The organism is Demequina sp. (assembly GCF_049841215.1).
In the GTDB taxonomy this organism is placed as follows: Bacteria; Actinomycetota; Actinomycetes; order Actinomycetales; family Demequinaceae; genus Demequina.
This window is the reverse complement of the sequence record NZ_JASGEO010000019.1, coordinates 1-41,476: the sequence shown is the minus strand read 5'-3', so window position 1 is coordinate 41,476 and position 41,476 is coordinate 1. Positions and strand designations below refer to the sequence as shown.

The 41,476-nt window shown below is 64.6% G+C and carries 35 protein-coding genes; 7 read left to right on the top strand and 28 right to left on the bottom strand.

Going from position 1 to position 41,476, the window contains the following annotated elements; all coding sequences use genetic code 11:
- Positions 1-204: 204 nt before the first annotated feature.
- The 19 genes from QM618_RS10095 to QM618_RS10005 all read right to left on the bottom strand — a co-directional run bounded on the left by QM618_RS10095 (position 205) and on the right by QM618_RS10005 (position 20,005).
- Positions 205-489, bottom strand: a complete 285-nt coding sequence (locus QM618_RS10095) for a hypothetical protein (RefSeq protein WP_428098150.1) — start codon at positions 487-489, stop codon at positions 205-207.
- 120 nt (positions 490-609) lie between these two features.
- Positions 610-1,608, bottom strand: coding sequence for a hypothetical protein (locus QM618_RS10090; RefSeq protein ID WP_428098145.1), 999 nt, complete (start codon positions 1,606-1,608; stop codon positions 610-612).
- A 109-nt stretch (positions 1,609-1,717) separates the two neighbouring features.
- Positions 1,718-3,514 carry a hypothetical protein gene (locus tag QM618_RS10085; RefSeq protein WP_428098141.1) on the bottom strand — a complete coding sequence of 599 codons (1,797 nt, stop codon included), beginning with the start codon at positions 3,512-3,514 and terminating at the stop codon, positions 1,718-1,720.
- 141 nt (positions 3,515-3,655) lie between these two features.
- Entirely contained in the window at positions 3,656-4,666 is a 1,011-nt protein-coding gene (locus QM618_RS10080; protein WP_428098138.1) for a hypothetical protein, read from the bottom strand.
- Between the two features lie 84 nt (positions 4,667-4,750).
- On the bottom strand, positions 4,751-5,704 hold the full coding sequence (locus QM618_RS10075; protein ID WP_428098133.1) for a hypothetical protein: 954 nt from the start codon (positions 5,702-5,704) through the stop codon (positions 4,751-4,753).
- Positions 5,705-5,903: 199 nt separating this feature from the next.
- Entirely contained in the window at positions 5,904-6,185 is a 282-nt protein-coding gene (locus QM618_RS10070; RefSeq protein ID WP_428098130.1) for a PqqD family peptide modification chaperone, read from the bottom strand.
- A complete protein-coding gene (locus tag QM618_RS10065) occupies positions 6,182-7,612 on the bottom strand; it encodes a hypothetical protein (protein WP_428098127.1) in 1,431 nt (476 codons plus the stop codon). Before QM618_RS10065 ends, QM618_RS10070 begins: the two co-directional genes overlap by 4 nt.
- A 3-nt stretch (positions 7,613-7,615) precedes the next feature.
- A complete protein-coding gene (locus tag QM618_RS10060; RefSeq protein WP_428098123.1) occupies positions 7,616-9,013 on the bottom strand; it encodes a polysaccharide biosynthesis tyrosine autokinase in 1,398 nt (465 codons plus the stop codon).
- A gap of 169 nt (positions 9,014-9,182) precedes the next feature.
- Complete coding sequence (locus tag QM618_RS10055; protein ID WP_428098120.1) at positions 9,183-9,749, bottom strand: PIN domain-containing protein; 567 nt, start codon at positions 9,747-9,749, stop codon at positions 9,183-9,185.
- 30 nt (positions 9,750-9,779) lie between these two features.
- Positions 9,780-10,214 (bottom strand): helix-turn-helix domain-containing protein, encoded by a 435-nt coding sequence (locus QM618_RS10050; protein WP_428098117.1) that lies wholly within the window; start codon positions 10,212-10,214, stop codon positions 9,780-9,782.
- 88 nt (positions 10,215-10,302) lie between these two features.
- Entirely contained in the window at positions 10,303-10,815 is a 513-nt protein-coding gene (locus tag QM618_RS10045) for a hypothetical protein (RefSeq protein ID WP_428098114.1), read from the bottom strand.
- 45 nt (positions 10,816-10,860) lie between these two features.
- A complete protein-coding gene (locus QM618_RS10040; RefSeq protein WP_428098112.1) occupies positions 10,861-11,142 on the bottom strand; it encodes a PqqD family protein in 282 nt (93 codons plus the stop codon).
- A gap of 967 nt (positions 11,143-12,109) precedes the next feature.
- The gene (locus QM618_RS10035; RefSeq protein WP_428098109.1) at positions 12,110-13,570 is read right to left on the bottom strand and encodes a hypothetical protein; all 1,461 of its coding nucleotides are present in this window, start codon (positions 13,568-13,570) and stop codon (positions 12,110-12,112) included.
- A 331-nt stretch (positions 13,571-13,901) separates the two neighbouring features.
- A complete protein-coding gene (locus tag QM618_RS10030; RefSeq protein WP_428098106.1) occupies positions 13,902-15,080 on the bottom strand; it encodes an oligosaccharide flippase family protein in 1,179 nt (392 codons plus the stop codon).
- A 125-nt stretch (positions 15,081-15,205) separates the two neighbouring features.
- Positions 15,206-15,859, bottom strand: coding sequence for a glycosyltransferase family 4 protein (locus QM618_RS10025; protein WP_428098103.1), 654 nt, complete (start codon positions 15,857-15,859; stop codon positions 15,206-15,208).
- Between the two features lie 574 nt (positions 15,860-16,433).
- Complete coding sequence (locus QM618_RS10020) at positions 16,434-17,327, bottom strand: glycosyltransferase family 4 protein (protein ID WP_428098100.1); 894 nt, start codon at positions 17,325-17,327, stop codon at positions 16,434-16,436.
- Positions 17,328-17,590: 263 nt separating this feature from the next.
- The gene (locus QM618_RS10015) at positions 17,591-18,376 is read right to left on the bottom strand and encodes a WecB/TagA/CpsF family glycosyltransferase (RefSeq protein ID WP_428098095.1); all 786 of its coding nucleotides are present in this window, start codon (positions 18,374-18,376) and stop codon (positions 17,591-17,593) included.
- Positions 18,377-18,606: 230 nt separating this feature from the next.
- Entirely contained in the window at positions 18,607-18,768 is a 162-nt protein-coding gene (locus QM618_RS10010) for a DapH/DapD/GlmU-related protein (RefSeq protein WP_428098153.1), read from the bottom strand.
- A 361-nt stretch (positions 18,769-19,129) separates the two neighbouring features.
- Complete coding sequence (locus tag QM618_RS10005) at positions 19,130-20,005, bottom strand: glycosyltransferase family 2 protein (protein ID WP_428098093.1); 876 nt, start codon at positions 20,003-20,005, stop codon at positions 19,130-19,132.
- Between the two features lie 196 nt (positions 20,006-20,201).
- Between QM618_RS10005 and gmd the strand changes: the two genes are divergently transcribed.
- Both gmd and QM618_RS09995 read left to right on the top strand, forming a co-directional pair.
- A complete protein-coding gene (gmd, locus tag QM618_RS10000) occupies positions 20,202-21,233 on the top strand; it encodes a GDP-mannose 4,6-dehydratase (protein ID WP_428098090.1) in 1,032 nt (343 codons plus the stop codon).
- On the top strand, positions 21,230-22,213 hold the full coding sequence (locus QM618_RS09995; protein WP_428098087.1) for a GDP-L-fucose synthase family protein: 984 nt from the start codon (positions 21,230-21,232) through the stop codon (positions 22,211-22,213). The genes gmd and QM618_RS09995 overlap by 4 nt, the downstream gene beginning before the upstream one ends.
- Here the strand turns inward: QM618_RS09995 and QM618_RS09990 are convergent.
- Positions 22,210-23,592 carry a sugar transferase gene (locus QM618_RS09990; protein WP_428098083.1) on the bottom strand — a complete coding sequence of 461 codons (1,383 nt, stop codon included), beginning with the start codon at positions 23,590-23,592 and terminating at the stop codon, positions 22,210-22,212. The two genes, QM618_RS09995 and QM618_RS09990, sit on opposite strands and share 4 nt — an antisense overlap.
- Before the next feature lie 146 nt (positions 23,593-23,738).
- On the opposite strand from QM618_RS09990, the gene QM618_RS09985 reads away from it, so the two are divergent.
- The gene (locus tag QM618_RS09985; RefSeq protein ID WP_428098080.1) at positions 23,739-25,151 is read left to right on the top strand and encodes a polysaccharide biosynthesis tyrosine autokinase; all 1,413 of its coding nucleotides are present in this window, start codon (positions 23,739-23,741) and stop codon (positions 25,149-25,151) included.
- A 132-nt stretch (positions 25,152-25,283) separates the two neighbouring features.
- Here QM618_RS09985 and QM618_RS09980 read toward each other — a convergent pair whose 3' ends face one another.
- From QM618_RS09980 to QM618_RS09970, 3 genes are all read right to left on the bottom strand, one after another.
- Positions 25,284-25,772, bottom strand: a complete 489-nt coding sequence (locus QM618_RS09980) for a hypothetical protein (protein WP_428098076.1) — start codon at positions 25,770-25,772, stop codon at positions 25,284-25,286.
- 65 nt (positions 25,773-25,837) lie between these two features.
- Complete coding sequence (locus QM618_RS09975; RefSeq protein ID WP_428098070.1) at positions 25,838-27,601, bottom strand: DUF4012 domain-containing protein; 1,764 nt, start codon at positions 27,599-27,601, stop codon at positions 25,838-25,840.
- Between the two features lie 19 nt (positions 27,602-27,620).
- Positions 27,621-28,553, bottom strand: a complete 933-nt coding sequence (locus tag QM618_RS09970; RefSeq protein ID WP_428098066.1) for a sulfite exporter TauE/SafE family protein — start codon at positions 28,551-28,553, stop codon at positions 27,621-27,623.
- 98 nt (positions 28,554-28,651) lie between these two features.
- Between QM618_RS09970 and QM618_RS09965 the strand changes: the two genes are divergently transcribed.
- Positions 28,652-29,182, top strand: coding sequence for a low molecular weight phosphatase family protein (locus QM618_RS09965; RefSeq protein ID WP_428098064.1), 531 nt, complete (start codon positions 28,652-28,654; stop codon positions 29,180-29,182).
- 6 nt (positions 29,183-29,188) lie between these two features.
- Here the strand turns inward: QM618_RS09965 and QM618_RS09960 are convergent, their stop codons facing one another.
- Both QM618_RS09960 and QM618_RS09955 read right to left on the bottom strand, forming a co-directional pair.
- Positions 29,189-29,647 (bottom strand): CAP domain-containing protein, encoded by a 459-nt coding sequence (locus tag QM618_RS09960; protein WP_428098061.1) that lies wholly within the window; start codon positions 29,645-29,647, stop codon positions 29,189-29,191.
- Between the two features lie 4 nt (positions 29,648-29,651).
- Positions 29,652-32,507 carry an FAD-binding and (Fe-S)-binding domain-containing protein gene (locus tag QM618_RS09955; protein WP_428098058.1) on the bottom strand — a complete coding sequence of 952 codons (2,856 nt, stop codon included), beginning with the start codon at positions 32,505-32,507 and terminating at the stop codon, positions 29,652-29,654.
- 349 nt (positions 32,508-32,856) lie between these two features.
- Here QM618_RS09955 and QM618_RS09950 point away from each other — a divergent pair, with 349 nt between their 5' ends.
- The 3 genes from QM618_RS09950 (at position 32,857) to QM618_RS09940 (ending at position 37,013) form a co-directional block, all read left to right on the top strand.
- Complete coding sequence (locus tag QM618_RS09950) at positions 32,857-35,139, top strand: hypothetical protein (RefSeq protein ID WP_428098055.1); 2,283 nt, start codon at positions 32,857-32,859, stop codon at positions 35,137-35,139.
- A gap of 69 nt (positions 35,140-35,208) precedes the next feature.
- Positions 35,209-36,207, top strand: a complete 999-nt coding sequence (locus tag QM618_RS09945) for a serine hydrolase domain-containing protein (protein WP_428098052.1) — start codon at positions 35,209-35,211, stop codon at positions 36,205-36,207.
- Between the two features lie 5 nt (positions 36,208-36,212).
- Positions 36,213-37,013: a hypothetical protein gene (locus tag QM618_RS09940; RefSeq protein WP_428098047.1), complete on the top strand. Its 801-nt coding sequence runs from the start codon at positions 36,213-36,215 to the stop codon at positions 37,011-37,013.
- A gap of 514 nt (positions 37,014-37,527) precedes the next feature.
- Here QM618_RS09940 and QM618_RS09935 read toward each other — a convergent pair.
- The 3 genes from QM618_RS09935 to QM618_RS09925 are packed head-to-tail and all read right to left on the bottom strand — an operon-like array spanning position 37,528 to position 41,331.
- Positions 37,528-39,492 carry a glycoside hydrolase family 127 protein gene (locus QM618_RS09935; RefSeq protein ID WP_428098039.1) on the bottom strand — a complete coding sequence of 655 codons (1,965 nt, stop codon included), beginning with the start codon at positions 39,490-39,492 and terminating at the stop codon, positions 37,528-37,530.
- A 3-nt stretch (positions 39,493-39,495) separates the two neighbouring features.
- A complete protein-coding gene (locus QM618_RS09930; RefSeq protein WP_428098035.1) occupies positions 39,496-40,410 on the bottom strand; it encodes a carbohydrate ABC transporter permease in 915 nt (304 codons plus the stop codon).
- Between the two features lie 3 nt (positions 40,411-40,413).
- The gene (locus QM618_RS09925; RefSeq protein WP_428098030.1) at positions 40,414-41,331 is read right to left on the bottom strand and encodes a carbohydrate ABC transporter permease; all 918 of its coding nucleotides are present in this window, start codon (positions 41,329-41,331) and stop codon (positions 40,414-40,416) included.
- Between the last annotated feature and the right edge of the window lie 145 nt (positions 41,332-41,476).

Here is a 41,476-nt window from a genome sequence, read left to right as displayed (position 1 = left end):
TCAGCCACGCGGAGGGGGCAACAGGCGGTCAGCCACGCGGAGGGGGCGGCAGGCGGTCAGCCACGCGGAGGGGGCGGCAGGCGGTCAGCCACGCGGAGGGGGCGGCAGGCGGTCAGCCACGCGGAGGGGGCGGCAGATGGTCAGGAGAGCGACCGGGCGACAAGGATTCGCACCGCGCGAAATGGGGCCGAGATCGCGTTGCCGCTAAGAGTCTTCGCCCATGACACGGCGAGTGAGCGCGTCGACGTCGCGGTCGAGCCCGTCGAGCCTGCGCTCCACGGACGCGAACCGGACGTTCATCTCCTTCCGAAGCAAGTCGATCTCGCCACGCACCGTCCCGATCTCGCCACGCACCGTCCCGATCTCGCCACGCACCGTCCCGAGTTCCGCGCGCAACACCCGCGTGAACGACGTCGAGACGATCGTGAGCATGCCGATAACAATCGTCGTGAAGACGCCTATGAGCGTCCACACCTGGGGCTCTGTCAAGTGGACCACCTCCTCATCATGGAGGAAGCGTGCTTTGTGTTGTCAAGCCCCGAAAGAACCACCCCGGACGCTCAAGAACAACTGACACCAGCGTCGGGCCTGGGGACGCAAGTGCACCAACTAAACCGTCGGCCCCGCTTGCGAAACGGACACCGGGAATTGCTCCGAGGTACCGGCACCCACCAAAGTCGAGTGCCCAAGCGCCTTCGCGGAGGCGGCTCGCATGACAAAGTCCAGCACCGTGGAGTTGCTGGCCGCATTGATGGCGCCCGAGTACGTATACGTCAACCGCCACACACCAGAACTCAACGTGGGCCCAGACGTAAGAGTCCACCCGGCACCCACGCTCCCGGCTGAATAGTCGTACCTGGCGCCAGTGGTGTACGCGGCCGGGATGGCGATTTCCACCTTGAGAGACGAGATCGGCGCGGCCACAGGACGAGAGCCAGTGCCGGCCGCGCCAGTGTTGCGCAGGGTTCCGCGGAACCGGTACACGGGGATGGCGCCCACGCCGGCGACATTTCGGCTGGCAACGTACGTGATGCGGTTCGCTGCGCTTTGCACAAAGCTCAAGGTCCCCACGCGCGTGGTGGCAACGGTCTGCGTCACCTGCACAGGCACAGCCAGCGACACCCCCCGCGCCACCACAGAAACATTGAGGTTCGCCACACTGGAAGGCTTCGCAAACGTCACCACAAGCTGCGGCGTGATCAGGTTGTTGTGCCGAAGCGGCGTGCCGCTGGTCCACGAAAACGTATACGTCAGGGTGGCAGAGTTCCCGCTCCCCGTCACCAGGGGCGGCCCCACATAGGCCCACCCAGAACCACTGACCACCGGCGCGGTCGCCTCAGTCACGCGGTTGCGCAAGACAGTAATTTGCATCCGCACCGTGTCCACGGGCGCGTCCGGCGAGGGGCTCACCGCGCCCGCATACGCCACTTGCCCGCGCACGTAGAGATTGGTGGCCGTCATGGTGGACGTCAGCGAAGTCAGCGCCACCGCACCAGGAGTGGTGGACGCCGCGGCCGCCGGAACGGCTGTGGCCACCAGCACTACAGGCGCCGCCCATGCTGCGCCAACAAGCAGCCGCCGCCGCGAAAGTACCGCCGTGTCCGCCATGACACTTCCCTCAGTTGGGCGCGCCCGCTACGCGCCATACGCCCAGTGTGATGCCGGAAATGTCCGAGTTCAAACACCGAGTGACGCGAATCACTCGCGCCGCACGGCCTTACGTGTACTCGAGGGCCCCGATGCTGTCCGTGGCGGTTGGACTCGTCACCGTGGGCCCCGCGGCGCTCACAGACTTGCCCTCGAATGCCACGCTGACGTTGACCGACTGCAAGAAAATGCTGGGGATCATCGGAATCGTAAACGTCACTGCCTGCGTGGTCGCCGCCGCAAGGGTTCCCGCGTTGTAGCCAAACGTAAACACCGTAGAACTGCCCGACGCTGCCCTACTTTGGTACGTCCATCCAGTGGGATTGGCAGGGTTGGGCACGGTTCCGCTCGGAAGGGCTGAGTTGGGAACGGTCACCCTGGCGATAAGCGCCACCACGGGGGCTCCGCCGCTCGACGAGTTGTTGCGCACCGCCGTGACGAGCGTCATCACACGCGCATTGCCGGTGTAGGAGCCGCGCGTCGCGGCGAGCCCGTTGGGCACGGTCAGCGTGGCGAGGGCAGCAACCGCAATGCTCACAGCAGTAGAGACCACCGCCAGGCCGTTGGACGTTCCGCCAGCCTGCATCGTGACATTGAACGCCGTGACCGTGGTGCTCTTGGGCAACACCGCAACAAGAGGCGTGGTGGCCGTGTTGGTCTCGCTCAGCTGAGCGCCCGTCCACGTGAACGTGAAGATCGCGTCGCCGTTGCCCGCGGTGGTGCGAGACGTGTAGGTCCAGTTGGCGCTCGTCGTGGATCCAGCGCCGGATGCCACGCGCCCGCTGGGCACCGTGATCGCCATCGTGACCGCCGTCACCGGGTTGTCCGCAGGCGCCGCGCCGTCGCTTTGGTAGCCAACAGAACCGGTGGCGGTGAGGGTGCTCACAGCCTGCACGGCGGACGCACTCTGCACGGCAAGCCCGCCAAACGTGCCCACCTGCACGGTGGTCACGGCAGACTGCCGAGCCACGCCAGCGGACGTACCGAACGCCTGCACCGTCAAGGTGAATGCCACGTTGGAAGACGTGTTGCGCGGCAACGTCGCCACAAGCGGCGTCGCCGCGGTGTTCGTCTCCGTCAGCACCGCGCCACTGTACGTGAACGTAAAGGTGGTGTAGCCGCCGGACGTCGCCCTACCCGAGTACGTCCACACCGGGTTGGACGTAGTGGCCCCACCCGTGGAAGCCACCCGGCCCGCGGGCACCACAATCTGCACGCTGTTCACAGTGACGGGGTTGTCCGCGGGTGCGACGCCGTCGTTGACAAACGTTGGCGTGCTGTTCACCGTGATCGTGGTCGCGTTCTGCGCCGCGGAGGCCGCAGCAATGGTGAGGCCACCGAACGCGCCAAGCGCAATGTTCGCGATCGTGGACTGCACAGGCAGCAAGTTCGAGGTCCCAAGCGCCTGCATCGTCACGCTGAACGCCGTGTTGGTGGACGCATTGCGCGGCAGTACGGCTACGAGCATCGAGGTGGTGGGGTTGGCCTCGCTGAGGTTGGCGCCCGTCCACGAGTACGTGAACACCGCGTTCCCGCCCGTGTCCGCACGGCTGACGAACGACCATCCCGCACTCGCGGTGCTGCCGTTGCCCGTGCCCGCGCGCGCAACAGGCACCGAAATCTTGGCCGTGATTCCGCTCACCGGGTGGTCGGCTGGACCTTGACCGTCGCCAAGGTAATTGACGACGCCGCTCACTGTGAGCGTGGTCGCGGCCTGCGAGCCGGAGGTGGAAGCGAGCACTAGCGCGCCCGGCACTGGCGCCGACGCCGCCGCAGCCGGAACAGCCGTGGCAAGCACCAGCGCGGGCGTTGCCCAGGCAGCGCCCTGCAGGATGCGCCTGCGGTCAATTGCGGTATCTGTACCCATGTCGGGGAACCCCTCAGTTCCTCCCCCGCGCGCAATTCTGCCTTGTGCGCGGGCGCGCGCTCAACACATCGTGAGGTGTGTCACATGCCCGACGCTGTGGGCACCAGTCTGGAGCCTCGCCTTTGGCGGTGGTTGCCCTGGTTAGCCCGGGTAACCCGGTCCGTATGGCGTGAGGGGCGGTGGGGGCGCATCGTTGGCACTGAGTGCAGTGGGGCCAGAGTACTCGGCGAACACCAAGGCCCCTTCGGAGGTGGTGCCCTCGGTGCGGATAAAGCCCACATTGAGCACCGGCGGAGTCTGCGCGGCGATGAGGGCGAACCGCAGTTCTGGCGTGGTCTGGTTACTGTTACCGATAGTTCCGGACCACTCGTGAAGCACCGTCCAGTACCCGGAACTGAGCACGGGGCCTGTGCGCACCCAACCTGCAGGCGGCGTGGGCGGATAGATGGCGCCTGTGCCATTCGCCTCAGGCACACGCGAAATCACGCGGATATTGCTGACGCTGGCTCCAACTGGGTAGTAAGGACCGTTCCAGCGAGTTGCGCCATAGAACACATAGGCGGGGCCTTGCCCCTGGTAGTTCGCCTGCGCCTGCATTGGTGGAGTGACGTTGAACACGATGGTGGCGCCCGTGCTGGTGGTTACGATCTGCGTCACCGTGGGCACAGGGGCTTCGTTGGACACGCCGTCACCGCGCACCGTGACCGGGAAGTTGGTGAAGTCGCCAGCCCTATTGAACTGCACGCTCAGAGCCGCCGTTGGCGACGAGGCGGCGGTCAGCTCACCGACGCCTTCCATGTACTGGAACCCGAACACCGTATTCGAGCCCTCAACCGCCGAACTGATGAACCGCCAGTAAATGCCCGCGGGCACAGGGCTGGGGTTGGACCCCAACCGGTCGGTGGGGATCACAATGCTCACAAACACGTTGGACACGGGAAGATCTGCAGAAGCGCCGCCGTCGCCAACGTAGGCCACGCGTGCACTTACGGTGAGAGTGCCAGTCACCAAGTTCGCGCTGACGTCGCTCAGCGCAATGAGGCCAGCGACGGGCGGCGAAGCCGCAGCCGCCGGAACCGACGTGGCAACCAGGATCGCCGGTGTGGCCCACGCGGCACCGATCACGACGTTGCGTCGTGAGAGACCAGACATTGCACGCCTCTCAGCCCGTGGTGCAACGAGCCAGCACCTTTGATAGGGGGTCGTCGCACGTGTGCGCGGCGTCTCTCCTAGAGCCTAACTGGTAGGCCCGGTCCAAGAGAAGTAGTTGGGCGATCCACCCGCGACGCCGTAGAGCGCAGAGGTCACCGCATTGTTGTGCTGCGCGCCGAGTGCCTTGAATCGGATGTCCCAACCAGTGGTGGAGTGGTTGTTCTGACCGATTGTGCCGTTGAACACCCAGCTTGCCTGGTAGACACCTTCGGTCAGGAACGGTGCCTGGTTCAGGCTCCATCCTGCACCCAGCGTCTCTACTTGATACGTGCCGTCCGTGTAGGCAGCAGGGATGCGAATGACTAGCAGAAGGTTGGAGATAGAGCCGCCAACGGGGTAGTAAGGCCCCGCCCAGCGCCCCTGACCCTGCATGCGGTACCCGTTCTGCTGGCCGCCGCCGGGCTTGGGCATCCATGTTATGAAGCCGATAGAAGCGTTGTCGACTACAAGGTCGGCGCCCACTCCAGCCGACACCACTACGGACGTGGCAGGCACGCTAAGTCCATTCGAGATGCCCGTGGCGTTGAGCGGAATGTTGATGGGGTCGATGGACGCCGTGGCTGGAATCTTCACCGTGACCTGCTGCGTCGCTGGCTGCGCCGAGCTGAGATCCTGGCCGTTCCATGCAAACGTATAGACAGTATTGGCACCCTGTGGCGCTGAACCAACGTATGACCATCCGAGAGCCGTGACACCTGGCGTTCCCGCCACGACGCGGCTCGTGGGGAGGGTCACTGTGAAACGGACTGTTCCGACGGGATGGTCCGCATGAGGGGGACCATCGCCTGCGTAGGCGAGGGTCGCCGTGACGAAGAAGTTCGCAGTGTTCATCGCGGCTGAAGCGCCGGTGATCACCACTCCTCCAAGCACCGGCGGCGACGCGGCGGCCGCCGGAAGCGCCGTTGCAACGAGCACAGCAGGCGTGGCCCACACGGCACCCTGGACTACTCTGCGGCGGCTGATGTCAGCGTCAAGCATGTCTGTTCTGGTCCCTCAGTCTGTAGATCAAGTCCCACCCTCATACATAGAGAGTGGAGTACGTCACATCTATGACGCGAGTTTCCTAAGAAAACTTCGTCGTAGGTGTATACGTCGGTTTCTCCCAGGCCTTCGACCTAGCGAGGCGGCCCGCCAGCCACATGAAGTAAACGATGCTACGCGCCGGTCTGTTCCCTGGCTAGGCCGATGTGGCAATGTGCACTACCCCGGCGTCGGCCAGTCGCTGCACCAGCATCGCTGTCTGCGCGGCCACGGTGGCCTCATTGGGAGGCGGACCAAACTTGCGTTCCAGGTAGGGCCCAAGCTCGCCAACCGTCATGCCTCCGGCACACACGCGCACGATTTCGCTCGAGACGGGAGATAGCAGCATCACCTCGGATCCCACCAGCACCAACACCTGCTCATCGCGGATGAGGGCGTCATCAACCGTGGTCACCACCACCGAGGAGTCGTCGATCACGCGGCATCACCCGCCAGCGCGGGCACCAGGCCCACGAGGTCCGCGGACTCGGCATACGTGACGCGCGCGAGCCCACCGGTCCGCTCGATCACGGTGGCAAGGGACCGCAAGGGCTCCGCAAGGCGAGGCAAGTACGAGACCTGTGCGGACAGCTCGGCGATCCCAGGCAAAAGGGGAACGTCCTCAACCACAGGCACCGTAGCGTCGGGCACGCGGTTGAGCAGCACGATCCGTGCGAGCCGCAAGGAAGGGGGCGCCACGAGCAACCCCTCGCCGTCTGGGGAGAGCTGGCGCTTGAGGCGATGCCCGCTGCGGATCACGGACAGCGGCTTGGGGTACGCGATGACTGTGCCGTCGAGGTTGATGACTACGGTCTCGTCGCTCACGTAGCCGTAGGCCTTGCCCAGGGTGCGGGACAGCGTGGTCTTGCCCGTTCCGCTGGGGGCGACGAAGGCGACGACGCGGCCGTCGGGCATGGCCATGCCGGCGGCGTGCAGCATGATGACCTCGCCCGCCCGCTGATCAATGGCGCGCACCGTCACGGCACCGGCGAGCGCGTGCATCACGTCTCCCGTGGTCTCACCGCCAAGGGCGCCGCGGGCGCGGGCGATGCGCACCTGGGTGGGGTCGTCGTGGACGATGGCCTCCACCACCAGCGCGGGAGTGGCGAGCGATGAGCCTTCCGGCCGCAAGGTGCGCGACCACGCCTCGCGCAAGCGGCGGGCGAGCGCGCGGCCGCCGTCCCCCGTGCACTGGATGTCCACGGCAACGCCAAATGCGTTGACGGGCACGATCTCGGCGTCGGCGCCGTTGTCGAGCACCAGGGTGGCGCCAAGGGGATCGCGGTGAGGGGCGCGAGCGGGCGCCATCGCGATCCACGCCTCGGCAAGTGCGCGCACGTTCTCCACGATGGCGCGAGCAGTGTCCATGTACGCGTCGCGATCGCGGCCAACGGGGCTGGTGATGTCGTCGGAGGGGCCAAGGTGGGCCTGGTCCCGGCCGTCGGCGAGCATGAGCGGCTGCTCGCGTAGCGGCGCCATGGGGTAGATGAGCGCGTTGAGGCGCCCGTACTCGATGAGTGTGAAGGTGCGGCGGGTGGCCCTGGGGAAGCGCTCCACCACCTGATCACGCTCGGCAACGGACATGGTCAAGATGAGGTCGGCATCGTCCACGATGTCCGCGTCCAGCAGACGGGAGCGGAACCCGCCGGGGTTGCCGCCAAGCATGCGCAGCATCTCCTCGGCGTCCGGGTCAAAGCATTCGCCCGGCTCTCCGGAAAGCCCCGCCGAGGTTACCCGGATGGCCCATGCATCCACGCCGGAATCGGCAAGGGCGGGGCGCATGAGGCGCTCCGCGAAGGCTGCGCACGTGGAGTTGTGCGTGGAGACAAGCACCACGCGGAACGCCAGTCCGCTACGCCACGGCATAGTTCAGTCCTTGGCGCCCTTGGGAGCCTTGCGCGGGCCAAGCGAAGCGTCGTAGCGGTACTCGCTGCCGTAGTACTTGCCGTCTCCCTTGCGGCTCACGCCGTCGAGGATGACGCCAAGGGGGCGGCCCTTGACGCGCTCCAGGTTCTGCAGGGACTTGTCCAGCAGGTCAATGGTGGTCTTGCCGGAACGCACCACCACCAGCGCGCCGTCCGTGCGGGCGGTGAGGATGGCGGCGTCCGTCACGGAGATCAGCGGCGGGGTGTCGATGAGGATGATGGCGCCCGGATCCAGGGAGGTCAGCATGTTGCGCATGGTCGCGGAACCCAGCAGCTCTGAGGGGTTGGGTGGCACGGGCCCGGCACCCATCACCAGCAAGCGGTTCGTGGGGCCCCACGGCTGCAGCACGTCGTCCGCGGTGGCGCGGCCCACCAGTACGTCTGTGAGGCCAACGCCGCCCACGAGGCCCATGTAGTCCACCAGAGACGGGCGGCGCAGGTCCGCGTCAATGAGGATCACGCGCTGCCCGGATTCGGCAATGGACTCGGCGAGTTTCACGGACACCGTGGATTTGCCATCACCCGGAAGCGAGGACGTCACCACAATGATGCGCGGCGGGTTGTCCACGTCCATGAACTGCAGGTTGGTGCGCAGCTGCCGCACTCCCTCGGTGGTGTGGAAGTCCTTGGTGGCTACATTCACGCCGTTCTTGGCGATGTCGTTGTCAAAGGGAATGGTGCCCAGCACGGGCACGTCAAACTCGCGCTCAATCTGCTCGGCGCTGCGCAAGCGGCGGTCAACAGCCGCGCGGATCAGCGCGTACGCGATGCCAAGCGCTAAGCCCACGAGCACCCCGAGCGCCACGGCCAACTTCACGTTGGGCGAGGACGGCGAGGAGGGCGCCACCGCGGTGTCGAGCGTCTGCAGGCGCACCACGGACTCGCTACTGCCGTCCGTGTTGTTGGCGTTCTCCAGATCGCTCACCACTTGCGTCATGCCGGCAATCCAGGCCTCGGCCAGCTGCTGCGCCTCCTCAGGCGTGGAGCCGTTTGCGCTCACCCTCAGCACTGCCGTGTCCAGAGGATTGGAGACGGTAACCCTGCCCACCACAGCGTCGGGCGATTGATCGATACCCAGCTGCTCAATGGCGTACTCAGCCACCTGCCGTGACTTCGCAATGTCCAGGTAAGACTTCACGCGAGAGATCGCGTACTGGTTGCCCACGAGCGCGTCGCCGATGCTCGCCGAGGTGCCCGTGGTGATGATCGCCGAGCCGCTCGCCGTGTACACCTTGGGTTGCGTGAGGGTCCAGCCAAAGGCCAGCAGGCCACCTACCAGGGTGGCAAGAATGATTGCCACCCAGTGCTGGCGGAAGATCCGCATGTAATCCTGGAGCTCCATGCCCAGCCTTTCGTTCTACGCTCGCGCGCTTAACGAACGGCGTGCGCAGCCGGTTTCAGGGTACTAGGAGCAGCTGTCATGCTGCGCGAGCGTGGCGAGTCGAAGTATCACGTCATGCTGCGCGAAGTCGCAGTATCTAGCAAGGCCGCGGCCCGACGGCGTGGCCGGGTTAGGCGCGTTGGTGGCGGTACACCCGTTCGGCAAACTCCGGGCAGTTCGCGTTGCGCAGTCGCTGGGGCAGGTCCGTTGAGGGATCTCGTCGGCGCCAATACTCCCATTGCTGGCTTAGGACCTCACGCACGTGTTCGGGACCGGAGTCGTCCACCAGAACCAAGAAGGAATCAGGGCTCAAAATCTCGTATGGCAGCTCGTCAGCTACGCCTGTTGGCAACTCAAGGAAGTCAGAATCGAGTGTGACCAGCATGTCGACGCCCCCAGCTATGGCCGCAGCGTGCACGTGAAGGTCGAACTCGTCGCGAATGTCTGGAAACGCGATCACCTCAAAGGCATCGATACGTTCCCCCATGACTTGGCGCATCGTGTCCGCGACCTGCGTGATGCTTGAACCGGCCACGGCGGGGTTCCGCTTGCGCATCGCGTGAATTGTCTCGGCGAGGATGTCCTCCGTCCAGCAGGTGGTGAACATACCTGAAGCTTGCACCTGAAGCATCAGTATCCAGTCGCGCAATGTCCTCGAAGCGAGCACGTTGGCGTCGACGAGCACACGGGTGAACACGGCGCCACCCTACCGGCACGCTGGGACGCGCTAGGAGATGTCTAGTTCGTCCTCGAGTGCAAGCAATTGTGCGAGTGCTTCTCGCTGCGCGACTGCGCGCGATCGACGCAAGGCCAAGAGGTCAGCAGTCTTCACGCGGGTGTGGCTGCCTACCTTGTGAGCAGCCAACTCGCCATCGCGGATCCACTTCATGAGCGTGGGCCGACTGACTCCTGCCTGTTCGGCAGCGACGGTGGTGGTCAGTTCGTCTGGCAGAGCACCAATGGTGAGCGTTCGGCCGCGGGCGAGATCCGCGAAAACCCTTGCCATCGTCGCTGCGAACTGCGGGGTGAGGCTCGGAGGCGCACCCAATGCACGGTCCGCGCGGCGATTAACGCTCGCAGTCGCAAGCCACGCGGCGAGAGCCAGGGACTCGTCACGGTCGCTCTGCGGAAGAAAGATGCGGTCAGGAAGAGTCTCGCTCACGACGAGTTCCAATCAGCCAGGGGAGTTTCGGTTACGAGTGTAACCACATTGCACTTATAACGTGCAACTGGATGTTAGCAACGCCACGCTAAGCGCCGTTGCGCACCTTGTAGATGGTTCCGTCCCTATAGACGGTGAAGACGGCGGTGGCGGCCGCGACGGTGCTGCCGTGAGGGCGGATGGTCGCGGTGTAGGTGCCCACGGCCTTGTCGATGGCCTTGATGGTGATGCCAAGCGTCTTGGCGGACGTGATGTTCGCCGTGGCCACCCAGTTGTTGCCGAGGCCCGTGGACCACGGCACGGAGTCGTAGACCGTGAACAGCTCTGCAAGGGTTGCGGCCGAGCCGGTCTTGGTGATGGTCAGGTCCACCTGGGCCGTCACCGTGCTGCCAAACCGGAAGCCTGGCGTGAGGTTGGCCTGCGTGGTGCTCTCCCAGTTGGGGCCGGTGGCACGCACCGCGATGACCGACTGCTGGAGTGGCGCGGCGCCAGAGGCGCTCAGCGCGGGTACGCCCTGCGCGATGAGAATGGCGGGCGCGCTCCAGGCCGCCGCCGTGATGACTGTGCGCCGTTCAAGGACAGCGTCTACTTCGTGAGACATGTGAACCCTCAGACCCGCGGCCCCTCAGCTGCGTTGCGGACGATGTTACTCGACGTCCTCGATAAGGCCGAGGCCCCGGAGCGTCGCAAGGAAGTCGCTTGTGTCCCGGGCAACGACCTGGCGCTCAGCCCCGGTGGCCTCAACTAACTCGTCAACGATTTGCTCTTCGGTTCTAGTTCCATCGATGCGAGACCAGATCTCGAAGGCGGGGCCTTCGAAGACGTACGGGGATTGCTGTTCCTCGATGCGGGGGAGGTTGAGGACGTAACAAGCGCCCTGTTCGCCGACCTCAGCAAGGCCCGACGCCCTGACCAAACGGGATGTCACTCGTCGTCCCGCACGTATGGTGAGTCAATGTCTCCTCGCCGCGCCTTGCGATGTGCACCAACGGCGCGGGGCAGTGCTCGCATGGAGCGTCCAATGCGCGCGAACCTCTCCATCAAGAGATCGACTTGGCTCAGGTGCCGATGCGGTTGCGCCAATCGAAGCTCGCCGTTCGTGGGCCATAACGCGAGGACGAGCATGCGCGGTCGACCGCGCCAGCGCGTTGTGCGCCAGCGCTCCAGGAACACGGCGGTAGAGTCGTTGCGGCCATTGACATGTGTTAGCCACGCACGGTAAGTCGGGTCCCTATCATCGAACGCTGGTGTAGGCGCTCCAACGGAGGTCAAGAACGGCGCCAACGAGCCGGCCGATCCAGTCTCACGAGCCACCTCCGCAAGCTCCGTTAGCACACGATCGTCCGTCTCCGCATGGAGGATCGTCATTAACTCGCGATACTCATCAAGGTGACGCACGTGCTCAGGTGCGCTACGGAGCGAGTGGAGCGCAAGGATTGCAGCGCTCGATGCGCGATCGGGCACCGCGCAAGTGACGCCCGCAAAACTCATCCCGACACGTCGGAGCCAGAGAGAGTCAAAGACCGCGCCTGGTGCAGCCAAGAAACCTGGAAAAGCCGTGTGGACGTCGATATCGCAGGGCCACGAAGGGTGCAAATAACTGACAGAGTGCGTCGTCATGGAATCAGACACACGCCAACGGGGCCGTTCGCTCCACCCAACATCCGCTAGAGCCTTCTCAAGCGCACCTCGACTCGCCGGATCTACCAAGACGTCTACGTCGGAACTTGCTCGCGGACCCCGCAGTCCGAAGATCTCCAGCGACTCGCCCTTAATGATCAGTGCGCGCACAGTCAAGCCCGCTGCAAGGTGGCCAACCAATGCAGTGGCGAGTGCAATTGCTGCGTGCCCCGGGAGCGACTCGCTCGGTCCGAAGCTCTGATTGCGGCGTGCGGTCACATTCGGCCAACTAAATGCGAACTCCTGCCACCGGCCGGAGCGACATCTTCTCCGCAGGATATCCTGGCGCTACTCCGCTGCCGGCTCTCGCGCGAGAACAACTCTCGAGCCGGACTGCTGCCAGACGTGTAGACATTCGCCTCCATCCCGGTGATCACTAGCGCAACCATTGGTAGCACCAAGGCCACCGGGAACGCTTCAAATAGGTTGAACCCCGCGGCGGTTGCCACGTAGGCGGCGAACATTGACGGTCCCACAATGGCACCCCTCAAAGAGGCTCGCACAAGAAAGGCCGCAATCACCAGCACGAAAAGCAGAGTGCCGAAGAAACCAAGTCCCGTGAAGAGTTGGAGCACTGAGTTCTCAAGCGGAAAGTCGGCGTACACCCCTCCCACAAGCTTCAGTACCACGTCTGACGCTCCAATTCCCGAGCCGAAGCCCCCCGTTGCAGCGAGCAGACTGCCAAGCAGTCTCAAGTGCTCGAGCCGCAACTGGGCCGACCCTGCGGACTCCACGACGTCACGCCCTCCAGCCGCCACGACTCCGCCAAACAGGACCAGCCCTGCGATCGCACTCGCCACGAGGAAACCGGCTCGCCGCCGAGAGCCGTGGGAGTTGCGGAAAAGCCCCAGGAGACTCGCAACGATGACACCAGCAGCCACTCCGATGACACCAGACCGGGACAAGGTAGCTAAGACCGCGCCAGTTGCGACAACCGCCAGCAATAGACTCGCCTTTGAACCCCACTTGACAAAAGCCGACACACCTATCGCAGCAACTACCGCGAAGAAGGTGGCATTGAGGAGGGGGTGTCCAATGGTGGTCAAAACTCGGTAGGCGGACCACTTCTGGGTCAAACCCTCTGGCGACTGGGAGAAGAACGGTGCGAGAAAACTACTCTCCCGGATCCCCTCGAAGATCGCAAAGAGCGACCACAACCCACCCACAACACCCATGCCAATCAGCGCGGCGCGAAGGCCTTGGGGGTTCGATACCAAGCCTGGAACCACGAAGAAGGCAAGTGCGAACGCAACTGCCCACGCGACCGCGCGAGATGCCGACATATAGTCCGAGATCACGCCAACCACGAGCACGTACGCGATGAGTACGCCTGCCCCAAGCACATAAGTGGGTGAGGTCCACACGTTACGGGTGCGCGAGACATAGATGAGGCTGAGCAACGGGAGCAGAAGTCCCGGAGACAACACCAGCACAACGGGCGGCACACCGAGGTAACTGATGGGAACGACGAGGGACAAGAACGATAGAACTAGGAACCCAGACGCCGGCCACTTCCGCCCAACCATGACGGTCCCTGCGGCACCAAAGGTTACGAGAACGGCCAGTGCGGGTGAACCCGACAGGAACAAGACGACTGACACCGACACGCCCGCAACGATCACAGCGGCATCACGGGCCGATCCCCTTGCGATCTGCCGGGGGTTAGCCTCCGTCATGACCGGCCCGGCTAACTCTGCGGGAAACCCTCAAATGGGAGGCGCATTTCGCCCAAAGATTTCTGCATGGGCCTTTACCCGGGTAGGCCGGCTTGAGCCGATACATCTCAAGTTCTCCCGCCTTCAACGCGACACGGACACACAATTATGGACTCCAACGGTACCGTCCGTGAGGCGCCACCGTCGGCGGCATCCTCGCTCAGTGCTCGATTCGTAGGGTTACAAGCATTGTGCCGAACCGTCAGGGCAAGCCAAGTGACTGGCGATGCCGATCCATCGAGCGAGGGTACGATCGGGCGCCCTGGTCCGTTGCGTGGGAGCGGAGGGGACGCTAGGAAACCCTGCCGCCACTGAGGAAGAATCCGACGCCTCCCACCGCTACGCTGAAGGCGTTTCCAAGGGCGAGCAAGAGCAGAGTTCGCCTGGTGATCAGGTGAGCAACAATTCGCGCTCTGAACCCGAGCGCGAGCAACTCCTTCCCTACCATGAGAGCGGCTGCGAGCGATAGTGAAAAAGCAGCGGTCGCGCCGGCGATGAATCCCAGCGCGATGCCAACGAACTGGTATGGCACCAACCGACGGGCCCGCGCCTCATCGATAATCACCGCAGAAAGCACCCATGCACACGAGACTGCGACGCTCGCACCGGAGAGCAAAGGCACTAGCGAGAACATTGGCTGCCACTCGGCGCCAAAGAACCTGGGGAGCGTCGGCAGAGCAATCGCGAGTGTGACGACCTGGACCACGAGACCAACAAGAATTGCGTATTTAACTAGGCGCAACAACTCGGCTCGTCGCAGACGGGGCTCGTCGGTGAGGGCGAATCGCGCGCGCGCGACATTCACTAGGCCCGCTGCCACCGCCTCAAGAACGGTGCGACCCAGAGCGTAAGCGATCGAAAAGAGCCCCAGTGCGGCCGTACCAGCGAAAATCGCGACGGACGCCTTCTCCACTTGTCCCTGTGCCCACCCAAGCGAACCAGAGACCGCGGTCGGAATGACGTAACTCTTGGTCAATGGCTTGTTGGATCTCGAATCCTCTAGGTGACGGGATCTCCTTAGGGCCCAAGCGATGATGCCGTCCGCCACGAGACTCTGTACAGCACAGGCAAGGATTCCGAACTTCGGTATCAGCGGGAGCGCCACAACGAGTGAAACGAGTGCGGCCCCGGCTTGGAGCTTTGATATGTAGTGCCAGTCGCCTGCGACCTGGCGGGCCACGAGACCCGGTACCGCCAGCGCAGCAGGGGCCACCGCGACCGCCAGCGGGGCCAAGAGCATACCCTGGCGCTCAGTAATCCAGCCCATTTCGATAGCAGTCAAGGAAAAGGCACCGACGAGGGCCACCTGCGCGACGGCGATAACGCCAGAGGTAAGCCGAAGGTAGCGCCATCCGCCCTGAATCCGCGACAGTCGTGGCCCGCTCTGGCGCAGTGCCACGTCGCCAACGGCGCTCACGAACGTTACGCAGAGCATGAGGAGTGCGTAGGCTCCGGCGTCCTCTGGAGTCACCGCAGACGCTACAAGTAGCGCCACGGATGCGCTCGCGCCCCGGTAGGCGACGCGCTCCGCTACGGATGCAACTAGGTCGCCTCGACGCATAGGCGCAGGCTCGGCTCGCTCGGCTTCGCGCTCACTCAAGCGCTGGTCCCTCCCGCTTGAACTCGCGCGAGTACCTCATAGCGTAGATCCGCAGCCACCTTCCGGGCCGTGAAATGACGCACAGATTTCTCTGCCTCGTGAGCAAGCTTCGACGCTAGTGCCGGGTCTCCGACGAGACGTCGGATCGCCTCAGCGAGTTCGTGCGGGTCGCCGGGCGCACAAAGTAGCGAATCAACACCGTCGTTGCAGAAGTCGTCGAAGCCGCTTCCACGAGTCGCGATCAGCGCGGCACCCGCGGACTTCGCCTCGAGCGCTACGTTACCAAACGCCTCCCACCGGGACGGCGCCAACACAAGAACGCTCCCACGCATCGCGGAGTAAAGCTCGGGGCCACGCACATCCCCCAAGAAGTGGATGCGCTCCTTAGTCGATGTTGGCAGCGAGTCGACCCACGCGGCCGGGTTGGGCTCCCGAGCCACGTCCCCGGCGCCCCCCGCGAGAACGAGGTGGAGGTTGGGGTAGTCCTCGGCGACTCCCGCGAACGCCTGAATCGCGACATCAAACCCCTTCCGCAGTTCGAGACGGCCAACGAACAGCAAGTATTCGGTCATGTCATCCGGAAGTAAGCCAGGCAGAGCTTCGGACTTGGCCAGTTTTGCCACAGCGTCAACATCGATACAGTTCCGCACGACTGTGTCGCCTGGCTTGGGAGCGGTGAAGGCATACGCATGACGTTGTATGGCAGTCGAGCAAAAGACACGAAATCTCGAGCGTCGCATCTGGCGATCCTCAAGCCATCTGTGAATCAGCCCCGACACCGCATTCGCGAAACGACGGCGTCGGGCGGGGGGCGTCAATTCATCGATGAGCCGCAGTCCAGTGACGGCGTTGGTTACGAGCAAATCACGCCTCCCGACGAGCGCCGCGTACCCTTGCCACTCCGGCACAAACAGGACGTCATGCGCGATTTGGCGTGCAACGACCCGAGTGCGCAAGGCTCGCAGGAGTTGGCGCAACGGACGCGGAGCGGACACACCTGTGGAGTCGATCGAGACCGTGAGATTTGTGGATGCGGGCACGGCCGAGCAGGTACCTGGCGCGGCAAACAGCAAAACGTGCACGGAGTCTCCGAGCGCCGCCAACTCGGGCAGGAACGCGGCATACCGCCTGCCTACTCCCCCAGTCCTCTCAGTCACGCCCGCGTATTCGTCAAGCACTACTAACCACTTCTGACGGGTGACTATCTGGAGCTTGGCACTGTCCTCATCGACTCCCACGGGCACGCCTCCGGTCTCGCATAGTCACTTCACGTATTGCTTCTTCCCATCGCCCCGCGTACGCACTTTGCGAGAACTGCGCCTCGTGCCGAGCAAGTGCGCCGAACGAGAGTCTTGACCACACCTCGAAACTTCCTAGCACGAATGACACGGCGTCCTCCAGTGCGCCAAGGTTTCCCGTCGGGACGCATATGCCGGCTTCATGGTCACCCGTAATCGACGGGAGTGCTCCGACGTTGTAGGCAACTGCCGGTACGCCGTGAGCCATTGCCTCAATCACGGAAAGTGGCTGCGCCTCGAACTCGTAGGAGCTAGGAAAGACCAATAGCGTCGCTTGCGAAAGCGCCTCTTCCTTGAGAGCCCCATGTAGAGCACCTCGCAACTCGATGCGATCCGTCAAGTCGGCGGCCTCCACCGAGTCTCGAAGCCTGCCGAATTCCACCGAACCTGCATCTCCCCCTACGACCGTGAACTTGGCTGGGTCACCGTTCTGAGTGAACTTTGCAGCAAGTTCCACAAAGTCACTGACGCCCTTCTCAGGTAGCAAGTTCGACATGAAGAGAACTCGACGGGCAGCATAACGCTCCTCGATGGTCGCATTACCCGGCGTCGCATCCGGCACGAAATTGGCAATGATGCGCACCGACTTGCGAGCCACCCAAGGCTCAACGTCCCACCGCAACTCATCTGCAAGCGTCACTGTGATCGCGGCAGAACTTAGGAACTTCGCTACTGCGAGCCGAAGCAGCCTCGAACTGCCTGCTAATCGCTCGAAGCCAACCGTATGGATGTAGTCAATGCGCGGCACCCGGCGAATAGCCAATACGAGAGCGATTCCAAGGTCTACCAGGAAGCTTCCTCGACGATTCGTCGCGAACAAGACAACGCAATCCGTGGAACGCCCCGCGGCTCGCCAGGTCCTAAGTATCAGCGAAGGGATCTGCAACACTTTGCGAAGTGACGGCCGTCCGACGTCGGCCACTTTATCGCTGAACCGTCGGTCGACCAGCTGGGCTTCGTGCCCGCCCGCTGTGAGAACTCGAAGGAGGTGACTCGCCATAACGTTCGACCCATGAACAGGCGGGGGGATCTGTCCGATTACTACCACGCTGCGGCGTTGACCCATGCCGCCACCTTGCTCCTTCACGACCCCGGCCCCGAACCCGCACGGATTGCGTAAGCAATGAACTGCGCATTCCCCACAATGTAGCGACGCCACAGCCTCCGCGGATCAGTTCCGAGGCGGTACAGCCACTCGAGCCCGAGCCGCGACCAGAGCGGGGGAGCCTCCCTGACGACGCCAGAGACGAAGTCGAAGGCGGCTCCGACGCCCGCGGTGAGCACGCCTGAGCGCGAGGCAAGGGCCTCGGCCGCGAAGTCTTGGCGTGGGGCACCCATACCGATCCACACGATGTCCGGGTGGGCGGATCGAACTCGGCGATCTGCTTCATCGAGAAGTTCACCCTCCAACGGGCCGAACGGAGGCGCCCACGTGCCAGCGATGACGGCACCTGGATACTCCGACTCGAGAGCCGCAACGAGCTGCAACAACGTCTGCTCGGTAGTGCCCAGCAGAAAGTGGCGCAACCCAACGTCTCGACCTCGGTCCACAACGTTCCGAAAGACCGATGGACCACGGGCCTGCGCACCATGCTCTCTCGCACGGGCATGCCTCTTTGCCAGGATCGCGACCGGTCGCCCGTCAGCGAAGGTGACCGTCTGCGGTTCGTTCAGTAGCCTGGCGTATTCGCGGTCACGGTTTGCGCAGCGGATAGTCCATGCGTTCGCAAAGCAGACGGCATAGGGGCCACTGTTATCGGCCGAAGCAACGCCAACGAGGTAGTTCGTCGCTTCGGTTGCGTCAGCGACGGCGATACGGACTCCCCCAACGTAGGCGATGTCGGGGGGTTCCGGTGGGTCAGGAGTCACTGCGCCATCGCTCCCAATTCGTCCAGGTTGTTTGCCAAGTAACCCTACTTTGCGACTCTGCCAGAAATCGCCACGACCACCAGCTCTAGTGAGACCCACGTTGCCACCGCCGTAGGCACGCGAGCACACGTCCTGCTCTTGAACAATACGAAGCGCGAGTCGGGAACGTCCTGTCGCCTGGTTGCGCGAGTCACCTGCACATCCAGCTGTTCATACGTCTGAGCCGTAACCTAATGGGGTGGCAGTTCTACAGCAGGGTTGCCGGCAACACGGGCACCCGCTCGCACCGACCGAGTAACCACTGAGCCCGCTCCAATGACCGCGCCACGCCCAATCGTAATTGGCCCAATCAGCGTAGCGTTCGCTCCGACTGAGACATCGTCCTCAATCACAGGGCACCCTCCTCCCGGAACCTTGTGTCCGATAGTCACGCCGTTCCGGAGTTTTACGTTCGTTCCGAGAGTTGCGTGATCGTTCACGACAAGCCCAAATCCGTGGTAAATCGTTAGTCCGTCGCCAATTCGCGTGCGAGGTCGCAACTCAAGCCCGAGGAACCACTCCGTTAACAGGCGATGCGGAATCTCGAACACCCTCCCGAGAGTCCGCGCGCATGGATAGTTACCCTGTCCCACGTATTGGCACCAGCGGAGGCTCAGCAGCACCAAACGTGCTCTTGGCTCCCGAGGATTGGCGTCCCAGTCGGCTTTCACTGTCGCGCAGGACTGCCGAAAGCGCCCGTTGCTGGTCGTACCGCTATTCAACTGACATCGCCGCCGACCTCATGATCAGGCGGGACGTGAAAGCGCGTAATCTCCCGTTCTGGGCCAGTTCGTCACCCAATAGCGAAAGCGCAAGTTGATCTGCAACGGGCGCGCCACCGCGGATCACTCGAAAAAGATCCTCTTTGCGCGCGAGATTCGAATGCCAACGCGGATACGCAACCGACGCTAGTTCGGCTCTCGCGTCCGCAAGCATCGGATCGCTCTCGACCCGGGCCCGCCAGTCAGGGTTCGCCGTGATTTGCTTGCCGTGGTGACGATAGAGCAGAACCGCTAGCGCGGTACGTTCCACCCGAAACTCAGCCGCTGCAGCCCGCATCCACAGATCGTAATCCTCGGCAGCGCACTGCCGATAGCCAGCAAGGTCCCGCATGGCTCTGAGTTCTGCGAACATCGTTGGGTGCGAGACAGGGTTTGAGAGAAGGAGTAGTTTTGCGATCACCGCTGGCTTGAGGCCGATCGGCTCTGACGGCCGGGGAAGTTTCCCGCGGCCGAAGTGCACGACGTTGCCAAACGTGAACTCCGCACGGGCGTCAACCAGTCGCTTGCGCTGATACCCGAACCGCCACGGGAGAGCGATGTCGTCCGCATCCATCCTCGCGACGTACGTCGTGTCGGCATCGTCAAGCAAGACGTTGAGCGCGCTCACAATCCCGTCGCTCGCGCTCCGGGTTCGAATGCGGACCCGCGAATCTCTCACCGAGAGAATGCGGCGCCGAGTATCGTCGGTACTTCCGTCGTCTAGAACCAATAGCCTGTCTTCGCGCCCAAGACCGCGCAAGCAACTGCGAAGCGCCGTTTCGACTGTCCGCTCGGCATTGCGCGCCGGCATTATGACGGTGATCGTCAACTTGGAGTCCTCGCCTTGGTTTAGGTTGTGAGAATCGCCACGGCAACCGCGGGTCGGTTCGGCTAGCGTACCCTCGCTAGATTCTCCCAGAGACGTCCGATGCCAGTCGCCGACCATAGACCGCCGGACGTGCGACTGTAGGCTAAGGCAATCGTGACAAGTTCACAGAGCCAAGAAACATTGAAGGAGTCGAAGGTTGCCCAAGCGCGCGTTCATAACCGGGGTCACCGGCCAAGATGGCTCGTATCTTGCCGAACTTCTGCTCAAAAAGGGATACGAGGTGCACGGGCTGATTCGCCGTGCTTCAACCTTCAACACGTCGCGCATTGACCACCTCTACGTGGATTCGCACAACCCGGATGCCAAACTGTTCCTCCACTACGGCGACCTCAGCGATGGCTCGCGCCTGGTACGGCTACTCGCGGACATCTGCCCTGACGAGGTCTACAACTTGGCAGCTCAGTCGCACGTGCGTGTGAGCTTTGATGAGCCCGAACACACGGGAGACGTGACCGGCATAGGTTCTATTCGCATGCTTGAGGCCGTGCGCCAGGCCGGCATCGATACGCGCTTCTACCAGGCATCATCGTCGGAGATGTTCGGCGCAGAGCCGCCGCCGCAGAGCGAGGCCACACCCTTCTACCCGCGCAGTCCGTACGGCGCCGCGAAGGTGTACTCGTACTGGGTGACCAAGAACTACCGCGAGGCGTATGGCATGTTCGCGGTGAACGGCATCCTGTTCAACCACGAGTCGCCCCGCCGTGGTGAGACCTTCGTGACGCGCAAGATCACCCGTGCCGCCGCTGCGATCAAGGCGGGCGCGCAAGACACCTTGTACTTGGGAAACCTCGACGCGGTGCGTGACTGGGGATACGCCGCCGAGTACGTGGAAGGTATGTGGCGCATGCTTCAGGTGGACGAGCCCGACGACTTTGTGCTGGCCACAGGCGTGGGAATCACCGTGGAGCAGTTCCTTGAGGCGGCCTTTAGCCACGTGGGTCTTACGTGGCAAGACCATGTGAAGTTTGACGAGCGCTACCTGCGTCCCACTGAGGTGGATGCGCTCATCGGTGATGCAACGCGGGCACACGAGAAGTTGGGCTGGAAAGCAACCGTGGACGGTGTGGAACTGGCGAAGCTCATGGCGGACGCCGACGTCGCGGCCCTTCAGCACGCTGGCACACCATGGATTGACGACGTGCGACTGGAGTCCTGGGGAACCGCATGACCACCGCCGAAGACGGAGTGGAGTTTGCACCCGCACCGCTAGACCGCGACGCCACGTTCTATGTGGCGGGCCACCGTGGACTCGTGGGCTCCGCGATGTGGCGTCGCCTTGAGGCTTCCGGGTTCACCAACCTGGTGGGCGAACGCTCGTCCACATTGGACCTCAAGAACCGCGACGCTACGTTTGACTACTTTGCGCAGACCAAACCCAAGTACGTAGTGCTGGCCGCGGCCAAGGTGGGTGGCATCCTCGCCAACAGCACCTACCCCGTGGACTTCCTCAGCGACAACGTGCGGATTCAAGCGAACGTCATCGACGCCGCTCTTGCGCACGGTGTAGAGCGGCTACTGTTCCTGGGATCCAGTTGCATTTACCCCAAGTTCGCGCCACAGCCGATTCCCGAGTCCGCGCTACTTACCGGGCACCTCGAGCCCACCAACGACGCGTACGCGATCGCCAAGATCGCTGGCATCCTCCACATCCAGGCGGTGCGCCGCCAGTACGGGTTGCCATGGATCTCTGCGATGCCCACCAACCTCTACGGTCCCAACGACAACTTCTCGCCCCAGGGCTCCCACGTGCTGCCCGCGCTGATTCGCCGCTACGACGAGGCCGTGAAGTCGGGCGCTGAGTCCGTCACCAACTGGGGCACCGGCACCCCGCGCCGCGAGTTCATGCACGCGGACGACATGGCCGCTGCGTGCGTTCATCTGCTCGAGCACTACGACGGTCCATCCCAGGTAAACGTGGGCACCGGTACCGACACCACGATCCGCGAGATTGCGGAGACCATCGCGCGTGTAGTGGGCTACGAGGGCGCCACCGAGTGGGACACCTCAAAGCCTGACGGCACCCCTCAGAAACTGCTGGACGTGTCGATGCTTGCGGACGCGGGTTGGACGGCTTCCATCGATCTGGAAGAGGGCATGCGCCGCACCGTCGAGTGGTACCGCGAACATCAGGCGAGCATCCGCGCCTAGTAGGCACCTCGACGGCCAAGCACCGCCGCGACAGTTCGAAGCATGATGAGGAAGTCCCCACCAAGGCTCCAGTTCTCCGTGTAGTAGAGATCCAGGCGTACGCTCTCATCCCACGACAGATCAGAACGCCCGGAAACTTGCCACAACCCAGTCATGCCCGGCTTGACGAGCTGGCGCCGGAACACCCTGTCGTCCCACGCTTCGGCTTCCGACGGCAATGGCGGGCGCGGGCCCACTAGAGACATGTCCCCCTTGAACACATTTAGCAGTTGCGGGAGCTCGTCGATTGAGAAGCGCCGCAAGAACTTTCCCACCGCGGTGACGCGAGGATCATCCTTCATCTTGAACAGCACGTCATTGCCATCGCTCGCCGGGCGCAGGTCGGCAAGGCGGGCTTCGGCGTCCACGTACATAGAGCGGAACTTGAGCATCCTGAACAGCTCGCCATTGCGTCCAATCCGTTCCTGCCTAAAGAGCACGGGACCGCTGCTCGTGAGCCGAATGAGCGCGGCGATGACGAGCATTGGGAGCCCGGCGAACAGAAGCAGGAGCGCGGACGTCACGCGATCCGCGATCGACTTAGCCAGATACTTGCCACCAGTGAACTCAGCGGGATCCACGTGCATGAGCGGCAGACCCTCTACGGGGCTCATCATCACTCGTGGGCCGGCGATGTCCACCATCGCGGGCGCGACAATAAGGCCAATTCCCGTTCCTTCGAGGCCCCAACCAAGTCGTCGAGCCTCTGCCAGAGATACATCGTCGTTGCCGCTGAGCAAGATGTACTCGGCGCCAACGCGCTGCGCTTGCGTTACCGCGTCATCGATGTCGCCAAGGATCGGAATGTCTGCCAGGTCGTCCGCGAGCCCATCACGTCGGCGTGCGGGCAAGCACACACCGATGACGTTGTAGCCGGCACGGGGCGCTCGCCTGAGGCGGCGGATCATCTGCTCGGAAGTGCGGAACGGTCCCGCCACTAGCACCTGTGCTTGGAGTTCGCCTGCGTCCCGCTGGGCGTGGATCCAGGCACGCCAAGCCGCGCGATAGATGCAAAGCGCGACCGTGCCCAGCGGAAGGGCGAAGAGGAGGTACCCCCGACTGATCTGCCACTGTGTGAGGAACCCGATGATCGCGATAATCGCAAAGGTGTACCAGGACGCCGAAAGCACACGCTGAAACTCTTGGCCACCGTGACCGAGGATTCGTGGTTCGCGCGAGCGCATAAGAGTGAGGTTGACGAGCCAGAGCGCGGCAATTGCGATGCTCACGAACCAATATGGCGGAGCCGACGGCCCCGAAACGGGCGCGTTGGGGTCCCAGCCGAATCGAACCGCCTGGGCGACCAGGAGAGTCAGAGTAACAACGAATGTGTCGCTCATGGCTAGGCGGCGTTGATACTTGCGAGACCACCCCTTTTGTCCGTACATCCTCTGAGTTGAAGCGGGACTAGGGAGCGGTGCATCGTCGGCTTCGCGGGGCTCCACGCGGCCAGGCTAGCGCGCGCAGTGTTAGCGGCGGGTCACATATGCGCGCCATGGCAAAATGTGTGAAGCATTCGACACACAAGGGGCGCATGGTGGAATTACAGGACTACCTCAGGGTCTTCCGGAAGAACTGGGTCGTCATAGTTGTCGGGACCATCGTGGGGGCTGGATTGGGCTTGACATACGCGCTCGTCGCGACGCCGACCTACACTGCCTCCGCCAGGGTGTTTGTGTCAACATCCGGAGCGACAACCGCGTCCGACCTCCAGCAAGGCAACGCTTTCACCCAGCAACGTGTGAAGACCTACGCAGAACTTGTCACCACTGCGGCAGTACTGCAGCCCACGATCGATGCGCTCCACATCAACACATCGGTCGAAAAACTCCGCGGTCAAGTGTCGGCTTCCGCGCCGCTCAATACGACTGTGATTGATGTGACAGTCAGCAACACCGATCCAGTCTTTGCCGCCTCACTCGCCACCACCGCCGCGAACGAACTAATCGCGGTCGTGCAGCATATTGAGACCACGAACGTTGCGCAGGGATCGCCCGTCCGTTTGACTGTGGTCCAAGAGGCCGAGGTGCCAAAGGTTCCAACGAGCCCCAAGAAGACCTTGAGCGTTGCCCTCGGCCTCTTGCTCGGTCTGGCTCTAGGCGTTGCCGTGGCACTGGTGCGCGCCGCGATGGACACCCGTGTGCGCAGCGAGCGTGACTTGGCCGCCATCACCGATGCCCCAGTGCTGGGCGGAATCGTCTTTGACCCCAAGGCCAACGAGCGGCCGCTCATCGTCCACGAGGACTCACACAGCCCGCGTGCGGAGAACTTCCGCACACTGCGCACCAACCTGCAGTTCTTGGACGCGGGGCGCAATGACCGTGCCTTTGTGGTCACCTCGCCTATGGCGGGTGAGGGCAAATCCACCACGTGTGCCAACCTGGCCATCGCACTGGCACAGGCCGGTGCCAAGGTACTACTGGTGGGTGCCGACCTGCGCAAGCCAAAGATGGCGTCCTACATGGCGATTGAGGGAGGAGTTGGCCTCACCGATGTGCTCATCGGGCGCGTGGAGTTGGCGGACGCTGTGCAGCGTTGGGGCCGGACCGACCTCTACCTGTTGCCCGCGGGTCAGATCCCGCCCAACCCCTCCGAGTTGCTGGGCTCCGCACTCATGGCGGATCTCATCACCAAACTGCACAAGCAGTACGACGTGGTGCTCTACGACGCGCCGCCACTCCTGCCCGTGACCGACGCCGCCGTTCTGGCGCGGCTCGTGGGAGGCGCGCTACTCATCGTTGCCGCCGGCAAGACCCATGCGCCGCAGGTGGAGAGCGCCATCGCGACCCTGGAGAATGTGGACGCACCCCTCAGCGGGCTGGTGCTGACGATGTTGCCTACCAAGGGGCCTGACGCGTACGGCTACGGGCGCTACGGGTACGCGTACAAGGAGGACTAGTTCCTGCGATCCGCTTCGCGGCCGCAGGATGACCTAGTTCCTGCGACGTCGCGCAGGATGACATAAAGAGAGGGGCCCTGCCTGGGGGGATAGGCAGGACCCCTCGTTTTCGGGGCCAAGGCCCCGAAGTCTTTACGCGTTCTGAGCAGAACGGCGGCGAGCGCCAACGAACACCACGGCGGCGCCGGCAACGAGCAGAACGCCCGCACCAACGGCCAGCGGCATCGAGTCAAAGCCGGTGCCCGAGAGCTCCTCGGCAACGTCAACATCAGCGGTGCCAACGGCCTCGCCATCGATGAGGCCCGTGATGCCGATGGTGCCCTCAACGGACGGTGCGGTCACCACGAAGGATGCCTCGCCATCAACCAGCGGGTTGTCGGCCGAGGTCTCGGTTCCGGCGATGTCGATGGAGGCGTTCTCACCGGACGTGGTGGCCTGGAGAGCGGCGTTGGTGCCCTCACCAGTCACGGTGCAGTTGAACGACTCGTTGGGAGCCACCTGGGTGGAGTCACAGGTGACGCCAGCCTCCGGTGCCGGGTAGTCAGTGCCAGCGAACGCGGCGACAGGCGCGGCGAACGTAAGGCCAGCCACAGCAACGGTGGCAAGTGAACGCTTGATCATCGGGAGAACCCCCTCATGTAGTTCTTGCAAGGCGCCCCGCAGCGCCACATTTAGACGCCGTCAGGCTAGCAGTCTTCACCGACATTATCGACCCCCATGTCGGTTTCTTGAGGGCTCGGACCGGGGGTTCCGGCGAACATCGGCGGAAGTAGGCCATGCTCTTTTGCAGTCAACTGGTACTCGAGGGTGGTTGTTTGCCCTGGTACAAGGGTGATGCGCGCGGTGCTCATTCCGCGGCCGTCATGAGTCTGCGGCGTCAATTGGGCTTGCTCACCGTCCTGTGAGTAAGTTGTCACACCTTCGCCAGCAGGGGGGTAAAGCAGGATGTTTGCGTGGAACTCGCCAGCGGGCACGTAAAGATCGCCGCCGGAGATGTACCAGGGCAATTGGGACACATCCCCATCAAACGTGTGGGTGAGCGTGTAGGTGACGGTTTGGCCCCTCAGTGAGCCATCCGTGCACAGGTGATTGACCACGCTGACCTCGGTGTCGATGTAGTAGCCGATCTTTGATCCGGAGCCGTCGTTGATGAAGAGTCCCAGCGTGTCTGTGCGCTCAAGGAAGCCACCCGCGATGGGCGTGGTGGCGAGCAATTCTTGCTCCTCCTCTTGCCCCGACCACACCATGAAGCGGCCCTCTTCGATCGCGCGTTCCACGCCCTCCACGGAGGACGTTCCACCGCCGATGAGCAAACCGAAGAGCTGCTGCGAGGCGAGTGCAAAGAAAGCGTCCGATTCTTGCGGGTCAGGGAACTCGAGGTAGGCCTGGTTGAGCATCACGCTCGAGAGGTTCTCCGCGGTGATGGTGAGTCCGCCGATCTCCGTGGGCTCCATACCCTGGAGCATGTAGCTGAGCGCCACCGGGTCCACGGAAATCACACCGTCAACCGTCTCCCCGTACTTCTGCGACCAGAACTGGGTCATCAAGTAGGCGGACCGCGGGTACTCGGGAGTGAAGTTCACATCTTGCGGGTACATGAGCATGCGCCCGGTGAAGATGCGCTCTTCGTCCTCGGTGAGTTCCGCGTCGATCTTGTCGTAATCAATCATGTCGTTCGCCGTGGAGAACCGCCCCATCGTGATGGTGCCGTTGTCCACCTTCACCTCGATGACGGCGCCAGGGATGCCGCCTGTGGTGCGGGGCTCTGCGTTGTTCTGCACCATCACCAGGTAGTCGCGGGGGCCGTCCGCGCCCAGCATGGAGGGCAGCACCTCTGCGGCCACGTGGGCGCCTTGGATGGTGGCGCCGAGCGTGCGGAGGTTACTCGCGAGCTCCAGGTAGGGCTCGCGAATCTGGGTGAGGGTGCCGTTGAGGCTCACACCGCTCAGCACCTCTTGCTGCTCCGTCATCACCGCAGCGGCATCGGCCAACACGGGGCCGTAGGGCTCGAGGATGTAGGGGTCGATGTGCCCGTTCTCGATCTTGGGGGCCTGCAACGCGCTCAGGTTGTCGAGCTCGCTGAGCGGCGTGAGGGCACCGTCGGTGATGGCGAGCGTGGCCTGGCCAGCCGTGTGCAACGGCACCGTCTGGTTCTTGATCCACGGCAGGTGATCCGCCACCCACCAGTGCACCCCAGTGGTGGCGTTGGCAAAGGTGACCGCCGCCTGCTGGGCGCCGTCCACCTCGCTGGCCAAAGCGTCGGCGTCCCTATTGGTGATGGCCTGCTGCGCGCCCTCGGCGTGGGTGCGCAGCTCCGCGGAGGCGTTCTTGAGCTGCCAGAAGTCCCAGGCAAAGAGCCCGACAAACGCCAGCACCACGAGGGCGAGGGCGAGGGCTACCCACCGGCCCCAGCGTCGGCGAGGCCTGGTGGACGCGTGGGCAATAGTCATGATGGGAAAGCCTACGTGCCTAGATCTGGTACTCCGGATCGGCGTCCCTGCCCCCGCCAAAGAACGGGTAGCCAAAGCGGCGACGCAGCAGACCCCACACCACGGTCAGCAGCACCAACATGGTCGCGACCGCCCAAACCGTGGCCTCGTTGGAGGCGCCGAGCATCTTGAGGCCCGCCGCCACCAGCACCAGCGCAAGGACGCGGCGCACGATGCCGCCCGCGATGTGGGTGGACAGGCGAGCTCCCAGGTAGGCGCCGGGAATGGAGCCGATGATGATGGGCAGGGTGACGGTCCAGTCGACGTCGCCAAACATGAGGTGCGCCGCCGCCGCGGCGAGCACCAGCGGCACCGCTTGCACCAGGTCCGTGCCCACCAGCTGGCTGGCCTTCAGCATGGGATACAGCAGCATCAGCGCGATGATCATCAGGCTGCCGGAGCCCACAGAAGTGAGGCCCACGATGAGGCCACCGGCAACCCCGACGAGGATGGTGGGGATGGGGCGCGGGGTGACGTCTGGGCGCTCTTGCGGCAGGGGTGGAGCGGTGCCGTCGCGCGTGGCAGCGTGCTCTTTGAGGCGCATGTAGAGGCGCGTGAGCAGGCCCGCGGCCGCGAGGATGAGCACCACGCCAAGGGCGGTCTTGATGGCGTGCTGGATGTTCTCCGGATCGCCAAGGGCCTTGGCCGCGAGGACGCCGAGGAAGGCGGCGGGAACTGAGCCGTAGACGAGGAGGCGCACCAGCTGCCAGTTCACCGTGCCGCGGCGAATGTGCACCCACGAGCCAACGGGCTTCATGAAGACGCTCGCGACGATGTCGCTCGAGACGGCGGTGAGCGGCGGGATGCCAAATCCGAGGACCAGAGCAGGCGTCATGAGCGCGCCGCCACCCATTCCGGTGAGGCCCACCACCACGCCAATGCCCACCGCAACAACGATGAGCAACGGATCCATGAAATCCCCTGGGACATATAGGTGGCGTGGGCGGGGTGAACCCTACCAACGATCGTGGGGACGCGGCTTCGACGACGCGGCTTTGATACCTTGGCGCCGTGACCCGCATCATCACCGTCTGCACCGGCAATATCTGCCGCTCCCCCGCCGCCGAGTTGCTGCTTGCTAGTGCCTTTTCTTCCGAGGCCTCGGTGAGTTCTGCGGGGACGCACGCCATGGTGGGGCACGGGATTCCCGCCTCGATGCTCATGTGCCTTGACGGCGACGGCATTGACGGGCGCGGTCACGTGGCGCGGCAGTACTCCGCTTCTCTAGCTCGCGAAGCCGACCTGGTGGTGTGCATGAGCGCGCGGCATCGCACGTGGGCTGTGTCCGAGGCGCCGTTCGCGCTTCGCCGCACGTTTCTGTTGACCGAACTGCAGGAGGCCGCGCGGTTGGGGGCTCCCTTGGAGGGTGGGCTCGCTGGTGTGGCGCAGGCCGTTTCTGACTTCCGGCCGTCGCTCGCGGGGCGCGTGATGGCCGATGTGCCAGACCCCTACATGGAGTCCCAGGCGGTCTACGACGCGTCCTACGCGATGATCCGCACCGCGGTCTCCGAGATCGCTCAGTGGGTGCGTTCGTCCTTGTAAACCTGCCTACTCTCCCCCTTCAAAGAGGAGGGAACAGGTGTAGCCGGGCTGGCCGTCGGGCATGTCGACGCACCCAACGCCGGCAATGGTGAAGCCTGCGCGCTCAATGTTGGCGCGGTGACCGGGCGAGTCCATCCACATGTCCACGATCTGCTGCGGGGTGTGGTCGCCGCGGGAGAGGTTCTCGCCAGAGGCCTGGCCGGGCAGGCACGTGGCGGTGAGGGTCTGGTGCTCCAGGGTGTCTTCCGTGCTGGCGGTGTGCGCGCGCGGGAGGGCGGCGGTGGCGAGGCAGTCGCTCCAGGTGAGCGGGGGCAAGTCGCCGCCCGCGGTGCGAGCCACGTTGGTGTCCTCAAAGAGCTGCTGGGCGTAATCCTCAGCGCTGGTGGGCATGGGCTCCGCGGGCGTGCATGCGGTGAGGGTGAGGGCGGCGGCGAGTATCAGTGTCGCCGCACGCCCAAACCGCATGGGTTCAGGGTAGTGCGGGCAGCCGCTCCGCGAGCAGCTGCGCCAGGTGGCGGCCCTGGACGCCAGCCAGGTCGTCGGCCTGGGTGCGGCAGCTCACGCCGTCCGCGATGTAGACCGAGCCTTCCGGGGCGTTGTGCAGCGCGGGGAGCAGCGAGTTTTCCGCCACCTTGACCGAGGTCTCGTAGTGGCCGCGCTCCGTGCCCCAGTTTCCGGCGAGACCGCAGCAGCCGGACGCCTCCGTGACCGTGGCCCCAAGCGTCGCCATGAGCTCGCGGTCCGCGGCGAACCCAATGGACGAGTACTGGTGGCAGTGCGGCTGCACCACGGCCGTGACGTCATCAAGGCGAGGCGGCTCCCACCCCTCGCGTGGCTTCACGCTGGCGCGGCCCGTGAGGACTTCTGCCAGGGTGAACGTCCGCGCGCGCACTGCGTGCGCGCGCGGGTCATCCGGCAGCAGCTCCACGATGTCGTGTCGCAGCACCCCCATGCAGCTGGGCTCCACCCCGATGATCGGAATCCCGTTCACGGCGTACGGCCCCAGGATCTCCAGCAGGTGCTCCAGCTTGCGCCGCGCGCCATCCAGCTGCCCCGTCGAGATCCACGTGACGCCGCAGCACGCGTCGCCCGCAGAGACGAGCACCTCGAGGCCGGCGTCCTCCAGGACGCGCACGATCGCCTCCGGAATCTCCGGGCTGAGCCCGTCCGTGAACGAGTCCGCCCACAGCACCACCCTGTTTTCGGTTGGCGCGCACTTGATCTGATCGGCGGCATGCGACCGCGCGGTTTCCGTTCTCCTAAACGGCGTCTTGGCGAACACCGGCAGCGTGCGCCGCGTGTCCATTCCTGCCACCCACACGGCCGTCTTCTGAATCCACCTGGGGCTCAGCACCGCGTTCACCACGCCTGGTACCAGCCCAATCACCTTGAGCCAACGCGGCAGCCACCCAATCGAATAGTGCGTCACCGGGCGCACCTTGTTTTTGTAGGTACGGTGCAGCACCTCCGACTTATACGCCGCCATGTCAATGCCACTTGGGCAGTCGGTGGAGCACGCCTTGCAGCTGAGGCACAGATCAAGGCTCTCGCGCACGGCGCGGTCGTTGAGCCCCTTCACGAGCGTGCCGTTGATCGCGTCCTGCAGCACGCGCGCGCGCCCGCGCGTGACGTCCTTCTCGTCCCCCGTCGCCTGGTAACTGGGGCACATGAACCCACTGCCCGTGCCAATCGCGTCCGCGCGGCACTTGCCCACGCCGGTGCAGCGATGCAGGGCCTCGGTGAAGTCGCCGTGGTCATGCGTAAAGGCAAACCCGCCCGACGCTAACAACGGTTTGGCGGCCGGCCTCCTCAAGCTCTGGTCAAGAGGAGCGGGGTTGACCATCACACCAGGGTTCATCAGGTTCTGAGGGTCAAAGAGATTCTTGACAGCGCCGAAGAGCGCGATCGCCTCCGCGGAGTACATCGCCGGCAGCAACTCCGAGCGAGCACGGCCGTCGCCGTGCTCGCCGCTGAGACTTCCTCCATGGGAAGCGACGAGCGCGGCCGCATCTTCCATGAAGGCCCTGAGCGGGGCGCCGTCCTCTTGCAGCGGGATGTCGAGGCGCACGTGGATGCAGCCGTCGCCAAAGTGCCCAAAGGGTTGGCCCGTGACGCCGTGACGGTCCATGAGCGCGTCAAAGTCCCTGAGGTATTGGCCCAGTTGCGCGGGCGGCACCGCCGCGTCCTCCCAGCCGGGCCAGCACTCCTTGTTGTCCTCGCTACGTCCCGCGAGCCCCGCACCGTCCGCGCGGATGGACCACAGCTGGGCCGCCTCGCGCGCGTCCTCTATATAGCGGTAGCTCTTCGTGCCCGCGTCGCGCGTGATCGCCTTGAGAATCGCCCGCGCCTCCTGCTCCGAGTCAGCGCCCACCTCTACGAAGAGCCAGCCAGCGCCGTCGGGCAAGTGCGGGATCCCGCCCGCGCGCGCTTTGGCAACCCTGGCCACAAGCCGCGCGTCCAAGCCCTCCACCGCATGAGGTGAGTGGGCGAGCATGGGGACCACGGCGTCGGCCGCGGCGGGCATGTCCGGGTACGCAAACACGGCCGTGAGGCGATGCGGGGCGATGGGGACAAGGCGCACCGTGGCCTCGGTGACCGTGGCGAGCGTGCCCTCCGTGCCCACGAGGAAGCGCGCGAGGTTGCCGCCGAGCTCCGGGAGCAGGTGTTCCAGGGAGTAGCCGCTGACCTGGCGGCTGAACCGGCCAAACTCGGTGCGGATCAGGGCGAGGTTGGCCTTGACGAGGTCGTCGAGGCCGGGGACGTCGCTGGTGGTGGCGATGCGGCGGCCTGTGCCGTCGATCGCCTTGAGGGCGACGACGTTGTCTGACGTGCGGCCATAGGCGACGGCGTGCGGGCCGCACGCGTTGTTGCCGATCATGCCGCCAAAGGTGGCGCGGGTTGAGGTGCTGGGATCGGGGCCAAAGCGCAGGCCGGTGTGGCGGATGTGGCGCTGGAGGGTGTCCATGACCACGCCGGGTTCGAGGGTTGCGGTGCGTTCCTCTTCGTTGACGTCGATGATCCGCGTGAGGTGGCGGCTGGTGTCGATGACAAGGCCGGGGCCGATGGCGTTGCCGGCCACCGAGGTGCCGCCGCCGCGCATGGTGATGGGGAGCTGCAAGTCGCGCGCCGCGTCCAGGGTGGCCTCGAGGTCCGCTTGGTCGCGGGGGTAGGCCACGGCCTGCGGGGGGATGCGGTAGTTGGAGGCGTCGGTGGAGTATTCGGCGCGTCGTCGTGGCGTGGCGTCCACCTCGCCGTCGATGCGTTGGGCGAGCGCCTGCACCTGATCTTGAGTGGTGCTGGCGGCGGTCGCGGTCACGTGCGCCATTGTTCCATGGCCCGCTTTGGGTTTTGGGAGGGCCACAGGTCCCGCTTCACCGGCTCTCCCGCGGAGCGCCACCCAAACTCGCCGTTCGCCAAGGGCAACTTGTCCGTTTTGCCCAGCCCTAGCGTCGGGCCTGCTAAATACCGACAATTCGGAAACGGTTGTAGCGACACGCCGTGTTTATTCTATTTTCTTCTGTCACATCCTTCACATCCGTATACATAAGTCAATCGGCGTATCGCCGGTCTGTCGGGCGCGTTGACGGCCCTCGCGGGCCAGCGAACTATGGCCTTGTTGAGGGAACTGACGCGCTAGGACAACGCGTTCCAAGCCCTCTCGAGGGAGGACTGAAATGCTGAGAAAACTTCTTGCAACGATGAGCGTCTTGCTGCTCTCGTTCGGAATCACGTCCGTGGTGGCAGGGCCAGCAGCGGCCCACGCGGGCAACATGACTGTCTCGGCCGTGTGTAACACCGACACCGGCATGTACGACGTCACATACACACTCAAGTGGACCAACTCGCCAAGCAACGGTGGCACCGGCCACTACCGCTTGGGCGAGAACTCGTTCATCAACAACTGGGCGTACCCAGGCGGCAAGTCGTGGACTGACTTCTCGATCAACTCCGGCTCCGGAAGCAAGAGCTGGACGCAGTCGCTGCCTGGCACCACGGTCAATGGGCCATGGACCTACGCGTACATCGAATGGTCTGACGGGTACAACCAGCAGAAGGTGTTCGACACTCGCGTCGAGAACCTCAAGGGTGACTGCAAGCAGCCGAGCACCAAGGTTGTGCCGGTAGCCCCCACGATCGTTGACCTGTGCGGCACCGCGAACGACTCCGTGACGCCCGCCGCCAACACCGCGAACATCACGTACACCAAGGACGGCTCGTACGTGTGGGCCACGCTTTCCGGCTCCAACGTGGAGTGGGGCACCGCCCCCAGCGGCTGGGCCAAAGACGGCGCCAAGATGAAGTACCGCTTGCCGGCCTTCAACACCGATCCGTGTTCGCACACCGAGGTGGTGTGTTGGCTGCTCGACAACTACAAGGGCGGCGACAAGCAGCCCGGCGACGGCGCAGAGAACACCTTCTCCCAGAAGCGCGTTGACTGCGACGACCCCGTGCCGTGTGGCATGTGGGTGCAGAAGGACACGTACCTGATCGACACCGCTGCCAAGGAAGAGGTGTGGCAGAACTTGGGCGACAGGTTGGAATGGATCAACGGCAAGCCTGAAGACCACTCCATCTACAAGAGCCACGTGTGGATCTACGGTGGCAAGTGCAAGCCCGAGAAGCCCAAGCCGCTCGAGGGTAAGGACCCGCGCCAGACGCAGCTGTGCACCGCACCTGCCGACGGAACCAAGACCATCACCTCGTACGAGAAGCCCTGGACTCAGGACTGGGTGTGGAACGCCAACGAGTGGAAGTGGGAGCTCGGAGCCAAGGTGTACGGCGCCGAGGTTCAGACCGGCCAGCAGGTAGTTGACGATGCCCAGTGCATCCCCAACGCACCGGACCCCGAGAAGGGCAAGGACCCACGCCAGGTTCAGCTCTGCAACGTCCCCGCGGACGGCACGGCCACCATCACGTACTACGAGACCACCTGGACTCAGCCTTACGTGTGGAGCGCCAGCGAGCACAAGTACGTGCTTGGCGCCAGGATCTACGACACCGAGAAGGTGAAGGGCACCGAGACGGTCGACGACCAAACCTGTGTGCCCCAGACCCCGGACCCGCTCCAGGGCAAGGACCCGCGCCAGCTGCAGCTGTGCAACGTGCCTGCTGACGGAACGGCCACCATCACGTACTACGAGACCTCCTGGACTCAGAGCTACGCCTGGAACTGGGCCACGCACGCCTACGAACTGCAGGCCAAGGTCTACTCGCCAGAGGTGACCACGGGAACGTCTCAGGTAGAGGACGCCACGTGCATCCCGCAGAAGCCGCAGCAGCTCAGGGGCACGGACCCGCTCCCGCCGTCGCACATCTGCATCGTTCCCGCAGACGGAACGGCAACGGAGACGTCGTGGGCCAAGGACTGGACCCAGGACACCGTGTGGAACCCGTTGCTCCGCTCGTACACGTGGCTCGACAAGGTCTACGGCGAGCCATACGTCACCGGCACTCAGACCATCGAGGCCGAGGACTGCACGCCCCCAACCCTTGAGGGCACGGTCTTCGCGGCCGAGTGCAAGGACGACGTTCCGTGGATCGTCTACGACGTGAAGCTCAACGACCCCTACGGTCTGTCCACGGACGACGGCACGGCGACCTTCACGTTCACCGCGCCTGGGTCTTCGGAGACCTTCACCAAGACCGTGCCCATTGGCAACGGCCAGTTCCTCTGGCCCGGTGCTACGGCAACGGACAACGGCGACGGAACCTACACCGCTACCGGTTGGCCCGGTTGGGCCCTCGACGGTGACGAGTGGGTCTCCGTCGGCGACGAAAACTACGGCTGGACTAGGGATGGTGTGGACGTCCTCATCGAGGTCAACCCCGAGATGACCGTTCACCTCAACTACCCGCCGCCAACCGCTCTCTGCGTGGCCGGCCCCCCCGAGGTCCACGGAGAGCTGGACGCTCCGCCCGCCAAGGTGGTCGAAGCGGAGGCGCAATACGCGGGATAGTCCACCCGCAGCGCCACGACCCTCCCCCGTCTCAGCCGGGGGAGGGTCGCCCGTTTATAGGATGGTGTGATGAGCCTGCCCGACGCTGTGGCTGAGGCCGTTGGCAAAGTCGCCGATGGCTTCACTGGCGTGGCCGTGGTGAGCCAAGGCGACGAGGTGCTGTTCTCGCAGTGCTCGGGGCTGGCCAACAGGGCGTACGGGGTGCCGTTCGTGGAGACCACGCGATTCGGCGTAGCCTCCGGCTCCAAGACATTCACCGCCGTGATCGTCCTGCGTCTCATGGAACGCGGGCTCTTGTCGCTCTCGACTCCCGTGCGCGAATGGCTAGGCGAAGATCTTCCCCTTATTGCGCCAGAGGTGACGCTTGAGCATCTCTTGACCCACACGTCGGGCATTGGCGACTACCTGGATGAAGAGGAACTGGAGCCGGACGCGTACGTGCTGACCCGGCCGGTGCACGAGTACCTGACGTCCGAGGATTTTCTGCCAACGCTTGAGGGCTTCCCGCAGGTGTCCGCGCCCGGGGAGAAGTTCGTCTACAACAACGGTGGCTTTGTGGTGGCGGGAATCATCGCCGAGCGGGTCACGGGTGTCTCCTACGCCGAGCTGGTGCGCACCGAGGTGGTGGAGCCCGCAGGGATGGTGGAGACGGGGATGCTGCGCACGGACTCGCTTCCCGGTGACGTGGCCGTGGGGTATGTGGAGTCGGAGGGGCTGCGGTCCAATGTGCTGCACATGCCGCTCATTGGGCCGGGCGACGGGTGCGCGATCTCCTCGGTGGCGGACTCCGCGAGATTCTGGGACGCGCTGCTCGGGGGCGCGCTTGTGTCGCCCGAGTCGCTTGAGCTGATGACCACTCCGCGGCCCGGCCACGAGGCCGAGGGCATGCGCTACGGCCTTGGCATGTGGCGGCACATCACGGGGCCGGCGCTCATCATGGAGGGCTGCGACGTGGGGGTGTCGTTCCGGTCTACGCGGGATGCTGAGACTGGGTTGACCGCGACCGTTTACAGCAACACGTGGGACGGCGGCTGGGACATGATCAACGCGCTGAACGAGTTGTTCTAGGGGGCATGATGCGGGGGTTTCTTGGGTTGCGCGGGTTGCGCGGGTTGCGCGGGTTGCGCGGGTTGCGCGCCGCGGGTGCAGCCGTTCTCGTGGGTGTTGCGGCCCTGCTCGCTGGGTGCGCGTCCGTGTTGCCCTTCGACGAGTCCCCCAGCTACAAGTGCTTCGACGACACGATCGACGCCGCCGTCTTGGCCGAGCGGACACCAATAGCGAACTTCCCGGCCGACCAGGCCAAGATGGTCGCGCAGGCCACGTGGGACGACGGCTCCCCGCTGGTGCTCGACGACGAAGAGTCCTGGTACTTCGCGGGCATGAGCGACGGCGACCTGATGATCATGCGGGATATCGAACCCGGTTCGGTGGACGGCGGGCTCCCCAACTCTGACCACGAGATCATCAAGATCCACCGCATCGACGGCTCCCCCAACGCGGAGGACGGCTGGTACGTGTGGGCCAACTCGGTGTGCCCGCTGACGATCGACCTTGGCGGCCTGGACGTCCCCACCGTGTCGCTCGATCCGTCACACGCGCCTGACCCGTCCTCGAGCGAGCTGGCCTTGCTGGTCACGGAGGTGGAGTGCAACTCGGGTCAGTCGGCTGATGGGCGCGTGAAGGTGGTGTCCCTGGTCGAGACGTCGGAGAGCGTCACGGTCACGATTGGCATCGAGCCAAACTCGGGCAACCAAACGTGCCCGAGCAACCCCGCGACACCCTTTGTGGTCCAGCTCGAGTCACCCATCGGCGACCGCACGCTGATCGACGGCACCCGGGGGGTCCCGCTCGCAGACCCGGTCCCCCTGCCGTAACTCGCCGCCCCGCCGCCCTGCCCCCGGCGCGGACTCCTATAGGTACCTCAGGTCCGGTTTTGAGGGATCTCGTGCTCCTGTAGGTACCTCAGGTCTGCGCAGGCACCCGCCACCCACTCGAGCCGCGCCCCGCCGCCAAGCTCAACCCCGCGAAATCTCCCGGTCCGTCGCCGGTTCCCGGTCCGTGGCGTATCCCAGCGCGAGCGCCACCCCCGCTCGCCCCATCCCCTTACCCCTGTTTCCCTATTTTAGGAATTCTTACAATAGCCAAATAGGGGTAACACCCCAGAGCGCGGAGGGGAGGTCGGCGTACAAAGGCGACCGCCCAAGCCAGCCACCCAGAGGCGACCGCGCGAATCACGGGTCTAGCGCAAAAAAGGGGCGTGAGGTGCCCAAACCGAGCCCACCTCGCGAAAAACCGGGGCGTGAGGTGCCTAAACCACGGGGCCGGCCCGCGGTGCCCAAGGAGGACGGCACCGCGGGCCGGGTCAGCTGGCGCCGATCAACGGGTGCGTCAGCTGCTGGGAATCCACACCCTCATGGACGACGGGCCGCGGTTGGCCCACGAGTGATAGGGCACGAGGGGTACGTCGGCGACCTCGCTCGTACCGCGCCTGCGCACGGCCGCAGTCACACCTGCAGTCACACCGGATCCCACCTCACGCAGTGCCACCGACGTGTCCACGAACAGGTCCGCGAAGTCCGCACCCTCAAGCGCGGTGCCATCCAGGTCCACGGACTCGAGGGCGAACACCTCGGGCCCGCGCTGCACCACCACGGTGCCGCGAATCGCGTCCACGCGAGGATCCGGAGCCGTGAACCGAGGCACGATCGGCAGCGTCAACTCCACGACGTCGCCCACCGCAAACTCTCGCGTCACCGACACCATCCCGGTCTCAACGGCCCGGCTTTGCGATGGTGTTTCATCGCCCGTAATGGTCCGCACGGACGCACCCGCAGCCCACGCCGGCACGCGCAGGCTCAGCGTCACCGGCCCCGAAGGGGCCGCATCCACCCGCACGCGGATCACGCCGCGCGCCGGATACTCGGTCTCCACCGTGAGTTCCACGGCCCGGCCAGGGCTCAGCTCCGTCGCAATCCGCGCGGGCGCGTACTGCAGCACCTGCACGCCGCTCGCATCCGCGGTCGCGATGTACGCGGCAAGGCTCGCGAACGTGCGCGCCACATTCGGCGGGCAGCACGACACCTCAAACCACGGCGCCCGCAGCGCCGACCGCGCGCGCGGTGACACAACGTCCGGATCGGACACCGCTCCCGGCACCCGCTGGTGCAGCGTGTTCGAGTAGAAGAACGCCCGCCCGTCCGCTTGCGGCGACGTCGCCACCACGTTGTACAGCGTCCGCTCCACGAGGTCCCCGTACCTCGCCACGTTCTCCCCCGAGTCCTGCAACAGCAGCCGCTCGCTGAACATGATCGACGCGATCCCCGCACACGTCTCCGAGTACGCACGGTCGCTCGGCAGCTCCCAGTCCTCGCCAAACGCCTCGTCCTGGTGGTGCGAACCTTGGCCGCCGGTGACATACGTCCGACGCTCCGCTGTCCTCTCCCATTGGCTCACCAAAGCGGTGAGCAAGTCCTCGTCGGAGGTGTCCACCGCCACGTCAACTGCACCAGCTGCCAGGTAGTTTGCCCGCACGGCGTGGCCGCGGAGCACCACGGCCTCACGGACTGGGATGTCGTCCTGGTAGTACGAGCGGCCCCACTCGATGTCCGCCAAGACGCCGTGACCACGCCGCTCCACGAACAGCAGCGCCTGAGCCACATACTCGGGCCGCCCAAGCGCCCTGCCGAGTTCCGCGAGCCCCACCTCAATCTCCGCGTGCCCACACACCGACTGAATCCCCGCCTCACCGAACGCCTCAAGCACAAGGTCAGCGGAGCGTCGGGCAATCTCAACGATCTCCTTGTGGGAGGTGGGCCGCACGCGCTGCCAAGCCACCGCGGACTGGAAGAGGTGACCAAGGCAGTAGAGCTCGTGGCCCCACTCCAGCTGGGACCAGCGCGGCGCCTGACCCTCGCGGCCAAACATGGTGTTGAGGTAACCATCCGCCTGCTGGGCGGCGGCGACGCGGGCAACCACAGCGTCGGCCCGCTGTTCGAGTTCAGCGGCGCGAGCGGGATCCGAGGCGTCAAGCCGCCCCACCTCCCACGCGACAGCCTCGAGGTACTTGTAGACCTCAGAGTCGCTGAACTCGCGACCGCGGCGGCCCTGCGGGAGGCCGCCGGCGGCCGCGAGGTCAAAGTTGGCGATCCAGCCTTCGCGCTCGAGCCAGTCCCCAATGTGGGACAGGGTGTGCTCGCCGTTGACGCGCTGGCGATCCGCCCAGAAGCCGCCCGTAATCGTGACCTCGCCGAGGCCCAGCATGCGGCGAGCTCCACGCGCGGGGACAACGGGGGCCACGGGTGCGGTGGCGAGGGAAGCGGAGGGAAGGCCGGTCTCGGCCCCAGTGGTGGTCATGAACTATCCCTTGAATGCGCCGGACATGAAGCCGCGGACATAGTGACGTTGGAGGATGAGGAACAGGACGATGCACGGCACCGCGAGCACGACAACGCCGGCCTCGGTAGCGCCGTAATCGACGACGCCTTGGACCTGGCCGCGCAGGTTGGACACGGCGAGCGGGAGCGTCATCTTGTTGGTGTCGGAGATGAGGATGAGGGGCGCCATGAAGTCGTTCCACGCGGCGAGGAAGGCGAAAAGGCCCACCGTGATGATGCCCGGCTTGACCGCGGGAACCAGCACGCGCCACAGCACGGTCCAGGTGGAGCAGCCGTCCACTTGCGCGGCCTCGTCCATCTCCTTGGGGATGGACTCGAACGAGATGCGCATCATGAAGGTGGAGAACGGCAACTGGAACATCGTGAGCACCAGCGCCACGCCCACGAGGGAGTTCGCGAGACCCACCTTGGCCAGCAGCACGTAGAGCGGGATCAGCAGCGTGGCGTACGGCACCATGAGGATCGCGAGCGTGCCCATGAACAGGATGTTTTTGCCGGGGAACGTGAACCGCGCGAACGCGAAACCCCCAAGCAGCGACACCACGAGCGTGAGCGTCACGCACAGCAGCGACACGAACAGCGAGTTGCCTAGGTACACCCAGATGCCCGCCTGATAGTTGGCGAGGGTGGCGTAGTTGCCGAAGCCCCAGCCGTCCGTCTGCCCCGTGCCGGGCAGCGGAGACACGGACGAGACTGCCGTCCATACCAGGGGGTACAGGAAAATCATGGCGAGGACGCCGCTGAAGACCCAGAAGGGCATGCGCCCGGCGATGCTCGCCGCAGATGCCCTGCGTCCGTGGCCGGGTGAGCGCCGAGGCTCACCAAACTCAGGATTCTCTGCGGGCACGTCGTTGGTGGTGTGTGCAAGGACGGACATGGCTCAGTCCTCCGCTTTCCGGCTGAACGCGCGCATCTGCACGATGTTGATGACCACAAGGGCCACGAGGACGATGACGGACAGGGCGGCGGCGACGCCGAGGTCGTTCTGGCCCTGGAAGGCGATGTTGTAAATGAGCTGCACCACGGTGATGGTGGAGTTGTCCGGCCCGCCCTTGGTGAGGATGTAGAACTGCTCAAACGCAAGCAGAGATCCGGTGACGCACAGCACGGTAGTCAGCGCCAGCGTCGGCCGTAGAAGCGGAATGGTGATGCGGCGGAACGTCTGCCAACGCGTGGCGCCGTCAACGCGCGCGGCCTCGTAGACGTCGTCGCTGATGCCTTGCAGGCCCACCAGCATGAGCAGCATGTAGAAGCCCGCGTAGCGCCACACGATGAGGAAGATCGTGGACCACAGCGCGCCCGTTGGGGTGCCGAGGAACGTGATTCCCCACGACTCCATGAGGTCAGAGAATGGGCCCGCGTAGGGCGAGTACAGAACGTAGAAGAGGAGCGAGGCGCTCGCGAGGCCGAGCGCCGAGGGCACCAGGAACGCGGTGCGGAGGAAGCCCTTCCAGCGCGTAGATTCCTGGACCAGCAGCGCCAGACCGAGGCCCAGCGCCAGCAGCAACACGGTCGCGAGCACCGTGTACTTGAGGGTGAACCACACGGAGTCCCAGAAGAAGCGGTTGTTGACCGCGTCCTCGAAGTTTTCTGGGGCGTTGAAGCCCTGATTGCCGCCGAGCAGCGGCCAATCGGAGACCGACATCTGCAGCACCAGCAGCAGCGGCAGGATGAACAGGACGAGCACAAAGATTGCCGTGGGAGAGGCGTACAGCCAGCCCATGCGCGCGCGACGCGAACGGCGCTTCTGGGGACTGTCCCCTGAGACCGCCGTGTCCTGGGCGGTGAGTGTGGTCATGAGGTCCTCGTTGACGTAGGGAGTTGATGCGGCGTGGCGACGGTGTGGTCAGCACCGCCCGGGCCGGGCGCCTCGCGGACTGGACCGCGAGGCGCCCACCCTGGTGGTGCGTGGTTGTCGCCGATGAACCCGGTGGGGCTGGGCC

Coding starts and splice junctions, on each gene's coding strand:
- QM618_RS10090 (WP_428098145.1), bottom strand. CDS start 1,608: ATGGCGGACACGGCGGTACTTTCGCGGCGGCGGCTGCTTGTTGGCGCA.
- QM618_RS10085 (WP_428098141.1), bottom strand. CDS start 3,514: ATGGGTACAGATACCGCAATTGACCGCAGGCGCATCCTGCAGGGCGCT.
- QM618_RS10080 (WP_428098138.1), bottom strand. CDS start 4,666: ATGTCTGGTCTCTCACGACGCAACGTCGTGATCGGTGCCGCGTGGGCC.
- QM618_RS10075 (WP_428098133.1), bottom strand. CDS start 5,704: ATGCTTGACGCTGACATCAGCCGCCGCAGAGTAGTCCAGGGTGCCGTG.
- QM618_RS10065 (WP_428098127.1), bottom strand. CDS start 7,612: ATGCCGTGGCGTAGCGGACTGGCGTTCCGCGTGGTGCTTGTCTCCACG.
- QM618_RS10060 (WP_428098123.1), bottom strand. CDS start 9,013: ATGGAGCTCCAGGATTACATGCGGATCTTCCGCCAGCACTGGGTGGCA.
- QM618_RS10045 (WP_428098114.1), bottom strand. CDS start 10,815: ATGTCTCACGAAGTAGACGCTGTCCTTGAACGGCGCACAGTCATCACG.
- QM618_RS10035 (WP_428098109.1), bottom strand. CDS start 13,570: ATGACGGAGGCTAACCCCCGGCAGATCGCAAGGGGATCGGCCCGTGAT.
- QM618_RS09995 (WP_428098087.1), top strand. CDS start 21,230: ATGACCACCGCCGAAGACGGAGTGGAGTTTGCACCCGCACCGCTAGAC.
- QM618_RS09990 (WP_428098083.1), bottom strand. CDS start 23,592: ATGAGCGACACATTCGTTGTTACTCTGACTCTCCTGGTCGCCCAGGCG.
- QM618_RS09985 (WP_428098080.1), top strand. CDS start 23,739: ATGCGCGCCATGGCAAAATGTGTGAAGCATTCGACACACAAGGGGCGC.
- QM618_RS09980 (WP_428098076.1), bottom strand. CDS start 25,772: ATGATCAAGCGTTCACTTGCCACCGTTGCTGTGGCTGGCCTTACGTTC.
- QM618_RS09975 (WP_428098070.1), bottom strand. CDS start 27,601: ATGACTATTGCCCACGCGTCCACCAGGCCTCGCCGACGCTGGGGCCGG.
- QM618_RS09970 (WP_428098066.1), bottom strand. CDS start 28,553: ATGGATCCGTTGCTCATCGTTGTTGCGGTGGGCATTGGCGTGGTGGTG.
- QM618_RS09960 (WP_428098061.1), bottom strand. CDS start 29,647: ATGCGGTTTGGGCGTGCGGCGACACTGATACTCGCCGCCGCCCTCACC.
- QM618_RS09955 (WP_428098058.1), bottom strand. CDS start 32,507: ATGGCGCACGTGACCGCGACCGCCGCCAGCACCACTCAAGATCAGGTG.
- QM618_RS09950 (WP_428098055.1), top strand. CDS start 32,857: ATGCTGAGAAAACTTCTTGCAACGATGAGCGTCTTGCTGCTCTCGTTC.
- QM618_RS09945 (WP_428098052.1), top strand. CDS start 35,209: ATGAGCCTGCCCGACGCTGTGGCTGAGGCCGTTGGCAAAGTCGCCGAT.
- QM618_RS09940 (WP_428098047.1), top strand. CDS start 36,213: ATGATGCGGGGGTTTCTTGGGTTGCGCGGGTTGCGCGGGTTGCGCGGG.
- QM618_RS09935 (WP_428098039.1), bottom strand. CDS start 39,492: ATGACCACCACTGGGGCCGAGACCGGCCTTCCCTCCGCTTCCCTCGCC.
- QM618_RS09930 (WP_428098035.1), bottom strand. CDS start 40,410: ATGTCCGTCCTTGCACACACCACCAACGACGTGCCCGCAGAGAATCCT.
- QM618_RS09925 (WP_428098030.1), bottom strand. CDS start 41,331: ATGACCACACTCACCGCCCAGGACACGGCGGTCTCAGGGGACAGTCCC.